Source organism: Pantoea allii, assembly GCF_002307475.1.
Taxonomy (GTDB): Bacteria; Pseudomonadota; Gammaproteobacteria; order Enterobacterales; family Enterobacteriaceae; genus Pantoea; species Pantoea allii.
Window position 1 is genome coordinate 1 of the sequence record NZ_NTMH01000003.1, and the last position, 57,193, is coordinate 57,193.

At 52.8% G+C, this 57,193-nt stretch carries 55 protein-coding genes, 2 tRNA genes, 2 other RNA genes and 1 pseudogene (1 of these 60 cut by a window edge); 27 read left to right on the top strand and 33 right to left on the bottom strand.

What is annotated here, in order from left to right:
* Positions 1-144: 144 nt before the first annotated feature.
* A complete protein-coding gene (locus CMR03_RS00780) occupies positions 145-1,509 on the bottom strand; it encodes an MFS transporter (RefSeq protein WP_063879855.1) in 1,365 nt (454 codons plus the stop codon).
* A gap of 185 nt (positions 1,510-1,694) precedes the next feature.
* Between CMR03_RS00780 and kdgR the strand changes: the two genes are divergently transcribed.
* On the top strand, positions 1,695-2,489 hold the full coding sequence (gene kdgR / locus CMR03_RS00785; RefSeq protein ID WP_096010486.1) for a DNA-binding transcriptional regulator KdgR: 795 nt from the start codon (positions 1,695-1,697) through the stop codon (positions 2,487-2,489).
* Between the two features lie 34 nt (positions 2,490-2,523).
* Here the strand turns inward: kdgR and CMR03_RS00790 are convergent, their stop codons facing one another.
* Positions 2,524-2,760 (bottom strand): YobH family protein, encoded by a 237-nt coding sequence (locus tag CMR03_RS00790; RefSeq protein WP_063879853.1) that lies wholly within the window; start codon positions 2,758-2,760, stop codon positions 2,524-2,526.
* A 221-nt stretch (positions 2,761-2,981) separates the two neighbouring features.
* Between CMR03_RS00790 and CMR03_RS00795 the strand changes: the two genes are divergently transcribed.
* The 5 genes and pseudogenes from CMR03_RS00795 (at position 2,982) to rlmA (ending at position 6,117) form a co-directional block, all read left to right on the top strand.
* The gene (locus tag CMR03_RS00795; RefSeq protein WP_063879852.1) at positions 2,982-3,254 is read left to right on the top strand and encodes a YebO family protein; all 273 of its coding nucleotides are present in this window, start codon (positions 2,982-2,984) and stop codon (positions 3,252-3,254) included.
* Between the two features lie 18 nt (positions 3,255-3,272).
* Positions 3,273-4,286 carry an MBL fold metallo-hydrolase gene (locus CMR03_RS00800; protein ID WP_063879851.1) on the top strand — a complete coding sequence of 338 codons (1,014 nt, stop codon included), beginning with the start codon at positions 3,273-3,275 and terminating at the stop codon, positions 4,284-4,286.
* A 518-nt stretch (positions 4,287-4,804) separates the two neighbouring features.
* A pseudogene (locus CMR03_RS24910) lies at positions 4,805-4,923 on the top strand (DUF2627 domain-containing protein).
* A gap of 37 nt (positions 4,924-4,960) precedes the next feature.
* Positions 4,961-5,170 carry a transcription antiterminator/RNA stability regulator CspE gene (cspE, locus tag CMR03_RS00810; RefSeq protein WP_001062678.1) on the top strand — a complete coding sequence of 70 codons (210 nt, stop codon included), beginning with the start codon at positions 4,961-4,963 and terminating at the stop codon, positions 5,168-5,170.
* Between the two features lie 137 nt (positions 5,171-5,307).
* Positions 5,308-6,117 carry a 23S rRNA (guanine(745)-N(1))-methyltransferase gene (gene rlmA, locus CMR03_RS00815; RefSeq protein ID WP_096010487.1) on the top strand — a complete coding sequence of 270 codons (810 nt, stop codon included), beginning with the start codon at positions 5,308-5,310 and terminating at the stop codon, positions 6,115-6,117.
* On the opposite strand, the gene CMR03_RS00820 is transcribed toward rlmA, so the two are convergent.
* The 4 genes from CMR03_RS00820 to manX form a co-directional block, all read right to left on the bottom strand.
* The gene (locus CMR03_RS00820; RefSeq protein ID WP_096010488.1) at positions 6,114-6,572 is read right to left on the bottom strand and encodes a DUF986 family protein; all 459 of its coding nucleotides are present in this window, start codon (positions 6,570-6,572) and stop codon (positions 6,114-6,116) included. The genes rlmA and CMR03_RS00820 overlap by 4 nt on opposite strands.
* An 88-nt stretch (positions 6,573-6,660) precedes the next feature.
* A complete protein-coding gene (locus CMR03_RS00825; protein ID WP_013026024.1) occupies positions 6,661-7,506 on the bottom strand; it encodes a PTS mannose transporter subunit IID in 846 nt (281 codons plus the stop codon).
* Between the two features lie 15 nt (positions 7,507-7,521).
* A complete protein-coding gene (locus CMR03_RS00830) occupies positions 7,522-8,322 on the bottom strand; it encodes a PTS mannose/fructose/sorbose transporter subunit IIC (RefSeq protein ID WP_063881190.1) in 801 nt (266 codons plus the stop codon).
* A 44-nt stretch (positions 8,323-8,366) separates the two neighbouring features.
* Positions 8,367-9,341 carry a PTS mannose transporter subunit IIAB gene (gene manX / locus CMR03_RS00835; RefSeq protein WP_096010489.1) on the bottom strand — a complete coding sequence of 325 codons (975 nt, stop codon included), beginning with the start codon at positions 9,339-9,341 and terminating at the stop codon, positions 8,367-8,369.
* A 503-nt stretch (positions 9,342-9,844) separates the two neighbouring features.
* Here manX and CMR03_RS00840 point away from each other — a divergent pair.
* The gene (locus CMR03_RS00840) at positions 9,845-11,413 is read left to right on the top strand and encodes a TerC family protein (RefSeq protein WP_096010490.1); all 1,569 of its coding nucleotides are present in this window, start codon (positions 9,845-9,847) and stop codon (positions 11,411-11,413) included.
* Positions 11,414-11,506: 93 nt separating this feature from the next.
* On the opposite strand, the gene CMR03_RS00845 is transcribed toward CMR03_RS00840, so the two are convergent.
* The 4 genes from CMR03_RS00845 to pabB all read right to left on the bottom strand — a co-directional run bounded on the left by CMR03_RS00845 (position 11,507) and on the right by pabB (position 16,756).
* A complete protein-coding gene (locus CMR03_RS00845) occupies positions 11,507-13,069 on the bottom strand; it encodes an EAL domain-containing protein (RefSeq protein ID WP_096010491.1) in 1,563 nt (520 codons plus the stop codon).
* Positions 13,070-13,282: 213 nt separating this feature from the next.
* Entirely contained in the window at positions 13,283-14,647 is a 1,365-nt protein-coding gene (locus tag CMR03_RS00850) for an L-serine ammonia-lyase (RefSeq protein ID WP_063879846.1), read from the bottom strand.
* Between the two features lie 186 nt (positions 14,648-14,833).
* Positions 14,834-15,397 carry a CoA pyrophosphatase gene (locus CMR03_RS00855; protein WP_063879845.1) on the bottom strand — a complete coding sequence of 188 codons (564 nt, stop codon included), beginning with the start codon at positions 15,395-15,397 and terminating at the stop codon, positions 14,834-14,836.
* Complete coding sequence (gene pabB, locus CMR03_RS00860; protein WP_096010492.1) at positions 15,398-16,756, bottom strand: aminodeoxychorismate synthase component 1; 1,359 nt, start codon at positions 16,754-16,756, stop codon at positions 15,398-15,400.
* Positions 16,757-16,865: 109 nt separating this feature from the next.
* Between pabB and CMR03_RS00865 the strand changes: the two genes are divergently transcribed.
* The gene (locus CMR03_RS00865; RefSeq protein WP_063879843.1) at positions 16,866-17,051 is read left to right on the top strand and encodes a YoaH family protein; all 186 of its coding nucleotides are present in this window, start codon (positions 16,866-16,868) and stop codon (positions 17,049-17,051) included.
* A gap of 15 nt (positions 17,052-17,066) precedes the next feature.
* On the opposite strand, the gene CMR03_RS00870 is transcribed toward CMR03_RS00865, so the two are convergent.
* Positions 17,067-17,411 (bottom strand): RidA family protein, encoded by a 345-nt coding sequence (locus CMR03_RS00870; protein WP_096010493.1) that lies wholly within the window; start codon positions 17,409-17,411, stop codon positions 17,067-17,069.
* A gap of 152 nt (positions 17,412-17,563) precedes the next feature.
* Between CMR03_RS00870 and CMR03_RS25160 the strand changes: the two genes are divergently transcribed.
* The 6 genes from CMR03_RS25160 to rnd all read left to right on the top strand — a co-directional run bounded on the left by CMR03_RS25160 (position 17,564) and on the right by rnd (position 24,278).
* A complete protein-coding gene (locus CMR03_RS25160; RefSeq protein ID WP_164484312.1) occupies positions 17,564-17,731 on the top strand; it encodes a hypothetical protein in 168 nt (55 codons plus the stop codon).
* Positions 17,732-17,867: 136 nt separating this feature from the next.
* A complete protein-coding gene (gene yoaA, locus CMR03_RS00875; protein ID WP_096010494.1) occupies positions 17,868-19,778 on the top strand; it encodes a DNA repair helicase YoaA in 1,911 nt (636 codons plus the stop codon).
* A 45-nt stretch (positions 19,779-19,823) separates the two neighbouring features.
* Positions 19,824-20,522: a tRNA (adenosine(37)-N6)-threonylcarbamoyltransferase complex dimerization subunit type 1 TsaB gene (tsaB, locus tag CMR03_RS00880; RefSeq protein WP_096010705.1), complete on the top strand. Its 699-nt coding sequence runs from the start codon at positions 19,824-19,826 to the stop codon at positions 20,520-20,522.
* 60 nt (positions 20,523-20,582) lie between these two features.
* Entirely contained in the window at positions 20,583-21,176 is a 594-nt protein-coding gene (locus tag CMR03_RS00885; RefSeq protein WP_096010495.1) for a Slp family lipoprotein, read from the top strand.
* 204 nt (positions 21,177-21,380) lie between these two features.
* Positions 21,381-23,057 carry a long-chain-fatty-acid--CoA ligase FadD gene (gene fadD / locus CMR03_RS00890; protein WP_128604249.1) on the top strand — a complete coding sequence of 559 codons (1,677 nt, stop codon included), beginning with the start codon at positions 21,381-21,383 and terminating at the stop codon, positions 23,055-23,057.
* A 99-nt stretch (positions 23,058-23,156) separates the two neighbouring features.
* Positions 23,157-24,278 (top strand): ribonuclease D, encoded by a 1,122-nt coding sequence (gene rnd / locus CMR03_RS00895; RefSeq protein ID WP_096010496.1) that lies wholly within the window; start codon positions 23,157-23,159, stop codon positions 24,276-24,278.
* A 48-nt stretch (positions 24,279-24,326) separates the two neighbouring features.
* Here the strand turns inward: rnd and minE are convergent, their stop codons facing one another.
* The 3 genes from minE to minC are packed head-to-tail and all read right to left on the bottom strand — an operon-like array spanning position 24,327 to position 26,144.
* Entirely contained in the window at positions 24,327-24,596 is a 270-nt protein-coding gene (minE, locus tag CMR03_RS00900; protein ID WP_063879837.1) for a cell division topological specificity factor MinE, read from the bottom strand.
* Positions 24,597-24,599: 3 nt separating this feature from the next.
* Positions 24,600-25,412 carry a septum site-determining protein MinD gene (gene minD, locus CMR03_RS00905; protein ID WP_063879836.1) on the bottom strand — a complete coding sequence of 271 codons (813 nt, stop codon included), beginning with the start codon at positions 25,410-25,412 and terminating at the stop codon, positions 24,600-24,602.
* 33 nt (positions 25,413-25,445) lie between these two features.
* Positions 25,446-26,144 (bottom strand): septum site-determining protein MinC, encoded by a 699-nt coding sequence (minC, locus tag CMR03_RS00910; protein WP_096010497.1) that lies wholly within the window; start codon positions 26,142-26,144, stop codon positions 25,446-25,448.
* Positions 26,145-26,298: 154 nt separating this feature from the next.
* On the opposite strand from minC, the gene CMR03_RS00915 reads away from it, so the two are divergent.
* The 3 genes from CMR03_RS00915 (at position 26,299) to CMR03_RS00930 (ending at position 28,043) form a co-directional block, all read left to right on the top strand.
* On the top strand, positions 26,299-26,574 hold the full coding sequence (locus CMR03_RS00915; protein WP_096010498.1) for a YcgL domain-containing protein: 276 nt from the start codon (positions 26,299-26,301) through the stop codon (positions 26,572-26,574).
* 299 nt (positions 26,575-26,873) lie between these two features.
* Positions 26,874-27,533, top strand: a complete 660-nt coding sequence (locus CMR03_RS00925) for a fumarylacetoacetate hydrolase family protein (protein ID WP_063879833.1) — start codon at positions 26,874-26,876, stop codon at positions 27,531-27,533.
* A gap of 63 nt (positions 27,534-27,596) precedes the next feature.
* Positions 27,597-28,043: a YcgN family cysteine cluster protein gene (locus CMR03_RS00930; RefSeq protein ID WP_063879832.1), complete on the top strand. Its 447-nt coding sequence runs from the start codon at positions 27,597-27,599 to the stop codon at positions 28,041-28,043.
* A gap of 41 nt (positions 28,044-28,084) precedes the next feature.
* On the opposite strand, the gene dsbB is transcribed toward CMR03_RS00930, so the two are convergent.
* Positions 28,085-28,615 carry a disulfide bond formation protein DsbB gene (gene dsbB / locus CMR03_RS00935; protein WP_096010500.1) on the bottom strand — a complete coding sequence of 177 codons (531 nt, stop codon included), beginning with the start codon at positions 28,613-28,615 and terminating at the stop codon, positions 28,085-28,087.
* 378 nt (positions 28,616-28,993) lie between these two features.
* Between dsbB and fadR the strand changes: the two genes are divergently transcribed.
* A complete protein-coding gene (gene fadR / locus CMR03_RS00940; protein ID WP_063879830.1) occupies positions 28,994-29,713 on the top strand; it encodes a fatty acid metabolism transcriptional regulator FadR in 720 nt (239 codons plus the stop codon).
* Positions 29,714-29,752: 39 nt separating this feature from the next.
* Here fadR and CMR03_RS00945 read toward each other — a convergent pair whose 3' ends face one another.
* Positions 29,753-31,288, bottom strand: coding sequence for a SpoVR family protein (locus tag CMR03_RS00945; protein ID WP_063879829.1), 1,536 nt, complete (start codon positions 31,286-31,288; stop codon positions 29,753-29,755).
* A gap of 503 nt (positions 31,289-31,791) precedes the next feature.
* Between CMR03_RS00945 and CMR03_RS00950 the strand changes: the two genes are divergently transcribed.
* Complete coding sequence (locus CMR03_RS00950; protein WP_096010501.1) at positions 31,792-33,093, top strand: D-amino acid dehydrogenase; 1,302 nt, start codon at positions 31,792-31,794, stop codon at positions 33,091-33,093.
* Positions 33,094-33,112: 19 nt separating this feature from the next.
* Positions 33,113-34,183 (top strand): catabolic alanine racemase DadX, encoded by a 1,071-nt coding sequence (gene dadX / locus CMR03_RS00955; RefSeq protein WP_063879827.1) that lies wholly within the window; start codon positions 33,113-33,115, stop codon positions 34,181-34,183.
* On the opposite strand, the gene CMR03_RS00960 is transcribed toward dadX, so the two are convergent.
* The 6 genes from CMR03_RS00960 to yeaG form a co-directional block, all read right to left on the bottom strand.
* The gene (locus CMR03_RS00960) at positions 34,176-35,369 is read right to left on the bottom strand and encodes a multidrug effflux MFS transporter (RefSeq protein WP_096010502.1); all 1,194 of its coding nucleotides are present in this window, start codon (positions 35,367-35,369) and stop codon (positions 34,176-34,178) included. The genes dadX and CMR03_RS00960 overlap by 8 nt on opposite strands.
* A 122-nt stretch (positions 35,370-35,491) precedes the next feature.
* Positions 35,492-36,958, bottom strand: coding sequence for an undecaprenyl-phosphate galactose phosphotransferase WbaP (gene wbaP / locus CMR03_RS00965; RefSeq protein ID WP_063879825.1), 1,467 nt, complete (start codon positions 36,956-36,958; stop codon positions 35,492-35,494).
* A gap of 377 nt (positions 36,959-37,335) precedes the next feature.
* The gene (locus tag CMR03_RS00970) at positions 37,336-37,569 is read right to left on the bottom strand and encodes a DUF1480 family protein (protein WP_096010503.1); all 234 of its coding nucleotides are present in this window, start codon (positions 37,567-37,569) and stop codon (positions 37,336-37,338) included.
* A gap of 76 nt (positions 37,570-37,645) precedes the next feature.
* Positions 37,646-39,373: a potassium/proton antiporter gene (locus CMR03_RS00975; RefSeq protein WP_063879823.1), complete on the bottom strand. Its 1,728-nt coding sequence runs from the start codon at positions 39,371-39,373 to the stop codon at positions 37,646-37,648.
* 245 nt (positions 39,374-39,618) lie between these two features.
* Complete coding sequence (locus CMR03_RS00980) at positions 39,619-40,893, bottom strand: YeaH/YhbH family protein (protein ID WP_063879822.1); 1,275 nt, start codon at positions 40,891-40,893, stop codon at positions 39,619-39,621.
* A 92-nt stretch (positions 40,894-40,985) separates the two neighbouring features.
* Positions 40,986-42,920, bottom strand: a complete 1,935-nt coding sequence (gene yeaG / locus CMR03_RS00985) for a protein kinase YeaG (protein ID WP_063879821.1) — start codon at positions 42,918-42,920, stop codon at positions 40,986-40,988.
* A gap of 420 nt (positions 42,921-43,340) precedes the next feature.
* On the opposite strand from yeaG, the gene CMR03_RS00990 reads away from it, so the two are divergent.
* Together CMR03_RS00990 and CMR03_RS00995 are read left to right on the top strand one after the other, a co-directional pair.
* Positions 43,341-44,090 (top strand): MipA/OmpV family protein, encoded by a 750-nt coding sequence (locus CMR03_RS00990; protein WP_096010504.1) that lies wholly within the window; start codon positions 43,341-43,343, stop codon positions 44,088-44,090.
* Positions 44,091-44,160: 70 nt separating this feature from the next.
* A complete protein-coding gene (locus CMR03_RS00995; protein WP_096010505.1) occupies positions 44,161-45,012 on the top strand; it encodes an aldo/keto reductase in 852 nt (283 codons plus the stop codon).
* A gap of 16 nt (positions 45,013-45,028) precedes the next feature.
* Here the strand turns inward: CMR03_RS00995 and CMR03_RS01000 are convergent, their stop codons facing one another.
* Complete coding sequence (locus CMR03_RS01000) at positions 45,029-45,907, bottom strand: D-hexose-6-phosphate mutarotase (RefSeq protein ID WP_096010506.1); 879 nt, start codon at positions 45,905-45,907, stop codon at positions 45,029-45,031.
* Positions 45,908-45,979: 72 nt separating this feature from the next.
* On the bottom strand, positions 45,980-46,978 hold the full coding sequence (gene gapA, locus CMR03_RS01005) for a glyceraldehyde-3-phosphate dehydrogenase (RefSeq protein ID WP_063879817.1): 999 nt from the start codon (positions 46,976-46,978) through the stop codon (positions 45,980-45,982).
* 340 nt (positions 46,979-47,318) lie between these two features.
* Between gapA and msrB the strand changes: the two genes are divergently transcribed.
* Together msrB and CMR03_RS01020 are read left to right on the top strand one after the other, a co-directional pair.
* Positions 47,319-47,729, top strand: coding sequence for a peptide-methionine (R)-S-oxide reductase MsrB (gene msrB / locus CMR03_RS01015; RefSeq protein WP_063879816.1), 411 nt, complete (start codon positions 47,319-47,321; stop codon positions 47,727-47,729).
* A 2-nt stretch (positions 47,730-47,731) separates the two neighbouring features.
* Positions 47,732-48,013 (top strand): YeaC family protein, encoded by a 282-nt coding sequence (locus tag CMR03_RS01020; RefSeq protein WP_096010507.1) that lies wholly within the window; start codon positions 47,732-47,734, stop codon positions 48,011-48,013.
* Positions 48,014-48,090: 77 nt separating this feature from the next.
* On the opposite strand, the gene pncA is transcribed toward CMR03_RS01020, so the two are convergent.
* The 3 genes from pncA to sppA form a co-directional block, all read right to left on the bottom strand.
* Positions 48,091-48,699 carry a bifunctional nicotinamidase/pyrazinamidase gene (gene pncA / locus CMR03_RS01025; protein ID WP_096010508.1) on the bottom strand — a complete coding sequence of 203 codons (609 nt, stop codon included), beginning with the start codon at positions 48,697-48,699 and terminating at the stop codon, positions 48,091-48,093.
* Positions 48,700-48,715: 16 nt separating this feature from the next.
* Positions 48,716-49,729 carry an asparaginase gene (gene ansA / locus CMR03_RS01030; protein WP_063879813.1) on the bottom strand — a complete coding sequence of 338 codons (1,014 nt, stop codon included), beginning with the start codon at positions 49,727-49,729 and terminating at the stop codon, positions 48,716-48,718.
* An 85-nt stretch (positions 49,730-49,814) separates the two neighbouring features.
* Entirely contained in the window at positions 49,815-51,677 is a 1,863-nt protein-coding gene (sppA, locus tag CMR03_RS01035; RefSeq protein ID WP_096010509.1) for a signal peptide peptidase SppA, read from the bottom strand.
* A 172-nt stretch (positions 51,678-51,849) separates the two neighbouring features.
* Here sppA and CMR03_RS01040 point away from each other — a divergent pair, with 172 nt between their 5' ends.
* From CMR03_RS01040 to CMR03_RS01050, 3 genes are all read left to right on the top strand, one after another.
* Complete coding sequence (locus CMR03_RS01040) at positions 51,850-52,401, top strand: NAD(P)H nitroreductase (RefSeq protein ID WP_063879811.1); 552 nt, start codon at positions 51,850-51,852, stop codon at positions 52,399-52,401.
* 252 nt (positions 52,402-52,653) lie between these two features.
* Positions 52,654-54,570 (top strand): DNA topoisomerase III, encoded by a 1,917-nt coding sequence (locus CMR03_RS01045; RefSeq protein WP_096010510.1) that lies wholly within the window; start codon positions 52,654-52,656, stop codon positions 54,568-54,570.
* Positions 54,570-54,866: a YnjH family protein gene (locus tag CMR03_RS01050; protein WP_164484313.1), complete on the top strand. Its 297-nt coding sequence runs from the start codon at positions 54,570-54,572 to the stop codon at positions 54,864-54,866. The genes CMR03_RS01045 and CMR03_RS01050 overlap by 1 nt, the downstream gene beginning before the upstream one ends.
* 35 nt (positions 54,867-54,901) lie before the next feature.
* Here CMR03_RS01050 and xthA read toward each other — a convergent pair whose 3' ends face one another.
* The 6 genes from xthA to purU all read right to left on the bottom strand — a co-directional run.
* Positions 54,902-55,708: an exodeoxyribonuclease III gene (gene xthA / locus CMR03_RS01055; protein ID WP_063879808.1), complete on the bottom strand. Its 807-nt coding sequence runs from the start codon at positions 55,706-55,708 to the stop codon at positions 54,902-54,904.
* A 101-nt stretch (positions 55,709-55,809) separates the two neighbouring features.
* A non-coding RNA gene (locus CMR03_RS01060) (RtT sRNA) lies at positions 55,810-55,937 on the bottom strand.
* A gap of 44 nt (positions 55,938-55,981) precedes the next feature.
* A non-coding RNA gene (locus CMR03_RS01065) (RtT sRNA) lies at positions 55,982-56,109 on the bottom strand.
* Positions 56,110-56,150: 41 nt separating this feature from the next.
* A tRNA-Tyr gene (locus CMR03_RS01070) sits at positions 56,151-56,235 on the bottom strand.
* Between the two features lie 35 nt (positions 56,236-56,270).
* Positions 56,271-56,355: transfer RNA gene (locus tag CMR03_RS01075), tRNA-Tyr, on the bottom strand.
* Between the two features lie 143 nt (positions 56,356-56,498).
* Positions 56,499-57,193, bottom strand: partial view of a formyltetrahydrofolate deformylase gene (gene purU, locus CMR03_RS01080; RefSeq protein ID WP_096010512.1) — the 3' portion only. 154 nt of this gene lie beyond the right edge of the window; 695 of the gene's 849 nt are visible here — the last part of the coding sequence; the start codon falls outside the window, past its right edge; it ends in the stop codon at positions 56,499-56,501.

Genomic DNA, 57,193 nt, shown 5'->3' on the forward strand with positions numbered 1-57,193 from the left:
CAGAGAGTAATCCCGCTGAGTGCGTTTAACATACTGTTTCATCACATTCTCCTCAAAACCAGTGGAAAATGTGTCAACGCTATTCAGGACGGGACAAACCCCGATAAAAAGGCGACTGCTCAGTCGCCTTTTTTGTCGCCGGACTCAGGACGCTTTCATCCTTGACAGGCTGAGCAGGGCGGCGACGGTAGAGAATCCCCCGGCTAATAACAGCGAGGCGTGGGTTCCGCCATTTCCCATCAGATTGAACAGCAACGCAACCAGCGCTGCACCGCTGCTCTGCCCCAGTAAACGTGCCGTTCCTAGCATACCGCTGGCACCGCCGCTGCGGTTGCGCGGAGCTGCGGTGACGATGGTGTGGTTATTGGGTGACTGAAACAGGCCAAAACCTGCACCGCACAGCATCATGCGCCAGATAATATCACTATCCTCAGGCTGGGCCGGCATCCGGGCGAGCAGGAACAGCCCGACAGCAAACAGAGCCAGACCAATGCCGCCCAGTAAACCGGCATGCACCCGCTCAATCAGGCGGCCAGCCACCGGCGAAAGCAGCATGGTGGCCAGCGGCCAGGGCGTCAACAGCAAGCCCGTAGCAACTTCATCACGACCCAGTACGCTTTGCAGATAGAAAGGCAGTGAAACCATGGCCAGCATCTGGGCGCAGAAAGAGCACACTGATGTGCAGATCGACAGGGCGAAAATGGGAATACGCAATAAATCGACCGGCAGTAACGGCACCGCCATCGCTAACTGACGACGAATAAAGAAATAACCCACCAGGATGACCACCACCACTTCACTGGCTATCAGCCAGTGCGATTGTCCCTGTGCAAAGCCGCCCAGCGCAGAAATTAACAGGCCGAAAAAAAGCGCATTCATCACGGCACTGATGACATCAAACTTCTGTGTTTTTGCCCGTTGTGGGTTATCCGGCAGGTAGCGTAACGCCAGCCACAGTGTCACCGCACCGAGCGGCAGGTTAACCAGGAATAACCAGCGCCAGCTGGCGAACGAGAGAATGGCCGCCGCAACTGTAGGCCCGGCGGCGGTTGAGATCGCGACCAGCAGTGCGTTAATGGCGATCCCGCGTCCCAGATAGCGGGGCGGATAGATGATGCGTATCAGGGCCGTATTCACGCTCATTATCGCGGCACCGCCCAGTCCCTGCATGACGCGCGCCACGGTCAGCATCGTCAGGGAGGACGACAGGGCGCAGAATACGGAGGTCGCGACAAACACCACCAGGCCGAACTGATACACGCGACGGTAGCCGACGATATCACCCAGAAATGACAATGACAGCAGCGAAGAAACAATGGCGATCTGATAGGCGTTAATCACCCACACCGACTGGGCCGGACTGGCCTGCAGTTCACGTGAAATGGTGGGAAGCGCCACGTTGGCAATCGAACCGTCTAACACCGCCATGATGAGGCCAATGGCGATCGTCAGAATGGCCCAGTACCGTTGTGGCACAGCAAGTCCGCCGTCTGAAGAAGAGAGTGACATAGAGGCTAATATTAAAGGGGGTGAATATCATGATCCTAATCAATTACCGGACAAAATGCATCGCGCCGGGCCGAAAAATATATTTTGCAGATGTTACAGGCGTTGAAAGATTGCTGGGGCAATGTCGGCCCATCTATACTGCAACCTCGTTCCGTTTTTTTTGAAACACGTATTCAAGGTGGCACATGGTTCCTGATGAAAAGGACAAACAGCCTGATTCGGTCTCGTCGGTGCAAAAGGTGTTTGGCATTTTGCAGGCATTAAGTGACGCGCGCGATCATGGGATTACCGAACTGGCTCAACGGCTGATGATGTCGAAAAGCACCGTTTACCGTTTCCTGCAAACCATGAAGTCACTGGGCTATGTGGCCCAGGAAGGGGAAAGTGAGAAATACTCGCTGACGCTAAAACTGTTTGAGGTGGGATCGAAAGCGCTGCAGAACATCGATTTGATTCGCAGTGCCGATGTGCAGATGCGGGAATTGTCCCGCCTGACCAAAGAAACGATTCATTTGGGCGCGCTGGATGACGAGAGCATCGTCTATGTTCACAAGATCGATTCGTTGTATAACCTGCGCATGTCGTCGCGTATCGGTCGCCGTAATCCGCTGCACTCTACCGCGCTGGGTAAGGTGTTATTAGCATGGCGCAGCCGTGATGACGTCAACGAGATTCTGCAGCGCATGACGTTTAGCATTCATACCGCCAATACACTTTCTGACGCGGGTGCGCTGCTGGAGGCGCTGAGTCAGGTGAAGCAGCAGGGTTATGGTGAGGATAACGAAGAGCAGGAAGCGGGCGTGCGCTGTATCGCCGTGCCCATTTTTGATCGCTTTGGCGTGGCCGTCGCCGGGTTGAGTATCTCTTTTCCCACCATTCGCTTCTCAGAGTCGAATAAGCAGACTTATGTCACGATGCTGCAAGACGCGGGACGACGTCTTTCCGCCGAGCTGGGTTATCACGATTACACGTTTTCGTAAAAAAAAGCGGGCCAGTTGGCCCGCTTCAGTGCGATCAGTTATCAACCACTTCACTACTTTTCTTCAACAGCGGGCAGTCGGTCACGCCCACTACGCCGCTGTCCGTGTGCAGATACTGTGCCGTGATCATGCCCCGTGCGGTAAGGTAGTTACACTTAAGTCCCAGTCCCGCCGCATTCTTATTACTGCCAGCCAGAATGCCATAGCCGGTAAACAGCATCGCCAGCCAGATGATCCCCACAACAACAATCGCCCGAATAAACAGTTTCATTGTATCTCCTTATGATACCTAACGCAGCGTTCCAGTGACTGCTGCCTGACATGATGTACCGCAGCAGCATGCCTCGCTTTGACGCGGGAAGCGATCAGAGATAACTGAAATGAGCAGAATGATGCCCATCCCTTACTCCGCCATTATCTTTTACTGCGCCGCAGGGTAGAATAGACGGTCGCACCTTTTATGGTGGTTTCACCTGGTATCTTGAGGAAGTTATGAATGAGTTAGCCGCTAATGCGGGTCCAGTGGTCAGCTATGGCGTGATGGGGATAATGCTGATTGTGGCATTGATCCTGTGGTTCTACGTTAACCGCGCCAGCGTTCGGGCAAATGAACAGATTGCGTTGCTGGCGTCGCTGCTGGAAGAGCAAAAGAAACAAAACGCATTGCTGAAGCGTTTGATCGAGAAGCAAAGTGGTACGTCAGAGCAAAAAACTGACGCGCAGCCGGAAAATGGCGATTTTATTCGCCTCATTCCGGAACGTTAACGCCTGCATGGAGGCCGGATGGCCTGGAAGAATCCCTGGTTTGACAGCAGTAAAGCCCATCACACACCGGCGGGTTTTCGTAACCCTGAACCTGACACACGCCAGCAGGGTGACCTGAAGCGCTGGCGTAAGGAACGTAAAGCCCAGGGATTACCCCATCCGCCTCAGCGGGGTTATGACGACTTTATTGCGCAGTGGTGGCAACCTGCCGACCTGAGCGGTGAGGATGACCGGCTCTGGTGGCTGGGCCATGCTGCGCTGCTGTTGCGGCTGAATCAACGCTATATATTAATCGATCCCGCGCTTTCCCCGCGGGCCTCGCCTCTGCCGTTTATCGGGCCAGAACGGAAAACGCCGTCCCCGCTGACCATCAGTCAGTTGCCTCGTCTGGATTACGTGCTGATCTCCCATAATCATTACGATCATCTGGATAAGCCAACCATCAAGCAGATCGTACGCCATTTTCCTGAGGCTGTTTTTCTGGTGCCCTTGGGTCTGGCGGACTGGTGTAAACGTCGTGGGGTTAAACAGGTGCACGCGCTGGACTGGTGGCAACACAAGGCGATGGGTGGGATTCAGTTTGATGCGGTACCGGCCCGCCACTGGAGTATGCGCACCTTTACCGATCGCAACCGATCTCTCTGGTGCGGTTGGGTCATTAAAACCGACTCAGTGCGCTTTTGGTTCTCGGGTGACAGTGGCTACACGGAAAATCTTCATGCCATTGCAGAACGTCACGGCCCGTTCAATCTGGCCGCGCTGCCCGTCGGGGCCTATGAACCCCGCTGGTTTATGGGGGCACAACATATGGACCCTCAACAGGCGGTGGCGTTGTGGCGGGCAATCGGCCAGCCTCTTACTGTCCCAATCCATTGGGGGGTTTTTGAACTGGCCGATGAATCGCTGGATGCGCCTCCGGCGGAATTGCAGCGTGTTTTAACGCAAAGCGGTGAAGCGAGCAGGCACTTTACGCCATGGCAGATTGGCGAGAGCCGCAGCCTGACATATATCAACCCGATTAATCCGTCGTGATAACATTCTCGTCAGACGCCGCTACGTGTTGACTGGAATCCATTTTAATATCCTACATGGCGCAGGCCTAATTCAAAAAACGCCTGCGCGCAAGCTATAAATGATTGCGTTCACGCTCAACTTATGATTTTGCTGAAAATAATATTTATATGTGTACGGAATAAGTTTTGTTGTACAAGCTTGCCGCAATAGATTACTCGCGCTTCACTTATCTGCTCCTTTATTTGGTGCAATATTGCCATATTAGTGCAATGTTATTTTTTTAATGTTATCCATCGCGAGTGAGGTGGGTAAGGGAGTCAGATATCATCCTGTCCGGGCAGGAAAGCATTATTTTATAGTGATGTCAGGGCTATTACTGGCGTTCGCTATCCAGGGTTTTGTACCAGGAAGTACATTCTCTGGGAGCCACTTTGCAATTATGCAAAAAGCGCCGGTCAGGCATATAAAAATGGCTTGCCATTATTTAGCGGATATGTGATAACAATTCGTGGGTTAAACGAGGTACAGTTCTGTTTATGTATGGCATCTTCAGTAAAGAAGTTACGAGTAAAGACGTTGACGTTGAATACCGCTTCCTTGCCGAACTTTAATCAGTGCCTCATTCAGTAATGTCTCTGTTTTATCTGTAGGTTAGCCTCCGGGCAAAATAAACACTTTAAGGAATTAGTAAAATGGCAAAGATTAAAGGTCAGGTTAAGTGGTTCAACGAGTCTAAAGGCTTCGGTTTTATCACTCCAGCTGACGGTAGCAAAGATGTGTTCGTACACTTCTCTGCTATTCAGGGCAACGGTTTCAAAACACTGGCTGAAGGCCAGAACGTAGAGTTCGAAATTCAGGACGGCCAGAAAGGTCCAGCAGCAGTTAACGTTACTGCTATCTGATTTCGCCTCAGACGGGTGCCAGGCACCACAGTCTCAGATATTAAAGCCTTGGCCATCTGGCCGAGGCTTTTTTTACGCTTTCGATATTGTTTCCCGTCGAGTACACTTCTGCGCGTCGATTTCTGCCGGAGCGCCTGATGTCTTTGATTTGCCCACTTTGTCACTTTCCCCTGAGCCTTACCGAACGCAGCTGGCGCTGTGAGAATCGTCACCAGTTCGACCAGGCGAAAGAGGGCTATGTCAATTTGCTGCCCGTTCAACATAAAGGCTCGCGTGAGCCGGGCGACAGTGCTGACATGATGCAGGCGCGGCGTGAGTTTCTTCAGGCCGGTTATTACCAGCCGTTGCGGGATCGGGTGGTGAGCGTGCTTAATCAGCACCTGCAGCAACCGGCTGCGCAGATTCTGGACATCGGCTGCGGGGAAGGTTACTACACGGGCGCATTCGCCGACAATCTCGCCCCTGAAGGGCAGGTATACGGTCTGGATGTGGCGAAAATGGCGATTCGACTGGCGGCTAAGCGCTATCCGCAGGTGTTATTCTGTGTGGCCTCAAGCCAGCGCCTGCCGTTTAGTGACAACATGTTGGATGCGGTGGTACGTATCTATGCGCCCTGCAACGAGGCGGAACTGAGCCGCGTCATCAAACCGGGTGGCCTGCTGCTAACGGTTACGCCCGGGCCTCATCATCTGGAGCAGTTCAAGGCGCTGATTTATCGCGAGGTGCAGCTTCACGCGTCGGAAGAGAAAGTCTACCAGGGATTTACGCAACGGGCCCAGCACCGTTTGACCTATCCGATGGCGTTGACCGCACAGGCGGCAACCACCCTGTTGCAGATGACCCCGTTTGCCTGGCGCGCGCGGCCAGAAGTCTGGCAGTCCCTCGCTGAAAGCTCGCAATTTCACTGTGACGCGGACTTTATGATTACCCTTTGGCAACGCGACTAACGCGCCTCGACCAGCGTTTGGTAAATACGCTCAAGATCGTCAAGCTGCTGCACGGCGATCAGCAAACGTCGCTGCTCAAGCTGCATGACTAAAATGCCGTCCTCTGAAAGATTCATACCCTGTATGCGCCGATAGTCTGTCCACATGCCCGCATAAAACAATCCCTGACTTTTCATCAGCAGTTTGGGACGACGCAGCCAGAAAAGCCAAAATGATAAAAAACACAGCACCATCAACAGCGCGGTGGTAAGTTTCGGGCCTTGATGGGCGACGTTGTTCCACAACAGGATGAGCAGTAAACCTATGAAGATCAGGCTGTCGGCTTTATGACGGCGTTGTAACGGTACACGTAACAGCGTGGGGCCATGACGACGTGGCAGAACCGCTTCATCATAAACAGCAAAAAACAGAAGGGCGATGATGCAGAGGGCGATGATGCCGTCGGTCAATGACATTGTTCTTCCTTTACAGATAAAAGCCGGCTTTCTCACGCAGCGGGCCGCTTAAAAGCATCGGGAGCCGAGGCTCCCGATGCGGTTAACGTTACAGCCCGAGCAAACCGATCCAGTAACCAAATATACCGATAGCAAAGAAGCCAACGATAATCCACAGCGCATTAACCTTGCGGCGCAGCAGCCACATACAGGCGAAAGTCAGCAGGAGCGGGACAATGCCCGGCATCAGCTGATCCAGAATCGACTGTACGGTCGTCACCGTGGTTTTCCCGGTCTGATCGGTAATGCGTGAAACCACCAGCGGAATATTGACGTGCGTCCACTTGTTAACCAGCGCGCCCATAACAAACAGGCCGAGAATCGATGCTCCCTCGGTCAGTTTTTGCAGGAAGCCACCGCCCATGTCGCTGACAATATCGATCCCTTTACGATAACCATAAGCGACACCGTAGTAACGGGTTAACAGGCGCGCCAGGTTAAACAGGATAAAAAACAGCAGCGGACCGAGCAAACTGCCGCTCATCGCAATGCCTGCGCCTAAGGCCGCAAACACCGGACGAACGGTTCCCCAGAAAATCGGATCGCCTACGCCGGCCAGCGGGCCCATCAGGCCCACTTTGATACCGTTTATTGCACCGTCATCAATCGCTGCACCATTAGCGCGCTGCTCTTCCATCGCCATCGTCACACCTAACACAGGCGCGGCCACGTAAGGATGCGTATTAAAAAACTCAAGGTGGCGTTTGATCGCCTGCTTGCGGTCGTCATTGTTTTCAGGATAAAGACGGCGGATCACTGGCACCATTGAGAAACAGAACCCCAGCGCCTGCATACGTTCAAAGTTCCAGGAACCCTGAAACAGGTTTGAGCGTAAAAATACAGCGCGAACGTCACCCGGCGTCAGTTTCTTTTCGACTTTTGTTATATCAACCATGTTGTCACCTGTTCCTTAATCGAGTTCGTTGTCGAGGTCGTTAGCTGACGGCGATGCCGCGGGCCCACCGGCCACGCGGTTATATTTCGGGCTGAGCTGGATATAAAGCACCGCCATCACGACGCCAATCACGCCTAAAGCCACCAGGTTAAAGTTGGTAAACGCGGCAGTGACGAAACCCAGATAGAAGAACGGCATCAAATAGCCTGCACGCATCATATTGATGACCATGGCGTAACCGACGACCACGATCATGCCACCTGCGATGTTCAGACCGTTGGTGACGACCTCAGGGATGGAGCTGAGCAGAGAGTGAACCGCATCCGTTCCCACCGAGATGGCAACAATCAGCGCCGGTATCGCGATGCGCATTGCCTGAAGCAGCAAGGCGGAAACGTGAATCCATGAGATGGCCGTAAGGTTGCCTTTTTCCGCGGCTTTGTCCGCCGCATGCTGGAACGCCACGGTCAGCGTACGCACGATGATGGTCAGAACCTGACCGGCCGCCGCCAGTGGGATGGCCAACGCAATACCAGCACCCACGCTCTGTCCACCGGCAATCACCAGAATGGTGGAGATAATGGAGGCCAGCGCGGCATCAGGCGCAACAGCAGCACCGATATTCATCCAGCCAAGTGCAATCATCTCCAGCGTACCACCGATGATGATGCCGGTTTTCATATCACCAAGCACAATCCCGATCAGCGTACAGGCCACCAACGGGCGATGAAACTGGAACTCATCCAGAATCGAACCCATACCGGCAATACAGGCGACAATAAAGATTAAAATAATTTGAAGTGTGGTTATTTCCATCATACTTCTTGTCCTCTACAGGATAGAAAAATATAGCTGGCGTGTTATGCGCTCACCTTAGCCACCAGATCCATCATTTTTAGTTTTTGATCGCCCGAGACTTTGCGCACTTCAAGTTCTATATTGCGCGCGTGAAGCTGGCGGAAGGCGGCGATATCTTTTTCATCGACCGAGACGGCATTATTCACCTGGGTTTTCCCCTGGCGAAATGCCATACCGCCAATGTTGACGCTCTTGATATCCACGCCTTGTTCAACAATCCGCAGGACATCCGTTGGGTTGGTAAACAGCAGCATGACACGATCGCGGGCATATTTGGGGTTATTCCAGACGCGCACCATTTTATCGATGTCCACCACATGCGCGGTGACGCCCGGCGGTGCCACCTGGGTTAACAGCGTTTTACGCACTTTGTCGTTAGCCACCTCATCACTGACCACGATAATGCGGCTGACGTTAGTTTCTTTGGTCCAGCGCGTAGCGACCTGCCCATGAATAAGACGATCGTCGATGCGTGCCAGGCAAATATTCATGTGTTCGTCAGGCGTCAGCGGCCGGTTGACGGGGGCCGCTGCGCGAGGCGCAGACGGCGGGGCGGCAACAGCAGCCGGTTTTTCTTCAGGTTGTGCTTTTAACGCTCTGACGCCTTCACGGCCGGTTTCAACCGCAATCGCCACCAGTTCGTCAAAAGAGGGGTTATCGTCTCGGGCCATCAGGGTTTCGACTAACATAGGAATGTTTACCCCGGCGATCACCTCGTGATGCGTTTTATCAACGACCAGCCGACTGGCTGCATTGAATGGACTGCCGCCCCAGGTATCCACCAGGAAAAGCACCCCCTGTGATGTGTCCAGCTCTGCCAGTCGTGCCTGATATTTTTCTATCAGGGTGTCAGCATTCTCCCCCGGTACAAAATCTATCCATGCGACATTGTTCTGTTCGCCTAAAAGCATCTCTGCCGTTTTAAGCAGCTGCTCCGCTGCCCAGCCGTGTGTACCAATTACAAGAGCAATGGTCACGTGCTACCTCCGTTCGCTTGTTGGTTCATCATAATGTGAGGAACCGTTAAGAATTATCGCGTTAACAACATCTAAATCTTGTTAATGTGAATTAACCTAATTTCAACATTGTTGGGATAACCAACTCACTACGTGAATGCCGGATTTATTTTAGTGTCCGAAAAAATAAAGTTTGTGATATTGGTTGGCTATTTGCAGCATAAAAGAGGGAAATTGAGTTTTTATGACGCCTGAACCCGGCCGTGAGAGAGTGTAAAAATAAGAAAATTTTTTGACCTCGTGGTACGAACTGATACATTAGCGATCTGTTTATTATTCAGGAGTAGCGGGCAGCAGCCCACCCTTATGGATCGTCACCGACGTTGCTTAACCTTGTCTTTGCGCTCTTCAGCGCGTCAATTCACGCCAGACCGCGTTTTCTCTGCTTTTCCGCGCTTATTTCAGTCACGTCATCTGACGCTGGCACGCTTTAACGTAATCACATCCTTGTTCAGGAGTCACTAATGGAATTTCTGTTCGACCCCTCGATCTGGGCGGGATTGCTCACGCTCATCGTGCTGGAAATCGTTCTCGGCATTGATAACCTGGTCTTTATTGCCATTCTTGCGGATAAGCTGCCGCCTAAGCAGCGTGATAAAGCGCGTTTGATTGGTTTGTCGCTGGCGCTGGTCATGCGTCTGGGCCTGTTATCGCTTATCTCCTGGATGGTGACTCTGACGCGCCCACTGTTTAGCGTGGGAAGTTTCAGCTTCGCCGGACGCGATCTCATTTTGCTGGCGGGAGGGATATTCCTGTTATTCAAGGCCACCATGGAACTGCATGAGCGGCTGGAGAACCGTGAGTTGGAAAACAACGGCAACCGCAGCTACGCCAGTTTCTGGGCGGTTGTGACGCAGATTGTCATCCTGGATGCGGTCTTCTCACTGGATGCGGTGATTACTGCCGTCGGTATGGTCAATAACCTGCCGGTGATGATGACAGCGGTTGTTATTGCGATGATCGTGATGCTGGCGGCGTCTAAGCCCTTGACAAAATTCGTCAACGCGCATCCCACTGTGGTGGTGCTGTGTCTCAGCTTCCTGTTGATGATCGGCCTGTCGCTGGTGGCCGAAGGCTTTGGTTTTCACATTCCGAAAGGTTATCTGTACGCGGCGATTGGTTTCTCGATTCTTATCGAGTTGTTCAATCAGATTGCCCGCCACAACTTTATCCGTCATCAGTCGCATCGACCTATGCGTGAACGCACCGCCGAGGCGATTTTGCGGTTGATGGGCGGACGTAATCGGGTGCAGTCCGCTCCCGCGAGCACGGAAGAGCAGGCGATTGCCATTGCCATGCCACAGGAAGCCTTTAAAGACGAAGAACGCTATATGATTAATGGCGTGCTGACGCTGGCGTCCCGTTCGATTCGCAGCATTATGACGCCGCGTGGTGATATCTCCTGGGTGGATGCCAACCGTCCGGTTGACGAAATTCGTATTCAGCTGCTGGATACGCCGCACAGCCTGTTCCCGGTATGCCGGGGTGAGCTGGATGAAATCATTGGCGTGGTCAGAGCCAAAGAGCTGTTGGTGGCGCTGGATCACGGCGTTGACGTCGCGACCTTTGCTGCCAATACACCGATCATCATCGTGCCGGAAACGCTTGACCCGATTAACCTGCTGGGCGTCTTGCGCCGTGCCAAAGGCAGCTTTGTTATCGTGACTAACGAGTTTGGCGTGGTACAGGGCTTAATCACGCCGCTGGATGTGCTGGAAGCGATCGCCGGTGAGTTCCCGGATGAAGATGAAACGCCGGATATCATCATGGACGGTGATGGCTGGTTAGTGAAAGGCGGCACCGACCTGCATTCACTGCAGCAGCTCCTCGACTTCCACGAGCTGGTAAAGCCGGAAGAAGATCACGCTTCTCTGGCAGGGTTGCTGATTGCGCAGAAAGGGCAGTTGCCTAAGCCTGGCGACGTCATCGATATTGAGCCGCTTCATTTTCAGATCATCGAAGCCACAGAGTACCGTATCGATCTGGTGCGCGTGACCAAAGATCAACAACATGATGAGGAAGAAGAAGGTTAACCTACCTTCTTAGCGTAAAACGCATCACATAGTGATGCGTTTTTTTTTGCGCGAAGACATGACCTGCTGACGTAATGGATGGCGTTGAGGGCACTACAGGTCACAGGTCAGTTGATGATGGCGCAACCACGCCGGAAAGTCCTCCAGCGGCATCGGACGGGCAAAGTAATAACCCTGTAGATGATCTACGCCGCGATCGCGCAGATAGGCTGCCTGCTCCTGGGTTTCTACGCCCTCTGCGACCAGGCTGATATTCAGACGCTGCGCCAGCGAGATCACCATATCGGTGACGGTGGCGTTAATCGCATCCGTTCCGATAGAGGCGGTAAAGATTTTGTCCAGTTTAAGCACGTCCGGCTGCAAATCTTTCAGGTAGGACAGCGAACTGTGCCCGGTACCGAAATCATCTATCGCCAAACGCACGCCGATGTCGTGCAGTTGAGCAATGACCGTCTGATCGACCACGGGCAGGGCATCACGCTCGGTTAATTCGACCACCAGTTGGGGGACAGGATTAGCGGGCCACCAAATATTTTGCAGGTCTTCCAGAATGGCACGTTCGCGAAAATGGCTGGCCGCGACATTAACGGCAATATGAAAGTGTGGACTGTGGGGAAGATCCGGCAAGGCGTCGACGACGCGGTTCAGCACAAAGCGGGTTAACGGCTCAATCAGGTTCTGGCGTTCAACCAGGGGAATAAAAACGTCGGGTGGAATCCAGCCCTGACGCGGATTATGCCAGCGCAACAGAAGTTCAATGCCATCACATTTACCGTTTCGGGCATTGATCAGGGGCTGGCAGTAAACCATAAATTCATTGGCTGTGATGCCGTAGCTAATCTGCCAGCTCAGGCTCATGCGATTGGCGGTTGCCAGCCAGACCACATAGCCAATCAGCAAACTCAGCATGAGCGCCAGGGGCAACTGCGAAGGCAGAGAGGCCAGGGCCAGGCGCGAAGGTGAGGGGCCATAAAGGGTAACGGTATAGGGATAACGCAGCGAGGCTTCGGTATAGGTAACTTCATCCTCAGAAGGCAGCGTGGACTCAATGAGAGGATTGCCATATTCAAGGCTTTTGCCGTTCACGTTAAAAATTGCCCGTTCAACCCAGGGTGCCTGCGGCTCCAGCAGGTAGCTGCTCATTAATTCAATATTGATGGCCTGAAGTATTCCGGAACGGTTATCCAGCATCGTGGGCGTCCACAATAACAAGACGGGCGAACCTTTGAGCAAATAGTCATCCGTGGAGAGCAGCATGCGCTTCTCGTTAAGGGCAAGTTCAGGGTAGGTCTGGCTGAACGAGATATCTCGTGAGCCAAAAATACTGGAACAGTAAAGCCTGTCCTCCTCGACCAGCAAAATAGCGCGCACGGTTTGTAGTGAAGAAATTTTTTCGATTAAGGGAAAACGGGCATCCGGACAGGACATTCCGACCAATCCCTGCATGTTGTTGGCGGAGACATCAAGCGGTGAAAACATGCGATCAAAACGCGTAATTGCATTATCGGCAAAACTGATTGCTCGCTGTTGAACATATGATTTTTCTTCAAAGTAGCGAAAAGCCAGCGTTAACGAGAGAACAATAGAAGCAATCACCACAGCAATAAGCAATCGCTTACGTCTGTATTGTCCAACATATTGCTGGGCCATGAACATCAAGAATCACCTTCCCAAAACCAGAAAATAGATATAGCTGGGTTGTTATCGGCACGGCCCAACGCAAATTTAGGACCCGAGCGTAAAATGAAAGGCTACAAGAAAAGCAGAGCGACCCGCAGGTCGCTTTAATATCGTTAATATTTATAGCAGGCAGGACTGACTAATGCACTGGTTAAAAAGCAAAAAATTAGAATTAAATCTCAAAAATGATTAGTCACACTGAACTTTTATTGCCAGACCGCCCCGTGACGTCTCGCGATATTTCGCATTCATGTCTTTGCCGGTCTCGTACATGGTTTCTATCACCTTATCCAGTGAAACGCGCGGTTCACTGGTACGACGCAGGGCCATGCGTGCGGCATTGATGGCTTTCACTGATGCGATAGCATTACGTTCAATACAGGGCACCTGAACCTGACCGGCTACGGGATCGCAAGTCAGGCCAAGGTTGTGCTCCATGCCGATTTCTGCGGCGACGCAAACCTGCTCCGGGCTTGCGCCTAACAGTTCTGCCAGACCTGCCGCCGCCATCGAACAGGCCACGCCAACTTCACCCTGACAACCGACCTCAGCACCGGAGATAGAGGCATTCATTTTGTAAAGAATACCAATGGCACCGGAGGCAAGGAAATAGCGAATAAAGATATCGGGTGTAACCGTTTCAATGAAGTGGTCATAGTAAGCCAGCACCGCCGGCACAATGCCGCAGGCACCATTAGTGGGTGCGGTAACGACGCGCCCACCGGCGGCATTCTCTTCGTTTACCGCCAGCGCATACATGTTGATCCAGTCGATAACGACCATGGGATCGTTAGAGTGCTTGGCGGAGGAGATCAGTAAACGGCGCAGCGAGGCAGCGCGACGTGGAACGCGCAACGGGCCAGGCAGGACGCCTTCGGTGTTGAGACCGCGATCGATACAGGCCTGCATGGTTTGCCAAATTGTCGTGAAATACTGGTTAATCTCTTCACGCGAATGCAGCGCCAGTTCGTTTTTCATCACCAGTCCGGACAGGGAAAGCCCGGTCTCGCGGCAGTGGGATAATAATTCTTTGGCAGAATGGAACGGCCAGGGCACGGACACTTCATCCAGCGCAGACTGACCGAAATGCTCCTCATCGACAATAAACCCACCGCCAACGGAGTAATAGGTTTTTGACAGCACCAGCAGATCGCCGGAAAACGCCAGCAGACGCAGGCCGTTTTCATGCAGCGAGAGATTCTCGCTGCGGAACACCATGCCGCCTTCACGAGGGAAATCGACTTCATGGGCACCTTTCGCGATCAGCAAACGTTCCCGCTGTTGCACATCTTTAATGAAGGCGGGGATAGCATCGATATCGACGCTGTCAGGCGACTCACCCGCTAATCCCATAATAATGGCGATATCCGTATGGTGACCTTTGCCGGTCAGCGACAGGGAACCATAGACATCGACGGCGATGCGTGTCACCTCATGCAGTTTGCCCTGTTCAGACAACAGATCCACAAACTGTTTACCCGCTTTCATCGGACCGACCGTATGAGAACTGGATGGGCCAATGCCCACTTTAAACATGTCAAAAACCGAAATCATGGGTGACACTCCTCACAAAAAACGTTCAGACTGCCGCAGCAGTTTATGGCGCTAATAGTAAACGGCTAAGCAGGGTAAACGCGCTGCTTTTCGCATGAAATAAACTAATTAACACCACGAGAAAAAATTATAGTGTGATATTGCGCGGCAGCCTGTAAACAGGCGCAAAAATGGAGGCTGCGTCAATTAAAATGCAATCTGCTGACTCAGCGAACGAATAATCCCTGCTGTCATTCCCCAGACCAGGTAATCCTGATAGCGCGACAACCAGACAGGATGACGAATCCCGGCGCGATAGTAATCAAGCTCGGCATAACGGCTCAGACGTAAAGCTTCCGTGAGCGGCATTTCAAACACACTTAACACTTCATCCGGATTGATGCGCAGCGCAATCTGGTCTGGAATGATGCCTACCACCGGCGTGACCTGAAACCCCGTGCTGCTGGTGACAGCCGGCAGACAGCCCAGGACATCGACCTGCAGAGGCGAAATACCCACTTCTTCGTGCGCTTCGCGTAATGCGGTGGCAACCAGAGAGGCATCTTCAGGGTCCTGCATGCCGCCGGGAAAGGCCACCTGTCCGGCGTGCTTCCGTAATCCGTGCGAACGCTGGGTGAGCAGCAAACCCGGCTGCTGGCGTGCCACTATGGGAATTAACACCGCAGCATGACGACCTGAGAGTGCTTGTGCAGGCTCCAGGGGCTGTTGCAGTAAAAAACGGGTGCGGAAATCCGCGAGCGTCAATGCCATTCAGGCCCCTTTTTCCAGCGCAGGTAAAATACGACTGACTTTATCCAGGGTTTCCTGATATTCAGATTCGAGTTCGCTGTCTGCCACTAACCCGCCGCCGGCAGAGCAGTAAAGATGATGATTTTCGGCCACCAGCGTGCGGATAGTGATACTGGTATCCATACGGCCACATAAACTCAGGTAACCGATGCTGCCACACCAGGCGTTGCGGCGTTGCGGCTCCAGCTCATCAATAATCTCCATGGCACGAATTTTAGGCGCGCCGGTGATCGAGCCGCCGGGAAAGCAGGCGCGCAGCAGATCGCAGGCCTGTAGGTGATCAGGCAGCGTGGCGCGAATAGTGCTGACCAGATGATGAACCGCAGGGAAGGGCTCCACCACAAACAGTTCCGGGACGCTGACGGAACCCGCAACGGCGACCCGGCCAATATCATTACGCAGCAGATCGACAATCATCAGGTTCTCGGCGCGGTCTTTGGTCGAGGTACGCAGGCTTTCGGCCTGAGCCGCGTCAGCAACAGGATCGCGGTTACGCGGGCGGGTGCCTTTAATCGGCCGGGTCGTAATGACGTGTTGATCCAGCGCCATAAAGCGCTCGGGGGACAGGCTGAGGATGGCACTTTCCGGCAGACGTAAGAAGGCGCTGAACGGCGCGCGGTTGGTCTGGTTCAGGAGGCAAAAAGCACGCCATTCATCGCCCTGATAGCCTGCTTTAAAGCGCTGTGCCAGATTAACCTGATAGCAGTCGCCCGCCTGAATATAAGCCTGCACTTTGTGGAAGCGTTGCGCGTATTCATCCCGGCTAAGGTTGGACTGCCACTTGCTGGTCAGCGAGAAAGGCGCGGTTTCACGTTCGGGCCAGCCTTCAAGCCAGCGAAGACGTCGCGCAACATCATCAATGGCAACCAGCGTTAATGTATGACGGTGATGGTCGGCAATCAGCGCCCAGCTATAAATGCCGATGGCCATATCCGGTGTATGAAGATCGGCGAGGGCGGTCTGCGGCAACTGCTCAAAACGCCGGCCCAGATCATAGCCAAACAGACCCAGCGCGCCGCCTAAAAACGGCAAGTCCGGATGGCGTTGCGGGGCAATGCCCAACGCGTCGCACTGCTGTTGTACCAGGGACAGGGGATCGTCCTGGCTACGTTGGGAGCGATCGCCCTGCTGAATTTCTGTTATCCTGCCCCGGGTCGTCAGCGTCGTCAGCGGATCGGCGGTCAGGATATCAAAACGATTATCGCTGTGGTCAGCTTGTCCTGAAGACAACAGCATCGCCCACGGCAGATGCGCAATACGGGAAAAATAGTGGGTGATGGCGTCAGGCGAATAACTTAGGTTATGAGTTTGAACGATCATTGAGCACGAAATCTGACATCAGTAAGGCCGTTAGACTGACATATTTTTTCCTGACTGGCACCTGTTTGTTCCCCATGAAATAATGGCAGCCTCATAGCAGGAGTAAAACATGATTACAGGATTACCCGCACTTTCACACGACCAGCAGCAGCGCGCTGTTGAACGTATTCAGCAATTAATGGCTGGTGGCATGTCCAGCGGTGAAGCCATTACCCTGGTTGCGCAGGAGATTCGCGAAAGCCACACCGGTGAACTGATCCGGGCGCGCTTCGAAGATGAAGACGACGAAGGCTGACGCCCCGTAAGCGGTTTAGCGTGCAGCGATAATTTTTATTTCGACTTTATACTGTGGATTCATTAAACCTGCCTGAACCGTGCAGCGAACGGGCGCGTTATCGGGTGAAACCCAGGCGTCCCAGGCGCGGTTCATTGCGGCAAAATCAGCTTTATCCACCAGGAAAATAGTGGCATCAAGGATTTTGGTTTTGTCACTGCCCACCCGCGTAAGCAGGGCATCAATCACCGCCAACGCATTGGCGGTTTGCGCTTCGGCATCCGCCTCCAGGTTTTCAGGCACGCTGGTATAAAAAATCGTGTCGTTATGAATGACCGCTTCGGACATACGATGTTCTGGATCAATGCGCGTAATGCTCATCATCTTCTCCCTGTTTTTTTGAACGCCTAGCCTGCCATAATCCCGGTGCGATTGTCATCCGTTGCAGCGCGCACTGGGCGTCAGCCGCGCATCACGGGCGGAAAAATGGTATAAAACGTCGCTTACCGGTTCAGGACTATCAGGATGAAGGCATGGCGAATACGCAATATCTGTTTTGGGTGATGTTTGGAGCACTGGCACTGCTGTTTATCGTGATATCGACCTTTGTCGGCATGTCACGCACGGCCAAACAGGGGTTTATCACCCTGGCGGTGTTACTGCTGCTACTGATTGCCGGCGCGCTTTACATCAGTCATTAGCGCTGAAAACGGCGTCATCCCTGGGTCTGCAGGCAACAGGAGGGCAGGGTGATAAAGACGCCACCGTCAGCGATTTCCTTAAGTCAGGGAATGCTGGCATAATATACAGTGTTTTTTGCCGTTATTGAGAGGGTACGTGGCAGACGATTTTGCAACTGATGGCGCGCTGGCAAAAGGCATTGCGGGATTTAAACCGCGTGAAGCCCAGCGTGAAATGGCGCAGGCCGTCGCGGAAGCCGTGCAGAATAGCGGCGAGCTGGTGGTCGAAGCGGGGACGGGGACAGGCAAAACCTATGCCTACCTGGCTCCGGCTTTACGCGCCAATAAAAAAGTGATCGTGTCCACTGGCTCAAAAGCCCTGCAGGATCAGCTCTACGCCCGCGATTTGCCTACCATTGCCAACGCGCTGAAGTTCACCGGTAAAACGGCACTGCTGAAAGGTCGCTCTAACTACCTTTGCCTTGAGCGCATGGAACAACAGTCGGCGACCGGCGGCGATCTGAGCGTTCAGGCGCTCACGGATTTAGTGACGCTGCGCGCCTGGTCATCGCAAACCACAGATGGGGACATCAGTTCCTGTGCCGGCGTTACCGAAGACAGTCCGATTTGGCCGCTGGTGACCAGCACCAATGACAACTGTCTGGGCAGCGACTGCCCGCTGTACAAAGAGTGCTTTGTGGTGAAGGCGCGTAAGAAGGCCATGGACGCCGATGTTGTGGTGGTTAACCATCATCTGTTTCTTGCCGATCTGGTGGTGAAAGAGGGCGGATTCGGTGAGCTTATCCCCGAAGCGGACGTGATGATTTTTGATGAAGCCCATCAGCTGCCGGACATCGCCAGCCAGTATTTCGGTCAGCAGCTCTCCAGCCGCCAGTTAGGCGATCTGGCAAAAGACATCATTATTGCCTATCGCACGGAAGTCCGTGACGTACAGCAGCTGCAAAAATCAGCCGACCGTCTGGCACAATGCGCGCAGGACTTCCGCCTGGCGCTGGGCGAGCCGGGTTATCGCGGTAACCTGCGTGATCTACTCAGCGATAACAACATCATGCGCATGTTTACCCTGCTCGATGATGCGCTGGAGCTTTGTTACGACGTGATCAAGCTCTCGCTGGGGCGTTCGGCGCTGCTTGATGCGGCGTTTGAACGTGCAGCGCTCTATCGCACACGACTGAAACGGATACGCGCCATTAGTGAACCCGGCTTCAGTTACTGGTATGAATGCACATCGCGTCACTTTGTGCTGGCGCTGACGCCGTTATCGGTGGCCGAACGCTTCCGCGAAGTGATGGATAACCGTAAAGCCGCATGGATTTTCACGTCTGCGACCCTGGCTGTCGATGAAAAGATGGACCACTTTGCTGACCGGCTGGGCGTGAGCCAGGCTAAGAATCTGATCCTCAACAGTCCGTTTGACTATTCACAGCAGGCTTTGCTGTGCGTGCCGCGCAATCTGCCTGAACCCAATCGTCCGGGTGGTGCGCGTCAGTTGGCAAAAATGATGAAGCCGCTGATCGACGCGAACAAAGGCCGCTGTTTCTTTCTTTGTACCTCGCATCTGATGATGCGTGAGTTGGCCGCAGAGTTCCGTGCCTCTATGACGTTGCCGGTGTTAGTGCAGGGTGAAACCAGCAAAGGGCAACTGCTGAAGCAGTTCATTGATAAAGGCAATGCACTGCTGGTGGCCACCAGCAGCTTTTGGGAAGGTGTGGATGTCCGTGGCGATGCGCTGTCGCTGGTGATCATCGACAAACTGCCGTTTACCTCGCCGGAAGATCCTCTGCTTAAAGCCCGCATGGAAGACTGCCGGATTCGGGGTGGCGATCCCTTTAGCGACGTGCAACTGCCCGACGCGGTGATTACGCTTAAACAGGGCGTTGGCCGTTTGATTCGTGATACGGACGATCGTGGCGTGCTGGTGATTTGCGACCAGCGGCTGGTTTCCCGTCCCTATGGCGCGCTGTTTCTTAACAGTCTGCCGCCAACGCCACGAACACGTGATATTGCGCAAGCTATTGCCTTTATTCGTCAGCAACCTGGCGAGTAATTGTGTGCTAAGATGCGCGCCGTTTTTGAATCTTCAGAGGTCGTTATGTCGGTCCGAATTTTAGCGCTGGATACAGCGACAGAAGCCTGTTCTGCGGCATTGCTCAACGGGCAACAGATTGACGCGCGCTTTGAGATAGCGCCCCGCGATCACACGCAACGCATTTTACCCCTGATCGCAGAGCTGCTTGAGTCTCAGCAGCTTGAACTGACCGAACTCGACGCGCTGGCATTTGGCCGCGGGCCGGGCAGTTTTACTGGCGTCCGTATTGGTATCGGGATTGCACAGGGCCTGGCGTTAGGTGCCGCCTTGCCGATGGCGGGCATCTCCACCCTGGCCACGCTGGCACAGGGTGCCTGGCGGCAGCACGGCGCAAACCGGGTGTTAACCGCGATTGATGCCCGTATGGGTGAAGTCTACTGGGCCGAATATCAGCGCGATGAACAGGGCAACTGGCAGGGGGAAGCGACGGAGAGCGTGCTGTCGCCCGCCGCCGCGCTGGCCCGGATGCAGGCGCTGGAAGGGGAATGGTACACCGCTGGAACGGGCTGGCAGGCCTGGCCGGACCTGCAGCAGGGGCACGCGCTGCAACTGGTCAACAGCAATGTGACGCTGCCGGCCGCTGAAGATATGTTGCCACTGGCGGTCGCCGCATTACAGCAGGGCGCTACCGTGCAACCTGAACATGCCGAGCCCACTTATCTGAGAAACGAAGTGGCATGGAAAAAACTGCCCGGACGCTAAAATATGACGCAACTTATTGTTATCCAGGCACTCTAAACAGCAACGTTCAGGAGAATACCCATGTCAATGTGTCGTCGCGGTGTTGCAGGTTTGATGTTGGCCTGTGCCCTGGTTTTAAGTGGTTGTGTTTCCGTACCGGATAATATTAAGGGCAACTCGCCGATGCCCCAGCAGGACTTGCTGCGCGTAATGAAAGATCCGGCCATCTATGTTGGTCAGGAATCTCGCTTCGGCGGTAAAGTGGTTAACGTTATCAACCGCAACGGCAAAACCCGGCTGGAAATCGCAACGCAGCCGCTGGATGAGGGCGCAAGACCGGTGTTGGGTGCCAGCTCGCTTGGCCGAATCTATGCTGACATTCCGGGCTTTGTTGATCCTACCGATGTGAAAGATCAATACTTGACGGTGCTCGGCACGCTAAAAGGCACCGAGCAGGGCAAGATTGGCGAGGCAAATTACCAGTTTGTGGTCATCGACGTGCGGGGCTACCAGCGCTGGCATCTCACGCGCCAGATCGTTGCGCCGCCACAGCCGATCGACCCGTGGATTTGGTACGGGCCAACGCGTCATCGCGGCGGTTACTGGGGGCCCAATCCTTACTGGGGCATGTATAACACCGGGCCTGCCCAGGTGGAAACTTTCCTGACGCCATAAGCGTTAGCCGTTTTTAATAAGCCCGGTCGTGGTGCTCGCAGCCGGGCTTTTTATTTGTATTGTTAACTAACACGAAATTTAGTGATGTACTTCGCAACCTCAACATGACAAGCAGAGCAAACTGGTACAATCAGTTAAAATATTGTTAAAAATACGATTGTCGAGGCGGCGATGAGTACACAACAAGATTATCGGGGTGAATCCTTGAATAAGGTTTGGCTAAAACGCTACCCGGCAGACGTACCTGCCGAAATCAATGCTGATCGTTACCACTCTCTGGTTGATATGTTTGAGCAGGCCGTTGTCCGCTACGCGGAACAGCCTGCTTTTTATAACATGGGTCAAAAGATGACCTATCGCCAACTGGACGAGAAAAGCCGGGCCTTCGCCGCCTATCTGCAACATGCGCTGAAACTGCAGCCCGGCGACCGTGTTGCTTTGATGATGCCGAACCTCCTGCAATATCCGGTGGCGCTGTTTGGTGTTCTGCGGGCAGGGATGGTGGTGGTCAACGTTAATCCGCTCTACACGCCGCGCGAATTAAAACATCAACTCAATGACAGCGGTGCCAGTGCGATCGTCATTGTTTCTAACTTTGCGCATACGCTGGAAAAAGTCGTCAGTGAAACCGCCGTGAAACACGTTGTTCTGACCCGCATGGGCGACCAGCTTGCGCCGGTTAAAGCCACGCTGGTGAACTTTGTGGTGAAGTATGTGAAGCGGCTGGTGCCCAAATATCATCTGCCAGGCGCGATATCGTTTCGCCATGTGCTGGATGCCGGTGAAAAAATGGCGTACCAGCGTCCGGAAGTCAGCAACGATGACCTGGCATTTTTGCAATACACGGGCGGCACCACCGGCGTGGCCAAAGGCGCTATGCTTACCCACCGCAATATGCAGGCCAATCTGGAGCAAACCAAAGCGACCTACGGCAAGCTGTTACGTGACGGTAAAGAGTGCGTCGTCACTGCGTTACCGCTCTACCATATCTTTGCATTAACCGTTAACGGCTTGCTGTTTGTTGAGTTAGGCGGGCAGAATCTGTTAATCACCAATCCGCGCGACATTCCCGGCTTTGTTAAAGAGATCGCCAAATATCCGTTTACCGCCATTACCGGCGTGAATACGCTGTTCAATGCGCTGCTTAATGACGACAACTTTAACAAACTCGACTTCTCGACGTTACGCCTTTCAGCGGGCGGCGGCATGGCAGTACAAAAAGCGGTGGCCGAACGCTGGGAAAAGCTCACAGGACACTATTTGCTGGAAGGCTATGGTCTGACGGAGTGTTCCCCGCTGGTCTCAGTAAACCCTTATGACATCAGCTGTCACACGGGCAGTATCGGATTGCCTGTGCCCTCAACGGACGTGATTATTCTGGATGAGAGCGGGAATGAAGTGCCTACCGGAGAGCCTGGCGAACTGTGCATCCGTGGCCCTCAGGTGATGCTCGGCTACTGGCAGCACCCGGAGGCCACAGCAGAAGTCCTGAAAAATGGCTGGCTCCATAGCGGGGATATTGTTACCGTTGATCCCGAAGGATTTATCCGTATCGTGGACCGCAAAAAGGATATGATTCTGGTGTCGGGCTTTAACGTCTATCCTAATGAGATTGAAGACGTCCTGATGCAGCATCCCAAAGTGCGTGAAGCGGCAGCGATTGGCGTGCCCAGCGAGCTGTCCGGCGAGGCCGTTAAAGTCTGCGTAGTTAAAAAAGATCACTCGCTGACCAAAGAAGAACTGCTGGATCACTGTCGTCGCCAGCTCACAGGCTATAAAGTGCCTAAAATCGTCGAGTTTCGCGATGAACTGCCAAAAACCAATGTAGGAAAAATTCTGCGTCGTGAACTGCGCGACGAGGTGAAAACCAGCACAGGCTGATTCACCGTCAGGATTCAGGTTGAACGCCGGCGCTGTCCGGCGTTTTTATTGCTTTTAACATGGAGCACCGCACGTTGTCGGCTGCGGTGAAAACTGAACGTGAACTATTCCCTGATCGAGAACGATGATCACCTGGCCGAGGTGTGCCACAAAGCACGCCAACATGCGGCCGTCGCCCTGGATACCGAATTTGTCCGTACCCGTACTTACTATCCGCAGCTGGGACTGATTCAGCTGTTTGATGGCGAACAGTTAGTGTTGATCGATCCGTTACCCGTTCGTGACTGGTCACCGTTTATTGAACTGCTAACGGACACCCGCGTGACGAAATTTCTCCATGCGGGCGGGGAAGATCTGGAAGTGTTCCTGCACCGTTTCGGTGTCCTGCCACAGCCGATGATTGATACACAGATTCTGGCGGCTTTCAGTGGTCAGCCGCTTTCCTGGGGATTTGCCTCAATGGTGGCGCACTTTACGCAGGTTGAATTAGATAAGAGTGAAGCGCGGACCGACTGGTTAGCCCGTCCGCTCACGGAACGGCAGTGCCAGTATGCGGCGGCGGATGTGCATTACCTGCTGCCGATTGCTCATCAACTGATACAGCAGGTAGAGCAGGCCGGTAATATGGCCGCGGCACTGAGTGAATGCGAAAACCTGTGTCAGCGTCGGCTGGATACGTTAGCGCCGGAGGATGCGTGGCGTGACATCACTAACACCTGGCAGTTGCGTCCGCGCCAGTTGGCGGCGCTGCAACGCCTGGCGGCATGGCGCCTGAAAGTGGCGCGTGAAAAAGACATGGCGGTCAATTTTGTGGTGCGTGAAGAGAACCTGTGGAAAGTCGCACGTTTTATGCCGGGTTCTCAGGGTGAGTTAGATCATCTGGGCTTATCGGGCCATGAGATTCGTTTCCACGGCAGGGCGATGCTGGCGCAGGTGGCAGAAGCCGCTGAGCTGGATGACAGTGCGTTACCGCCGCCGTTAAGCAATCTGGTGGATCATGTGAATTACAAGCGGGCGTTTAAGGCAATCAAAGCGCTGGTACAGCAGGTGAGTGAGCAGAGTGGTTTTAGTCAGGAACTGCTGGCGTCTCGTCGACAGATCAATCAGGTGTTAAGTCAGCACTGGGGGCTTAAGCCACAGAACCGCGAACCCGAGCTGTTAACAGGCTGGCGTGGCGAGGTGCTGAAACCCGGTATTACCGACATCCTTGCCGGGCTGTAAAAAATTTCCCCTGCAACTGCGCAGGGGAAAGTCAGGAAACGGTTGACGTCATTTAGGCACGTCTTCCGTTTCGGGTAGCGTGACGTTCAGTTCAAGAATGGAGATATCATCCCCTTTCTGATCGAGTTGAACCGTCACCATGTCCGGATCAATCTTCACGTATCTGCAAATCACTTCAAGAATGTCGCGCTTAAGTTGCGGAAGATAATGGGGCTCACTGTCGCCCCTTCTCCGTTCTGCCACAATAATCTGTAGCCTTTCCTTGGCTATATTGGCAGTGTTCTTCTTCCGGGATAAAAAGAAATCAAGTAATGCCATGGTTTATCCCCCGAACAGGCGTTTCAGGAAACCCTTCTTCTCTTCTTCAATAAAGCGGAAGGGGCGAACTTCACCGAGTAACCGGTCAACGGTATCGGCATAGGCTTTACCAGCATCAGACTCACCGTCCAGAATCACCGGCTCGCCCTGGTTAGAGGCACGAAGCACGGACTGATCTTCCGGGATCACGCCGACCAGAGGAATGCGCAGAATTTCCAGCACATCTTCCATGCTCAGCATATCGCCACGATTAACGCGACCCGGGTTATAACGGGTCAGCAGCAGATGCTCCTTAACCGGTTCCTGGCTGGTTTCAGCGCGGCGGGATTTTGAAGAGATGATGCCGAGAATACGGTCTGAGTCGCGGACAGAGGAGACTTCCGGGTTAGTGGTAATAATGGCTTCATCTGCAAAATACAGTGCCATTAACGCCCCGGTTTCAATGCCGGCTGGCGAATCACAGACGATGAAGTCAAACGCCATCTCTGCAAGATCGTTCAGGACCTTTTCGACACCTTCACGAGTCAGGGCGTCTTTATCACGGGTTTGTGAGGCTGGCAGAATATAAAGTTGCTCAGTGCGCTTATCACGAATCAATGCCTGGTTCAGCGTGGCATCACCCTGAATGACATTAACAAAATCGTAAACAACCCGGCGTTCGCAACCCATGATTAAATCAAGGTTACGCAGGCCGATATCAAAGTCGATGACAACCGTTTTTTTGCCTTTCTGCGCTAAACCGGTGGCGATGGCCGCGCTTGACGTGGTCTTACCAACGCCCCCTTTACCGGATGTAACTACAATAATGCGTGCCATAAATGTTGATTTCCTTAACGAAAGAAAAGGGGCCTAATTAAGTGTCTGTATAGTCAGCGCGCCATCCTGAAGACAGAGGCGTGCTGCTTTAGCAAAAAACGCTTCGGGGATTTGATCCATGATCCAGTACTCCCCGGCGATAGAAACCAACTCTGCTGCAAGGTTGGTGCAAAAAATCTGGCAATCTCTGTCACCGCTGGCACCTGCCAGAGCACGGCCACGCATCATGCCATAGATATGAATATTGCCATCAGCGACCAGTTCCGCACCGGCGCTCACGCTGCTGGTGACGATCAAATCCGCATTGCGGGCATAAATTTGCTGGCCAGAGCGCACCGGCGTGTTAACGATGCGTGTTTTCGCCACCAGCGATTCGGCTGCAACGGGCTTGAGTTCCGGCTCCTGCGCGTCACGCTTGTGGCTCTCTTTGCCTTCAGCCAGCACCGGAAGTCCGACGCGGGCAATCATTTTTTTCAGCGCATCATCTTTGCATCCACTGACCCCGACGATACGCAGTCCCGTTTCGCTCACGGCCTGCTGCATCTGTTTCCAGTTCACCGCGGCATCGAGGGCCGCAACATTCAGCACCACGGGTGCGTTCTTCAGGAAATCTGGAGCCTGGTCAATTTTGTCCTGGAGCGCTTTGCGGATCACCTCTGGCTCATGGTGATGCAAATGAACGACGGACAAGGTAAAACTGCTTCCCTTAAATTCGATTGGCGATTGCGGCATCTGTCCCGACTCAGTCCTGTTTTACTACCCTGTGCTAAGCGATGATAAAAGCATCGTTAAAGCGCGATCGGCGAATATTCGAAGTACTGCAAGCATGTTATAGTTACCGCTATATTCAAACAAGCCTCAGCGCTGGTTAATTCGAGTAAAAAATATGTTTTGTGTGATCTACAGAAGTCCGGTCCGCGACCAAACTTATCTCTACGTTGAAAAAAAGGACGATTTTTCACGCGTTCCTGACGCCCTGCTCAAAGGCTTTGGTAAGCCACAACTCGCGATGGTGGTAAACCTTGCCCAACGCGACAAACTGGCCAATGCAGACATCAATAACGTTAAGCAGGGTTTAAGCGAGCAGGGATATTATTTGCAAATTCCCCCACCGATCGAAAGTTTGTTAAAAACGCATCTCGAACACGACAGAAAAGATTAACTCGGATTGTTCCTTTAATATAAATTTTGCGCGACTGTCGGCAGCCAATTTATATTCCCAGCCGGGGCGAATAATAATTGTGCAGCACCGCTGTTTTGTTGCTTTTTCCGCGCAATCCGATTGGTCATCGGTTCGCGGTGACGCACAAATAGCCTGGCTGACTTGTTGACAATTTTCACGCATCTGTCAGGTTTAACCACTCTTAACCGTTATGAACAGGCTGGCTTTGCGTGCTGTCTGTCCGTAACGTCAACTCGCCGATATGGCTGACATTTCGGTAACATAAGCAGGGGATTAGCATGTATCAGCATCGTAACTGGCAAGGCGCTTTGTTAGATTATCCCGTGGGTAAAGTGGTGTGTGTTGGCAGTAACTATGCGAAGCACATTAAAGAGATGGGCAGTGCGACACCAACCGAACCGGTAATTTTTATTAAACCGCAAACGGCCTTATGCGATATGCGTCAGCCTTTATCGATTCCTGATGCGTTTGGTGAAGTGCATCATGAGGTTGAGCTGGCGGTGCTGATTGGCACCACCCTGAAACAGGCTTCAGACGCGCATGTGGCCAAAGCCATTGCCGGTTATGGTGTGGCACTGGATTTAACCCTGCGCGATCTCCAGGCGGGCTTAAAAAAAGCCGGGCAGCCCTGGGAAAAAGCGAAAGCCTTTGATAACGCCTGTCCTCTGTCGGGTTTTATTCCAACTGCGGAATTTTCAGGTGATCCACAGAACACCGAACTGAAGCTGGTCGTGAACGGTGAGGTTCGTCAGCACGGCAATACCGCCGATATGATTCACAAAATCCTGCCGCTGATTGCACATATGAGCCAGTATTTTACCCTGCACGCGGGTGACGTCATCCTGACCGGTACGCCAGAAGGCGTTGGGCCAATGCACGCTGGCGATACGTTAGAGGTTTCCATCGCGGGCCATGGCATCAGCACGCGGGTACTGTAAAACTTGCATCATTGGGCCAATATCTTTATAAGGTGCGGTTTATGCTAAATCTGGACAACCATCATGACTGAAACCCCTTTCTGGCAACACAAGCGCCTGGCACAAATGAGCGATGAGGAATGGGAATCCTTGTGTGATGGTTGTGGCCAGTGCTGTCTGAACAAGTTACAGGACGCCGATACCGATGAAATTTATTTCACCAACGTCGCCTGTAACCAGCTCAACATCAAAACCTGCCAGTGTCGCAATTACGAGCGCCGGTTTGAATATGAAGAAGACTGCATCAAGCTGACGCGCGAAAACCTGACGACCTTTAACTGGTTGCCTCGCACCTGCGCCTATCGACTCCTGGGCGAGGGGAAACCGTTACCGGCCTGGCACCCGCTGCGCGCAGGGTCAAAAACCGAGATGCACGCTCAGCGCATTTCGGTGCGCTACATTGCCGTGCGGGAAAGTGAAGTCCGCGACTGGGAAGATCATATTATCGATCGGCCAGATCGGAACGGATGATGTTTATAAACGAAAGGCTGCCAGCGGCAGCCTTTTTTACGTTAGCGACCAAATAGGTCGCGGCGTTTAGGTTTCAACGGCTGAGCGATCAGTACCAGCACGCCGACCAACAGATAGGCGGCGAAAATACCGATCATCCACTGTGGCATGCTGAGAGACAGAAAATCCCATCCGCGATCTGAGCAATCCCCGCTGGCAACAAATACCGACGGCAGCCATTTATCCAGCGGCAACCATGTCGGGAAACGCGCAGCGAAATCACAGGTCACAAAGGGATTGGGATGCAGCAGGATCATCGTGTGTTCGTAAGACAACTGCAGCCCTTTCCAGGCGCTGTAAATCCACATCAGAATCGCCACCAGGCGTAACGGTGAGCGAGGCAGAAGAAAGCCGATAACGCCTGCCGCCACTACGCCGAACAGCGCGCAGCGGACATAAATACACATTACGCAGGGTTTGAAGCCCAAACCATGCTGAAACCATAACGCCGTAAGCTCCAAGGCCAGTGCTGTGAGTGCCAGTAATAACCAGGCACCGCGACCACGCGAACATTGGTTTAAATATCGCAACATATTGCATTCCCTGTAAACGTCAAGCCCGCAGTGTAAACCAAAAGTCGCTGCACGCCATCCTGCGTGGATAAAAAATCATGTACAAACATGACCTGACACTGCTCCAGATTAATGACCTCACGCAAACCGCCACACAGCATGTTATTGCTGTTCGTCGGTGGCGCTAAACCGGATGAGCAAGACCGCAGCCGTTGCGGTGGTGCAGGCGCAAAAATGAGGTGTGATGCGGGCTTAAATGGCGTCAAAGATTATCAGGGTAATCTGTCTTAATTTTGTGCTAAACCGCGCTTTTAATCGTTGTGCAGGCTATATCCGCTATAGGGCGTCTGGTATGATGAGTGCCCATTACGATCCAGAAAGCAATGAGAACACACAGTTATGGTTATTAAGGCGCAGAGTCCAGCCGGATTTGCTGAAGAGTATATAATTGAAAGCATCTGGAACAGCCGTTTTCCACCCGGATCGATTCTTCCTGCTGAACGTGAGCTTTCTGAACTGATTGGCGTGACGCGCACCACGTTACGTGAAGTGTTACAGCGTCTGGCACGTGACGGCTGGCTGACGATTCAGCACGGTAAACCCACGCGCGTTAACAATTTCTGGGAAACCTCGGGTCTTAATATTCTTGAAACCCTGGCGCGACTCGATCACGACAGCGTGCCCGCACTGATCGATAACCTGTTATCCGTTCGCACCAATATTTCCTCTATCTTTATTAGCCGCGCATTACGCCATTATCCTGAGAAGGCGCGCGAAGTGCTGGAGGCCGTCAATAGTGCTGAAGACCAGGTCGATAGCTATACCGAACTGGATTACAAGGTGTTCCGTGGCCTGGCGTTTGCCTCCGGCAACCCAATCTATGGCCTGATCCTGAACGGGCTGAAAGGGCTCTATACCCGGGTTGGACGACACTACTTTTCTAATCCGGAAGCCCGCAAAGTGGCCCGGGATTTCTATCAGACGCTGCTTGCCCTGTGTGATAAAGAGCCCACTCAGGACGAAATCGTCGAGTGCGTGCGCCGCTATGGCCGTCAGAGCGGTGATATCTGGCATTCAATGCAAAAAACGATGCCTGACGATTTAGGCAGCAAGCGTTAATAAAAAACCGGACGTGACGTCCGGTTTTTTTTTGTCCATTTACAGCGGGGAGTTACGCGGTGGATTTCGGTCCAGTAGCTCTACCGTTCCGTCTTCATTCTGTTGCTCCAGAATCACATCAAACCCCCACAGGCGATGGACGTGCTTAAGCACTTCCCGGCGGCTTTTATCCAGCGGTGCACGACTTTGCGGTACATAGCGCAGCGTCAGTGAACGATCGCCGCGTAAGTCGACGTTATAAACCTGTATGTTGGGTTCCAGATTACTCAGGTTGTACTGCGCCGAAAGCTGCTGGCGAACGGCGCGGTAGCCGGATTCATCGTGGATAGCTGCAATCTCCAGAAAGTTATTACGATCGTCATCCAGCACGGTAAACAGACGGAAGTCACGCATGACCTTAGGCGACAGGAACTGGCTGATAAAGCTCTCATCTTTAAATTCACGCATCGCAAAATGCATCGTTTTAAGCCAGTCAGAACCCGCAATATCCGGGAACCAGTAGCGATCTTCTTCGGTTGGCGACTGGCAAATGCGTTTGATGTCCTGAAACATGGCAAAACCTAACGCATACGGATTAATCCCGCTGTACCACTGGCTGTTATAAGGCGGCTGAAAAATGACGTTGGTATGGCTGTGCAAAAACTCCATCATAAAGCGTTCAGACACTTTGCCTTCATCATAGAGGTGATTCAGGATGGTGTAGTGCCAGAAGGTTGCCCAGCCTTCATTCATCACCTGGGTTTGTTTCTGCGGGTAAAAATACTGGCTCACCTTACGGACGATACGCAAAATTTCACGCTGCCAGGATTCAAGCAGCGGGGCATTCTTTTCCATAAAGTAGAGCAGGTTTTCCTGCGGCTCTGACGGGTAACGCGCCGCTTCAATCTGAGTGGCTTCTTTTTCCCGTCGTGGCAGCGTACGCCACAGCGTATTCACCTGACTCTGTAAATACTCTTCCCGGCTTTTCTGCCGTGCTTTCTCTTCCTGCAGCGAGATCTTCTGCGGACGTTTATAGCGATCAACCCCGTAGTTCATTAAGGCATGGCAGGAATCAAGCAGGCGCTCTACCTCCTCTACACCGTAACGCTCTTCGCAGTCAGAGATGTAATTTTTAGCAAACAGCAAATAGTCGACGATGGAGCTGGCGTCGGTCCAGCTCCGAAACAGGTAGTTGTTTTTAAAGAAGGAGTTATGTCCGTAGCAGGCATGGGCCATCACCAGCGCCTGCATGGTCATGGTGTTCTCTTCCATCAGGTAGGCGATACAGGGATTGGAGTTAATCACAATCTCGTAAGCCAGGCCTTGCTGTCCGTGTTTATAGCGCTGTTCGGTCTCGATAAATTTTTTGCCGAATGACCAGTGCGAGTAGTTAATCGGCATGCCGACACTGGAGTAGGCATCCATCATCTGTTCTGAGGTGATCACTTCAATTTGGTGCGGGTAGGTGTCCAGACCGTAGTGTTTGGCTACACGGTCAATTTCAGCCAGATAGACATCCAGTAATTCGAATGTCCAGTCAGGACCATCGCTAATTCGTTTGCTGTCCATGAGGGAATCGTCAAAGATTGTGGTCATAGCGCACCTCTGTTTTGGCGAACGAGCGAACGCTGACTGGCTGCCCGTTACGATTTATTTAAGGCTCTTCCTGAGAAAGGAAACCCAAAAAAACTGAGTGAACATATCAATGATAGTTCACTGTCGCTTATCCGATCGGGGAACTCAAACGAATTCTTTGGCAGAAAAATCATTTCAGGTTGAAAGGGTTGGGATTAAATAGCCCTACTTGCTGCGCTGTGGGTTTTTTTTAGCATAAAGCACTGCTTTTTAGGGTAAAGGCGCGCGTCAAATGATTCTCCTGCAAGAGGAGGAATTAACTATAAACAATGTCATTTATGCCTGATTTTTTGCATCAGGGCGCATAAATCTCTGAATTTCAGTCTGTGAAATGATTTTAGTTACCTGCTGACGGAAAAAGAGGTGAAATAGTTGAATTGTTTAGAGGATGTTTCCACTTTGTGATCACACTGAATGTAAACCAGTGAACAGTGGATTATGCTTTTTAATTTCGCGGGGGACTTATGCACGTAGTGATTCTTGGAAGTGGCGTAGTAGGCGTAACAAGCGCATGGTATCTGGCGCGCGCCGGGCACCAGGTCACCGTGATCGATCGTCAGCCTCAGCCCGCTATGGAGACCAGCGCCGCGAATGCCGGACAGATCTCTCCGGGCTATGCTGCGCCCTGGGCGGCACCGGGTGTACCGCTGAAGGCAATGAAATGGATGTTCCAGCGTCATGCTCCACTGGCAATCCGGCTGGACGGCAGTCGCTTTCAGCTTGAATGGATGTGGAACATGCTGCGTAACTGCGATATGCGTCATTACCAGCAAAACAAAAGCCGCATGGTCCGCCTGGCAGAATACAGCCGTGATTGCCTGAAAGCGCTCCGTGCAGAAACCGGCATTGCCTACGAAGGCCGCCAGGGCGGCACGCTGCAGCTGTTTCGTACCCAGCAGCAGTTTGACAGCGCCAGTAAAGATATTACTGTACTGCGCGAGGCCGGCGTGCCCTACGAGTTGCTGGAAGCGCATCAGCTGTCCAGCGTCGAGCCTGCACTGGCGGCGACCCACCATAAACTCACCGGCGGATTACGCCTGCCGAATGATGAAACCGGGGATTGCCAACTTTTTACTCAACGTCTGGCTAAAATGGCCGAAGAAGCCGGAGTTGTCTTCCGTTTTAATACGCCAATCGATCAGTTGCTACGCGACGGCAATCGTATTTATGGCGTGAAGTGCGGTGAGGAAGTGATTAAAGGCGACAGCTATGTCGTGGCGCTGGGTTCTTATTCGACCTCGCTGATGAAGAATATCGTCGATATTCCCGTCTATCCGCTTAAAGGCTATTCCCTGACGATTCCGGTGACCAATCCCGATGCGGCACCGGTTTCTACAATTCTTGATGAAACCTATAAAGTGGCAGTGACGCGCTTTGATAACCGTATTCGCGTCGGCGGCATGGCCGAGATTGTTGGTTTTAACACCAAACTGCTGGAGGCGCGTTGTGAAACCCTGGAGATGGTGGTCACAGACCTTTATCCTGAAGGCGGTGATGTCAGCCAGGCGAGTTTCTGGACCGGCCTGCGCCCTATGACGCCAGATGGAACGCCAGTGGTTGGCGCTACGCCGCTCTCGAACCTTTATCTGAATACCGGACACGGTACACTGGGATGGACAATGGCGTGCGGCTCCGGTCAGTTACTCGCTGACGTCATATCCGGGACATCATCCGCGATAGCCGCAGATGATCTCACCGTCTTTCGCTATTTACCCGGTTTTGCGGCCAGCCGATCGCCGCTTCGCAACGTTAACGCTACCCGTTAAGCCTTCAGGGAGAGGAAGTATGTCACGTCCAATTGTCGCTACCATCGATCAACACGCGTTGCGACATAACCTGGCGATTGCGCGCCGGGCGGCTCCTGCGTCACGCATCTGGTCAGTGGTCAAAGCGAATGCCTATGGTCACGGCATTGCCCGCGTATGGGAAAGCCTGTCAGCGACCGATGGTTTCGCTCTGCTTAACATGGAAGAGGCCATTATGTTGCGCGAGCAGGGCTGGAAAAAGCCGATATTACTGCTCGAAGGGTTCTTTCACCCTGATGACCTGGCATTAATCGATCGCTACCGACTGACCACCAGTGTGCACAGCAACTGGCAGATTCACGCCCTGGCCAATGCCACGCTTTCTGCGCCTGTTGATATTTATCTGAAGATCAACAGCGGTATGAACCGTCTGGGGTTCCGTCCTGAGCAGGTCAATGGGATCTGGCATAAACTGCGTGCGATTGAAAACGTCGGGGATATCACGTTGATGGCGCACTTTGCCGATGCGGAAAATCCTGACGGTATTGTCGAGCCGTTAAAGCGCATCGCGCAGGCCACGGAAGGGCTGGAAAGCCCGCTTTCATTGTCCAATTCGGCCTGTACGCTGTGGCATCCCGAAGCACATCACGACTGGGTGCGCCCGGGGATCATACTGTACGGCGCCTCACCAAGCGGTGACTGGCAGGATATCGCCAGCAGTGGTCTGAAGCCGGTGATGACGCTCACCAGTGAGATTATTGGCGTGCAGCAACTTCAGGCTGGAGATGGCGTAGGCTATGGTTACCGCTATCATGCAAAGCAGCCACAGCGCATCGGCGTGGTAGCCTGCGGCTATGCAGATGGTTATCCGCGCCATTCGCCGACAGGCACCCCGGTTGCCGTTGACGGCATTATGACGCAGGTTGTCGGCGCGGTGTCTATGGACATGATTACGGTTGATCTCACGCCTTGCCCGCAGGCTGGCATTGGCTCGTCTGTCGAGTTATGGGGCGAAAACGTCAAAATCGATCAGGTGGCGAAAGCAGCCGGAACCGTGGGCTATGAGCTCATGTGCGCACTGGCACCCCGCGTTCCGGTTAAGCTTATTTAACAGCGGTAATACGACTTTGCATGTTTTTGCTGCAGCGCCAGGCCAGGAAGGCCAGCGCTGCGCCCAGCAGCATCATCAACGTCAGCGACAGCTTTTCTGCCATCGGCAGGGCTACGACGATCAGACTGCCTGCTGCGCCTCCCGCCATCTGAATAAACCCCTGTAGCGCTGAAGCGACGCCCGCCTGTTGTTGATAGGGTTCCAGCGCATAGCTGGTGGCTGGCCCAACGGTGAAGGCCAGCCCAGCGACAGCGACCGCGACCGGAAACATATACAGCGCCCAGTGGGATTGCATACTCGCAGGTAATAACGTCATGCCTGCCACCAGCAGCACGGCACCCGTTAGCATCGTAATAAAGCCGATGGCCAGGCAAAACGGTCGGCCCGCTTTACGAATCGCTTTATTCACCACCACGCTAACCATCATGATCCAAAAACCATTAGCGCCGAAGGCGAAAGAGAAGGCCAGAGGGGACAGACCGCCTTCGGTCATTAATACCTGTGGGGCCAGTGACACATAGGTCAGCACCATGCCCAGGGCCCCCGCATTGGCAAAAGCAAAGGCCAGGAAGCGAGGTTGACGGAGAATGGTGGCGTACTGATTCACGGGAAGGCCTTTAACGCGCAGCGTATCCGCCGGGCGCGTTTCAGGGAGCCAGACGATAACCATCAGCATCACTACTGCCGCGTAAGCGCACAGGAACCAGAAGGGCGCTCGCCAGTCAAAGGCGCTGGCCAACAGCCCACCCAGTAACGGAGCCAGTGCGGGCACAATATTCAGTGCGCCATTCAGGAAGCCATAAGCCCGGGCGGCATCATCGCCGCTCAGTCGGTCGCGCACGCCGCTAAAGGCCACCACCGCGCTGCAACATACCGCGCAACCCTGTACCAGACGGGCCAGTAAAAACAGCGGAAAAGAGGTCGCTGTGGCGGCGATGGCGCTGCCAGCAATATAGAGCGCCAGGCCCAGCAAGGCGATGGGCTTACGTCCATAGTTGTCCACCAGCGGGCCACTGACCAGTTGCCCCAGGCCCATCACCAGCAAAAAGAGTGGGATAGTCGTTTGCACCAGGGCAACAGGTGTTGATAAGCCTTCGGCGATCTGGGGCAGCGTCGGTAAATAGAGATCGATGCCTAAAGGTGCCAGTAACACCAGGCTCAATAACAATAAGGTATATTTTTGCATAGCAACCAGAGGGTAAACGTTCGATAAAGCGAGGGAAGAGGGTAATGATTAACAGGACAAAAGGAAAGCGAATTACCGGACGAAATCGCGATGCCTGTCCGAAACAGGCATCGCTGGCTACATCAGTAAGCGCCGTCGCGGCGGAATACCACGCCCGCCGTTTTAAACAGAATGGCGATGTCCGTCCACAACGCCCAGTTTTTAACATACCAGGAGTCAAAATAGACGCGGGTATCGTAATCAATATCGTTACGACCGCTGACCTGCCATAACCCGGTCATGCCCGGTTTTGCCATCAGGTAGTAATCCACATCGCCGGCATAACGCTCAAGCTCAGCCTCAATCACCGGTCGTGGTCCCACCAGACTCATTTCGCCACGGATCACGTTCCAGAGCTGCGGTAACTCATCGAGACTGGTTTTACGCAGGAAGCCGCCAATGCCTGTAATGCGTGGGTCTTTCTTGAGCTTGAAGTCTTTGTCCCATTCCCGGCGTGCCTCTTCGCTGGTCGCCAGGAGTTTTTCCAGAACCTCTTTGGAATTCGTGACCATCGAGCGGAACTTGAGACATTTGAACTTTTTGCCATCCTGGCCGATACGTTCGTGACCGTAAATCGCATTGCCGCCGTCACGCTTGACCATGTAGCAAAGCAGGCCGAAGACCGGTGCAAGGAAGAGCAGTAGCAATGATGCCACCACAATATCGAAGCCACGCTTCAGGAAGCGTGAGGAATGCTTCGCCAGGTTATTACTTACGCGCAGAATCATCACTTCATGGCTAAAAATAAACGACATGTCCGTACCGTACAGCGGCACGCCGCGTAAGGTCGGGATCACTGACACGGAACGGCAGTTCATTTTGGATAAAAACTTCAACCAGCGATCGCGTTCCGGCTGCTGCTCATACTCCATCGCGACAATAAACTGCACATTGTCTCGGTCGATGGTGTTCCAGTTGATATCCTTCGCCGAGATGACGGGCACGCCATTAACACTCTGCTGCTGCGGCGCGTCTTCTACAGAGATAAACGCCTGAACGTTATAACCGAGAATTTCTTCACTTTGTAAGGCCGCGAAGGCTTCGGTGGCGTTGCGACCTGAACCAATGATGATGGTCTCTTTTTTCCATTGACCGGCTTTATTAATGGCTTTTTTTACGCCGGCGCGCATCAGTGGCAGCAGAAGCAGGGCATAGCTCCAACTGAACACCCACACCATGCGGGAAAAGTCCCATTTAGAAAACGCGATTAATGCCAGATCGAGCAGAGAGAAAACAACCAGTGTTTTGATAATCTCTTTCAGTTCGAACCAAAAGGGTTTGCGGTAAGTGTAGTGGCGCAGACGCATCCAAAACCAGCCAGTACATAATACCGACATAATAAACTGCGCAATAAAACGGTTTTCAATTTGATGCGGTGGAATAAACGCATCAAGATCTCCCCAAATACCCTGAATAGTGGCAGCAGAGAGAAACAGCGCTAAATTCAGCGCAATAAGGTCGGAAAAACTGAGTGCAAACTTTACAAGAATATTCTTACGAAGACCGCTCCATGAGCGACTCGCATTGTTTATTACCATTGTACTTGCCATAAAACCTGCTCTCTTAATTAAGTAAAAGATGGCCTGACCAGAATCAAGTACGCGTTCAGGGGTTAACGACTGAAAATCCAAAACCGGGATGTTTTCAGTTTGTTACAGTCATTAGAGCCATTAACGCTGCAAGAAAAAATTTCGCTAAGCGTGAGTTGAGTCACGTAAAAATGCAGCACTGGGGAAGAGTATGCAGGAGATATTTGACAGAGTTAATACGGAATAATTCTTAAAAAACCAGGCGATAATCGCGTGAGTTTTGTTTAAGTGGCTAATTTGAAAGATAATATTTTAAAAGTATAACTTATGAGCAGTGTGTACAGGGGCTTTTTTTAGGAATTACCGCCAAATCGACTGTCTGGCGGCAATTCACAGGATCATGCTGGTTTTTTTAATACCCAGCGGTCTTGTTGCTTATCGTAATGCCCGATGTGCAAGATGACTTCCTGGTCATCAATCCAGGCCGGAACGCTGGTGTCGTGATCCCAGCCGTCGAGCTGATAACTCAGGCCGGGGTTGGTGTGGCAGGGAATACTCACTGTCACAGGTTCTTCGCTGCTGAATTCTGCATCGACAATTTCGTAGCGACCAATTTTAACCACGTGACCCATGGATAACTCCCGTTTTAACTGAATGTCATAAAAGCTTAGTGCAATTCAGCCAATTAACCGCGCCAATTAATTAAGATTATTCCTTGTCTTCACTTGGGCGCACACCAATTTTCACGATTTGATTATCTTCTTTTTCCGCCACGGTCCAGGTCAGCTGATTCCATTCAATCTGATCGCCTACGACGGGCGTGCCGCCGAGCATGCCGAGCATCAGTTGTCCCAGTGATTGTTGCGCGTTGGTGTGTTCATCCAGTTCAAGACCATATATTTGCGCCACATCGTTCAGGCGAGCGTCGGCATCAAGAATAAAGTCACCGAAGAAACGCTGATCCAGCGAGACAGGCGGCGACTGGCTGAACATTTTTCCCAACGCAGGCAGGTCACGCTCACGACCAATGACGCAAATCACGTCGTTTTCTTTTAAACGCGTCGCGCTATCTGGATGCATCAACACGTTATCCCGAAACAGGGCGGCGATGCGGGTTTCACGCGGCATCTGTAGATCGCGCAGCGCGGCGCCTACGCACCATTTGTCGGCACTAAGCTGATAGACAAACTGCTCCCAGGGGTTTTCCGGATGGATATCCAGCCCGATGCGGCTGATGGGCGACGCCGTAGGCGGTACCACCACTTTGGCTTTCTTCGCGGCATATCCCAGCGAGGTGCCCTGTAGCATCAGTGAGACCAACACGACAAAGAAGGCAATATTAAAATAGAGCGACGCGTTTTCCAGGCCCGCCATCATCGGAAACACCGCCAGGATAATCGGCACCGCGCCACGCAGGCCCACCCAACTGATAAAAACCCGCTCGCGCCCGGTGAAGCCACGGAAGGGCAATAAGCCGATGAAGACGGACAGGGGGCGCGCAACCAAAATCAACCACAGCGAGAGAATCATGGCCGGGACCGCGATATGCCAAAGATCCGACGGCGTGACTAACAGGCCCAGCACGATAAACATGCCTATCTGACTGAGCCAGGCCATACCATCAAAGGTTTGCAGAATACCAAAGCGGTTGCGGATAGGGCTGTTTCCGAGCAAGAAACCACACAGATACACGGCCAGAATCCCACTGCCTTCCAGGACCGTGGTCAGGGCAAACACCAGAATACCGCCGCTGAGTGCCAGTAAAGGGTAAAGGCCAGGAGCCAGGTTTATGCGGTTAATCAGCTGCTGCAGGGCCCAGCCGCCGCCCAGGCCCAGCACGATGCCCAGACCAAACTGTTGAATCAGGTGTACCACAAACATCCAGTCAAGGCCGGTTTTGCCCTGCTCGATCATCTCTATCAGCGTAATGGTGAGAAACACCGCCATAGGATCGTTGCTGCCAGACTCAATTTCCAGCGTTGAGCTTACGCGTTCATTCAGGCCTTTATCGCCCAGTAGTGAGAACACCGCGGCCGCATCGGTGGAACCGATAATGGCGCCAATCAAAAAGCCCTGCATCATATCAAGCCGGAAAAGCCATGCGGCGACCAGACCGGTTAATCCAGCCGTGATAATGACGCCTACCGTTGCCAGCGACAGTGCCGGGCCCAGCGCCACCTTGAACGAGCTGGCTTTGGTGCGCATTCCGCCATCCAGCAGAATAATCGCCAGGGCAAGGTTAGAAATCAGGTAAGCGGCTGGGTAGTTATCGAAGGCGATACCGCCGATGCCATCAATCCCGGCTAACATTCCCAGCGCCAGGAAAATGACCAGGATAGGAATGCCCAGACGGGATGAAAAGGAACTGAGTAAGATACTCGACGCAACCAGCACGGACCCAATAATAAAAAGACTATAAACAATAGTGTGGTTCAAACCCGGTCTCCTGAGATACGGCAATCAATGTTAGCTAATGTGTAGAAACACCCATGCTATGTCTGCAAGATAATGTTTTATCAATGAGTTGTCATGGTCATTATGCAATTTATATCAATTGCTAATGCCTTGGTTACTCCAGTTTAACGATATTAATAGAGTAGTTGGAGGGTTTGTGACGGGGAAGGCCATGTTTTAACAGGTTATTAGACAAAAAAAAGCCGACAGGGCGTCGGCTTCGTGTCTCAGGCTTCCATTGCCTGCTTGTGAAACAGCTCACGGAACACCGGGTAGATATCCTCGGGTTCACGAATGTGCTGGATCGCAAAGTTATCGAATATCGACTGCAGGTGTTCATATTCGCGCCACAGGGTCTGGTGAGCACGACGGGTGATTTCAATATAGGTGTAGTAACGGACGACCGGTAAGATGTTCTTCGCCAGAATCTCATGACACAGCGGTGAATCATCCGCCCAGTTGTCGCCATCTGACGCCTGAGCAGCGTAGATATTCCACTGTGCCGGATCGTAACGCTCTTTGACCACTTCATCCATGAGCTTCAGGGCGCTCGACACGATGGTCCCGCCGGTTTCCTGTGAATAGAAAAACTCCTGCTCGTCGACTTCTTTGGCCTGTGTATGGTGCCGGATATAAACCACATCGACATTTTTGTAAGTGCGGCTCAGGAACAGGTAGAGCAAAATATAAAAGCGTTTTGCCATATCCTTGGTGGCCTGATCCATAGAGCCCGAGACGTCCATCAGACAGAACATAACCGCCTGGCTGGAAGGTTCAGGACGTTTTTCAAAGTTTTTGTAGCGTAAATCAAAGGTATCGATAAAGGGCACCCGAGCGATACGCGCACGCAAGTCGGCAATCTCTTTGCGTAAGCGCTCCTCTTCGAGCAACTGAGCCGGTTCTGACTTTTCAACCGTGGCGAGTTCATCTTCAAGCTGATGCAGCTGGCGACGTTTACCTGCGGTCATGGCAGTACGACGCGCCAGAGAGTTCTGCAGAGAGCGCACCACGCTGATGTTGGCCGGCACACCATTTGAGGTAAAACCCGCACGGTGGGTTTTATACTCGTTTAACTGGCGGTGCTGATTTTTACGCAAGTTGGGCAGCGCCAGATCTTCAAACAGCAGGTCCAGATATTCATCTTTGGAGATCTGAAAAACGAACTCATCCTGACCTTCACCGTCCTGACCGGCGTTGCCCTGACCGGAACCGCTGCCACCGCCGCCCTGCGGCCGCTCAACACGGTCATTTTGTATAAAGTGATCGTTGCCCGGATGGACACGATGGCGTTGCCCGCCGCGACCCTGATGGAAAATCGGTTCATTGATGTCATCAATCGGGATGGAAACGGATTCGCCACTACTGATGTCGGTCACCGAGCGTTTATTGATGGCCTCGGAGATCGACTGCTTAATCTGGGACTTATAACGACGCAAGAAGCGCTGGCGGTTGACCGCGCTCTTGTTTTTACCGTTTAGTCGGCGATCGATAAAATAGGCCATGATGTTCCCCCAAACTACATTGCAAGCAGGCCGGGCTGTCCCGTCCTTAAGTGACCGGTGCTATCCCGCACCGGTTTGCTTACAGACTCTGATCAGGACGATTTACGTACGCGTAGATACCATTCACACAGCAGGCGAACCTGTTTGCGGGTATAGCCTTTTTCCATCATACGATCGACAAAATCATCGTGCTTCTTCTGCTCATCCGTGGACGTTTTCGTATTGAACGAAATAACCGGCAACAGCTCTTCGGTATTTGAGAACATTTTTTTCTCAATCACCGTACGCAGTTTCTCATAACTGGTCCAGTTCGGATTGCGGCCGTTATTATGGGCCCGTGCACGCAGCACAAAATTGACAATTTCATTACGGAAATCTTTAGGATTACTAATCCCCGCAGGTTTCTCAATTTTTTCCAGTTCCGCATTAAGTGACTCACGGTCAAACAGCTGCCCTGTATCAGGATCGCGATACTCCTGATCCTGAATCCAGAAATCGGCATAAGTGACATAGCGGTCAAAGATATTTTGACCATATTCGGAATAGGATTCCAGATAAGCCGTCTGAATCTCTTTGCCAATAAACTCTGCATATTTCGGAATTAAATAACCTTTCAGGTGCTCAAGGTATTTTTCCGCCTGATCTTGCGGGAACTGCTCACGTTCTATTTGCTGTTCCAACACGTAAAACAGGTGAACAGGGTTGGCTGCCACTTCAGCATGATCGAAGTTAAAGACGCGGGACAGAATTTTAAAGGCGAAACGGGTCGACAATCCGTTCATCCCTTCGTCTACGCCGGCGTAGTCATGGTATTCCTGCCAGGACTTCGCCTTTGGATCCGTATCCTTGAGGCTTTCACCGTCATACACGCGCATCTTGGAGTAGATGCTGGAGTTATCCGGATCTTTCATGCGTGACAGAATGGAGAATCGCGCCAGAGTTTCCAGCGTGCCGGGCGCGCAAGGCGCCGTGGACAGCTCACTGTGATTCAGGAGTTTCTCGTAGATCTTAATCTCTTCGGATACGCGGAGGCAGTAAGGCACCTTAACGATGTAAACACGATCAAGGAACGCCTCATTGTTTTTGTTGTTACGGAACGTCACCCACTCAGATTCGTTCGAGTGCGCCAGAATGATACCGTTAAACGGCAGAGCAGAGATGCCCTCTGTACCGTTATAGTTACCTTCCTGGGTGGCGGTTAACAGGGGATGCAGCACTTTAATGGGTGCTTTAAACATCTCAACGAATTCCATGATGCCCTGGTTCGCCCGGCACAACGCACCTGAGTAGCCGTAGGCATCAGGATCGTTCTGAGCATGGTTTTCCAGTTTACGAATGTCGACCTTACCGACGAGTGCGGAGATATCCTGATTATTTTCATCACCGGGTTCGGTCTTGGCGATGGCTAACTGCTCCAGAATCGACGGCCATACTTTCACCACTTTGAAGCGGGTGATATCCCCACCAAATTCGTGCAGACGTTTAGCCGCCCATGGCGACATAATGGTGCCAAGGTAGCGGCGGGGTACGCCGTACTCTTTTTCCAGAATATTGGCGTCTTCCTGCGGATTAAACAGGCACAGGGGGTGATCGTTGACCGGGCTGCGTTCGCCATCGGCGCTCAACACAAAGATGGGCACACGCTGCATCAGCGATTTCAGTCGCTCTGCCAGAGAGGACTTACCGCCGCCGACCGGACCCAGCAGATAAAGAATTTGTTTCTTCTCTTCAAGGCCTTGTGCCGCATGTTTCAAGTAAGAAACGATTTGTTCAATCGCTTCTTCCATACCGTAAAACTCTTCAAATGCCGGGTAACGTCCCATCACCCGGTTAGAAAAGATTCTGGAAAGGCGTGGCTCCTGAGCGGTGTCAACCATCACGGGTTCACCGATAGCCATTAACAGTCGCTCTGCGGCGTTGGCGTATGCACTGCGATCCTGTTTACAGATGGTAAGAAATTCCTGCAGTGTGAACTCTTCGTCCTTGGCAGCTTCATAACGCTGACGATAATGATCGAATATATTCATAGCGATGCCCGTCCTTTCGTTTTTAGCACAGGTAAAGGAGCAATAATCAGTGCTCGTATAGCTCCCGGAAGATATTATCTTTTACTACAGCAACCCTTATGCCAACCTGATCATTGTTATCGGGATGCACAACTTTTATGGTTACTCTCTTTCAACAAAACCCTCGGTATTAAGTTTAACTGTAGAAGGCATTCAGGAAATTTCATCATAGATTTTTGATTAGTGAGCCACATATCAATAACAAAATCATTTTGTTGCGAAACCTTTTTGACGCATAAATGGCAAATTTGTGATGTCTCTAACCCGGTTATGCCACATCCTGCCTTAAATTGGGTAGATGATTTTCATATAAGGTTAATTCAGTCTGTAAAAAGAGTTAGACTGTATGAGTGATTGTTATATTTATGGAATGAATAAATTGTGAACCAATTCAAACTTAACACGCTTATCGCACTTCTCCCTTGTTATTTTCTGGGGCAGTCAGTTCAGGCCGCGCCTTTATCACTCGGTGCATCAGTGATTTATGCGCAATCCCCGTATCGGGGTGGGCAGGACCGCTATTTGCCCGTGCCCATCATCAATTATGAAGGAGAAAACTTCTGGTTTAACACGCTACAGGGCGGTTACTACCTGTGGAAAGACCCTCAGGATCAGCTGTCTCTGACGTTGTTAGGCTCACCACAAGAATATGACCCGGGTGACAACGATCTGGGCGATATGAAAGGGCTGGATAAGCGCCGCATGACGCTGATGGGTGGTGCGACCTACAGACATACCGCAGACTGGGGGATTGTTCGTACTTCACTGCTCGGTGACGTACTTAACAACAGTAATGGCATCATCTGGGATCTTACCTACCTCTACCGCTTTAACTTCGGCGATTTTACGTTAACGCCGGGGATTGGGGCCATGTGGAACAGCGCGAATCAGAACCGTTACTACTATGGCGTATCTGGCCATGAGAGCGATCGTACCGGTATCAGCCGCTATCATCCCGATGACAGCTGGTCACCTTATGCGGAGCTGAATGCCAGCTACAGCATTACGCCACAGTGGAATGCTAACCTGTCAGGACGCTACACCCGTTTTGCCAGTGAAATCAAAGACAGTCCCATGGTTGATAAAAGTGGACAGTTCACGATCTGGACAGGCGTAAGTTACACTTTCTGATTTGCACTTTAAGAGGGCAGGCGTTGCCCTCTGTTAGTTTGTCTGCCCTATAACAGTGCAGGAGCGTAAAATGGCAAAATACCTTAACGTGGCAGGTCAACAGGCAATACCGGCGATAGGGCTTGGGACCTGGTACATGGGTGAAGACAGTAACAGCCGACAGCAGGAAGTCAGCGCGCTTCAGGCTGGGCTGGATGCGGGCTTGAAAATTATTGATACGGCCGAAATGTACGCCGATGGCGGGGCGGAAGAGGTGGTCGGCGAGGCGCTAAAAGGGCGCCGTGACAGCGCGTTGCTGGTATCGAAAGTTTACCCATGGAATGCCGGAGAATATGACGCGATAGCCGCCTGTGAAGCCAGCCTGCGGCGTTTGCAAACCGACCGCCTTGACCTCTACCTGCTGCACTGGCGTGGCAGCGTGCCCCTGGACGAAACCATAAGCGCAATGCAAAGCCTGCAGCAGCAGGGAAAAATTGTGCATTGGGGCGTTTCAAACTTCGACAGCGATGATATGGATGAGCTGTGGGCCGAAGCCGGTGGTGAAGCCTGCGCAACCAATCAGGTGCTTTATCATCTGGCTTCACGCGGTATCGAATATGATCTTCTGCCCCTGTGCCAGCAACATGCGATGCCGGTAATGGCCTATTGTCCGCTGGCTCAGGCAGGACGCTTACGCAATCGGCTGTTTTCAGAGCCAACCCTGGTCGCCATTGCTCAGCAGAAGGGGATTACGGTTGCTCAGCTTCTGTTGGCGTGGGTTATCCGTGCGCCGGGTGTGATTGCTATCCCTAAAGCCAGCTCACTGCTGCATGTGCAGGAAAATGCCGCGGCGTTGGATATTAGCCTGAGTGATGAGGAGTGTTTCCTGATCGACAAAGCTTTCCCGCCGCCGCGGCACAAATTGCCACTGGACGTCGTATGAATAGCGCCCTTAAGCCTTAATTTGATTTCCCTTTCAGACGAATCGTGGTCGCCAGTCGGGCCGGTTTTTCGCCCGCACTGCGTAACGGTTTGCTGATGCGAGCCGTTTCCACACAAACCATGGTTTTGTAACCTTCGTTGGGCATGTCTGTCATGCTGCAGGACAGCTCAACGCCTGGGTTCCATGTGACAACGTCACTTTGGTGATGATGATAAACCTCGATTTGCCGCTGTCCCACCTGATCGTTAATCACGGAGCAGTCGTTTGCCGCAGTAAAGATACGGTCAACCCGGCTGGTAAAACGCTGCTTACCGTCACTGGTGCCTTCCTGATTGTCGTTAACCTTATCGATATAGGTATCACCCAGTCCCGAGACATCGACCCCATTGATATCTGCCACGTTAAAGTAGCTGTGCAGCGCAGCGGTGGACTCATAGTCACCATAGGCTTCCAGTTCGATCTCACAGTGCTGCCCAAGACGAAAACGTGCTATCAGCGTAAATTCGTGTGGCCATAACTTTAGCGTCTGTGGATTGCTTTCCAGCACCAGCGTTAAGATCACGCCTTCTTCGTTTTCATCATGAGCAGACAGCTTCCAGGATTGATTACGGGCAAATCCATGCGCCGGTTCACCCGCAGGTCCAAACCAGGGCCAGCAGATGGGGACGCCGCCGCGAATCGCTTTACCTGGCGAGAAAGGGCTTTTATCGCTCAGCCACAGCACGTGCTTTTCCCCGCTGGGTTGCCAGGCAATAAGGTGAGCGCCCTGTAACGTTATGGCCGCACGCACGCGAGGATGGCTGACAACGATTGCCGGAAGATCCCCGACCTGACGCTGTGACAGGTAAGGCGTAATCTGTTTAACCACGGGGAGAGAAAAAAGTTTGTCTTGCATGCCCGACTCCTTACGAAATGGATCAAAAAAAGGGTGACCGAAGTCACCCTTATTCTCTTCTGTCTGGCTGCCTTATTTAGCAGAAACCAGCGCAATCAGGTCGAGAACTTTGTTTGAATAACCGGTTTCGTTATCATACCAGGAAACCAGTTTAACGAAGTTGTCATTCAGCGCTATACCGGCTTTAGCATCGAATACTGACGTCAGGATTTCACCGTTGAAATCGGTAGAAACCACGTCATCTTCAACATAGCCCAGCACGTCTTTCATTTCGCCTTCTGAAGCGGCTTTAATAGCGGCACAGATTTCTTTGTAAGACGCTGCTTTTTCCAGACGAACGGTCAGGTCAACAACAGAAACGTTTGGAGTAGGAACGCGGAACGCCATACCTGTCAGCTTGCCATTCAGTTCTGGCAGCACTTTACCTACCGCTTTCGCTGCACCGGTAGAAGAAGGGATGATGTTCTGAGACGCGCCACGACCGCCACGCCAGTCTTTGTGAGACGGGCCATCAACGGTTTTCTGTGTCGCGGTGGTCGCGTGAACGGTGGTCATCAGGCCTTCAACGATGCCGAACTTGTCGTTGATCACTTTTGCCAGTGGTGCCAGGCAGTTAGTGGTACAAGAGGCGTTAGACACGATGTCCTGACCCTGATATTTGTCGAAGTTTGCACCACGAACGAACATTGGAGTGTCATCTTTAGATGGACCGGTCAGAACGACTTTCTTGGCACCCGCAGTGATGTGCTTACGTGCAGTCTCGTCGGTCAGGAAGATACCGGTTGCTTCAGCAACGACGTCAACGCCGACTTCGTCCCATTTCAGGTTAGCCGGATCTCTCTCAGCAGTAACGCGGATTTTCTTACCGTTAACAACCAGAGCGCCGTCCTGTACTTCAACGGTGCCGTCAAAACGGCCGTGAGTAGAGTCGTACTTCAGCATGTACGCCATGTAGTCAGCGTCCAGCAGGTCGTTGATAGCAACGATTTCGATGTCAGAGCGCTGTTGAGCAGCACGGAAAACGATGCGACCGATACGGCCAAAACCGTTGATACCTACTTTGATAGTCATATATTCCACCAGCTAGTTGTTAGTGAATAAAAGGTTGGCTGTAAAATTACAAAAACCTTACCAGGCGTCAAGCGGAATCGTGTCAATTGTTGCGACAGGTCAATCCACTCAACAGGAATTATTTGTGCCGCAACCGCTTGCGCGCACCTGAAAAAAACGTGCTCTGTTGAATCCTTCGCCGAATATATAGGGATATGCCAGAGAAAAGGTGATCGAAGTCACAAATCTACCTTGTAGGATACGGACTGAAGGGTTGAGCACAAAAAAAGACCCGACTAATGTTGATCGTTTGTTAGAATAGTAGTCGATTTTTACAGAATGACATCCCGGAATTGCTCAAATGCCTAAAGAAACCGCACCCGAAGCAAAAATCGCCCAACTGACTGAGATGCAACGTTATGTCACGCAGCAGCGTGGAACGGAGCCACCGTACAGCGGTGCGCTGCTGCACAATAAGCAGGAAGGGATCTACCACTGTTTGGTCTGCAACGCTCCCCTGTTTTTGTCTGACACCAAGTATGACTCAGGTTGTGGCTGGCCCAGCTTCTATCAGCCGGTAAGCGATGATGCGATTCGCTATCTGGAAGATAATTCACATGGTATGCAGCGTGTTGAAATCCGTTGTGGCAGTTGTGATGCCCATCTCGGTCATGTTTTCCCGGACGGTCCACAACCTACCGGTGAACGCTACTGTGTTAATTCCGCCTCGCTGAACTTTACCGATCAGCAAGGTGACGAGACGAAAGGATAACGATGAAACAGCAACTTGACGCGATGCTTGATGTCATGACGCCTGAAATCTATGACCGTCTGGTTATGGCTGTGGAAACCGGAAAATGGCCGGATGGCGTGGCGCTTACCCAGCAGCAGCGTGATAACAGCCTGCAACTGGTGATGATGTGGCAGGCGCGGAATAACGAGGCCCCACAGCATATGACGATCGGTAAAGACGGCGAGATGGTCACCAAGTCTAAAAAGCAGTTGAAAGATGAGTTTGGCATTGAGCCAGACGTGACTCGTATCAACCTGCATTAAGCCTGGACAGCCTGTGAAAGTGACAGGCCGTTCGAGACGTGAAGGGCTGGCAACGAGCCAACCCTTCACGTTCAGCTTCAGATAATAACCGCACCCTGTGCTGCCATCTGCGCCAGGGCAATTTCGCTGTCTTCAGGATTGAGATTCACGCCCCGGCAACCTTCTGCCACCACGTTCACCTGATAGCCCAGTTCCAGTGCATCCAGAACGCTATACTTCACACAGTAATCGGTCGCCAGGCCCAGCATCACCAGATGCGTGATGTCGCGCGCACGCAACCAGCTGTCCAGCTCGGTTTTACGCCGGTGGCCGTTATCAAAAAAGGCGCTGTAGCTGTCAACGTCCTGATCTTCACCCTTGTGGAAGACCGCGTCGAACAGGCTGCGATCAAGCCCAGGATGAAAGTCTGCGCCGGTTGAGTGCTGAATCCCATGATCCGGCCACCAGATTTGGGGCAGACCATTAAGCTCGCCCAGGGTATAAACCGGCTCACCAGACACGGAGGCAAAACTGCCATGATTGGCAGGGTGCCAGTCCTGTAATGCCACTACGCACTCACCTTTTTCGCGAAAGGCACGGGCATAGCGATTAGCAATCTCTACCGTATGATCGCCTTCTTTAACGGCCATAGGGCCGCCGGGGCAGAAGTCGTTCTGAATATCAATAATGATCAGTGCCCGTTTCATTCCCGTATGCTCCGTCTCAATCTTCGGTCAGTTCGCCACGCAGGTTTTGCTGCATTTTGGCACGGATTTGCTCGCTTGAGAGATCCTGACTTAACAGATAGTGAAGTTTTGTCAGGGCGGCTTCTACCGTCAGATCAAAGCCACTGATGACGCCTGCATGTTCCAACGCATTCCCGGTTGCGTAGCCGCCCATATTGACCTTACCGGAGATACATTGGGTGAGGTTAACCACCACAATGCCGCGCTCGCTGGCCTGCTGTAGCTCAGACAGGAACTCGGCGTTCTGCGGGGCATTACCTACGCCGTAAGAGCGCAAAATAAGGGCTTTAACCGGCTGGCGCAAAAAGTTACGCACGACATCCGCCGATATGCCGGGATAAATCGTCACCACGCCAATGGGCTGCGGCGTGATCGTATGTACGATGAGCTCGCCCTGACCTTGCGGCGCAGGCGGTGTGTTCAGGCGGCGAATATGGATGCCGGCTTCCAGCAGGGCTGACAGATTGGGTGAGGCAAACGCATTAAATCCGTCGGCATGAGCTTTCGTCGTACGGTTACCGCGATAGAGGGTGTTATTAAAAAACAGCGTCACCTCGTTAACCGGATAGTTAGCGGCAACATACAGCGAGTTCAGCAGGTTTTGCTGACCATCTGAGCGCAATTCGGCTAACGGGATTTGCGAGCCGGTCACAATGACCGGTTTTGCCAGGTTTTCCAGCATAAATGACAATGCTGACGCAGTAAAAGCCATGGTATCTGTACCATGCAGAATTACAAAGCCATCATAGCGGTCGTAATTCAGCCGGATATCTTCGGCAATGGACTGCCAGTCCTGAGGCGTCATATCGGACGAATCGATCAGGGGCTGATATTCATGGATCGTGAAGTCAGGCATTTCCGGGCGATGGAATTCGGGCATTTTTGCCAGTTCTTGCTGTAGGTGACCTGAAACCGGAATATAACCTTGAGCAGAGCGTTGCATACCGATGGTACCGCCGGTATAGGCAACGTAGATGTTTTTCTTTTGCATAGGTGAACTCAGACTTGCTGTAAAACGCGCAGTATAAGGGGAACAGCAGGGAAAAGCAGCCCGACCAGCAGTCGGGCTGAGAGGTTTATCGCACTTCACCGCAGGTCAGGCAGAAGGCATAACGGTTTTGTGGATCGTTAAGATGGTCGAACAGGCCAGGCTGATTTCGCATGGCGCTCATGACATCGTACATCGGCGCGGGCAGCCAGGCTTTCAGCTGGCCAGGCAGCACGGCCTGAACAGAGGCGTTCATCTGGTTCAGCATCAAATCGACAAAGCCGGGATCTTCCTGATACCAGTCAAGCTGCGGTTGTGAAACCTTCGCCAGCTCGGCCGCTTTCTTCACCGCATCGTCAAAATCACCCAGTGCATCCACCAGTCCATTGGCTTTCGCGTCGCTTCCGGTCCATACATGACCCTGGGCGATGGCGTCGATTTGCTCCGGCGTTTTGTGACGTGAGGTCGCAACCAGCCCAACAAAGTTGTGGTAGCCGTTTTCGATGGTCAACTGCATCAACTGCTGGACTTCAGGCGGCAGCGCTTTGGTGCTGGCGACATCCGCCAGCGGTGAGGTCGCGACGCCGTCCGTATGGACACCGATGCTGTCCAGGGTGTTTTCCAGCGTATTAATCACGCCGAAGATACCGATAGAACCGGTCAGGGTGACAGGACTGGCGATAATGTAGCTGGATGGGGTAGAAATCCAGTAACCACCAGAAGCCGCCATCCCGCCCATGGAAACCACAATCGGTTTACCGGCGGCTTTCGCCGCGGCCAGTTCGGAACGGATAGCTTCCGAGGCCGTTACGCTACCGCCAGGACTGTTGACCCGCAAAATGATCGCTTTGATCTTAGGGTCCAGTCGCGCATCACGAATCTGTGCCGCCGTGGTATCACCGCCTACATTGCCCGGCGTTTCATCACCGTCCATGATGGCGCCGCTGGCCATAACAACGGCAATATTGCCTTTCTGTTGGCTGGCGTCCGGTTTAACGTTGTAGTCATAAATACTGACGCTGCGATAATCGCTGCTCTGTTTATCAAAACCAAAGGTCTTGATAAGCATCTGATCGGCATCAGCCCGTGAGCCCAGAACATCGACCAGTTTGTTATCCAGCGCATACTGACCGGTATCGCCTTTAACGGCCTGTAAGCCGGCAATGATGGCTGCCGCGCCAGGGAACAGCTGCTCAGGGGTGATCTGACGGTTAGCCGACACGGTATTAAGGTAATTCTGCCAGAGTTGTCCCACCCAACGGGTGTCCGCATCGCGCGCGGCAGGCGACATATCATCACGCAGGAAAGGCTCAACAGCAGACTTATAGGTGCCGACGCGGAAGACATGTGAATTGACCTTCAGCTTGTCGAGCAGCGTTTTGTAGTACAACCCATTGGTGGCGAAACCATGCAGGTCAACGGTCCCCTGAGGTGACAGGTAGATTTTTGTCGCATAACTGGCAAGGTAGTACTGGGCCTGACTGTAACTATCGCCGAAGGCGTAAATGGGTTTGCCGCTCTCACGAAATTCGCGCAGCGCTTTACCAACATACTGCAGCGACGGCTGATCGCCGCCGGCAAAGTCACGCAGATCTAACACCATGCCTTTAATATTGCTGTCGCCCTTTGCCTGACGAATCGCATCAACCACATCAAACAGGGAGTTTTCCTGTAGGCGGTCGCTGCTGGTGCCTAATAACTGGCGACCAATTTTACTCAGGCGATTGCTGACGGAAGGTTTATCGACCAGCACACCGGTCAGATCAACTTTTAAAGCGCCTTGTTGCACCGGGGCAGAATGACTGCCTGAGCCGCTGACCTGAAGCCAGATCCCGACACAGACGACAATCAAGAAAATCAGGAACAGGTTAAGGATACATTCCCTGATAAAGTTCAACACTCGCCAGATCCCGCGGAACAGACCAGCAATTATTCGCCACAATGTGCGCATCACACTCTCCATATTGATATACCGGAAATAGCCGCTTTGTAGGCCAGGTCTCCGTTGACGACCTCATCCTAAAGAGCGGCGCAACAAAAGTCAGCAGGAAATCACCCTGGACTGTTACAAAAAATCCACCTGTGCCAGGATTATGCGTGCTTTAACCCCTCAGGAGAAAAACATGGATGCACTTGAATTATTGGTTAATCGTCGCTCGGCCTCCCGCTTAGCGGAGCCGGCACCCGGCGGCGAGGTGCTGGATAATATCCTGCGCGCCGCCATGCGCGCGCCCGATCACGGTACCTTGCAACCGTGGCGCTTTATCATAGTGGAAAACGAGGGCCGCGATCGCCTCAGCCAGCTGCTTGAGAAGGCGGCGCGGGACAATCAACTGGATGAAAAGGCCATTAACAAAGCCAGCCAGGCCCCGTTTCGTGCGCCGATGATTATTACCGTTGTGGCCCACTGTGAGCTAAACCACAAGGTTCCTCGCTGGGAGCAAATCGCCTCGGCAAGCTGCGCGGTGATGGCCATGCAGATGGCGGCGGTCGCCCAGGGCTTTAATGGTATCTGGCGAAGCGGTCCCTGGACCGACGATCCGCAGGTACGCGACGCGTTCGGTTGCCGGGAACAGGACGCTATTGTGGGCTTCCTTTACCTGGGCACACCGCAGCTGAAATCCAGCACTACCGTGGTACATCCCGACACGGCGCCGTTCGTTCGCTATTTCTGAACGCTCCCAAACGAGAGATTGTGCGGTTATTGTGCGAATAGTTCAGCATTGAACCCGGCGAGCTTATCAGCCGCGCGCCGCCAGGCTACCATAGCGCTGCTTCATCTGGCAGCGCATACTCTTCTCCAGGCCTGTGCGTGTGATGCAACCGTTCAGCGGGCTAAGGGGCAGGCATCGTGCCGCTCAACCCTCCGCTGACCGGTTTGCGCTGTCACCCTTGTTGTTTGCTGACGTTAAGGATTACCCGATTTAATGCGTTTGTTTATTGCAGAGAAACCCAGCCTTGGACGGGCCATTGCCGACGTGCTGCCTAAACCGCACCGGCGTGGTGATGGCTTCATCGCCTGCGGCAATGATCAGATTGTCACCTGGTGCGTGGGGCATTTACTTGAGCAGGCGCAGCCTGATGTTTACGACAGCCGTTATGCGCGCTGGTCGCTGGCGGATCTGCCGATTATCCCTGAAAAATGGCGTCTGCAGCCGCGGCCTTCCGTTGCGAAACAACTTAAAGTGGTGGAGGGATTACTGGCGCAGGCCGATGAAGTGGTCCACGCAGGTGACCCCGATCGGGAAGGGCAGCTGTTAGTGGATGAAGTGCTGGATTATCTGCAACTCCCCGTAGAGAAACGCAGTAAAGTGCAGCGCTGCCTGATTAACGACCTGAACCCACAAGCGGTGGAACGGGCCATCAACCGGCTGCGTGAGAATCGCGAATTTATTCCACTCTGCGTGTCCGCCCTGGCACGTGCACGTGCCGACTGGCTTTACGGTATCAATATGACGCGCGCCTGGACGTTGCTGGGCCGCAATGCGGGCTATGATGGTGTGCTGTCAGTGGGAAGGGTGCAAACGCCGGTGTTGGGGCTGGTGGTACGCCGGGACGAAGAGATCGCGAATTTTGTCCCCAAAGATTACTTTGAAGTCAAAGCGCACATTGTGACGCCGGATGAGAGTCGCTTTACCGCCAACTGGGTCCCCAGCGAAGCCTGTGAGCCCTGGCAGGATGAAGAAGGTCGGCTGCTGAAACGCTCGCTGGCGGAGCATGTGGTGGCACGCATCAGCGGTCAGCCAGCTATCGTTACCGCCTACAATGACAAGCGCGAGAACGAGATCGCGCCGCTCCCTTTTTCTCTCTCTACTCTGCAAATCGAGGCGGCTAAACGCTTTGGGCTGAGTGCGCAGGCGGTACTGGATGTGTGCCAGCGTTTGTATGAAACCCATAAGTTGATCACCTATCCGCGTTCTGACAGCCGTTATTTGCCCGACGAACATTTTGCCGGTCGCCACGCCGTACTCAATGCGATTCAGGCGCATCAACCTGACCTGACGCCACCAGCGGAGTTTGATGCAGACCGCAAAAACCGCTGTTGGGATGACAAAAAAGTGGATGCGCACCACGCCATCATTCCCACCGCTCGCGCCAGCGCCGTCAGGCTTAATGAAAACGAACAGCAGGTTTATGGACTGGTCGCCCGGCAATATTTAATGCAGTTTTGCCCGGATGCGGTGTTCCGTAAATGCACCATCGATCTGGATATCGCGGGCGGTAAATTTGTTGCCAAAGCCCGTTTTCTGGCTGAGGCAGGATGGCGAGCGCTGCTCGGCGGTAAAGAGCGTGATGAAGAAAATGATGGCACGCCGTTGCCTGTCGTCGCGAAAGACGATGAGCTGCTGTGCGAGCGCGGTGAGGTACTGGCGAAGCAGACTCAGCCGCCGCGCCATTTTACGGATGCAACCTTGCTGTCGGCCATGACCGGCATTGCGCGCTTTGTTCAGGATAAAGAATTAAAGAAAGTGCTGCGTGCGACCGATGGTTTAGGAACGGAAGCCACGCGCGCAGGCATTATTGAGTTATTGTTCCGCCGTTCATTTTTACACAAGAAAGGACGCTATATTCATTCGACTGATGCAGGCAAAGCATTGATCCATTCATTACCGGATCTCGCTGCCCGGCCGGATATGACGGCTCAATGGGAATCGACCCTGACGCGTATCAGTGAAAAAGCCTGTCGTTACGATGAGTTTATGCAGCCGCTGGTACAATCGCTGAGCGGGTTAATTCAGCAGGCGCGGCAGCAGCCGTCGGGACAGGCGTTTCGTGGTTTACCATCCACCGGACAAAAACGTCCGCAGCGTAAAGCAAGGCGTAAAACTAAGGAAACCGAATAATGAAATCAGCATGGCTCCTCCTGGCTGTGATGGCTGTTTGCAACCCGGCACAGGCTAACTACCGTCACCAACAGGATGATGCAGGCGGTAGCGATACCGATGTGATCGTTAATATGCCAGCGGAAGCCTGGACGCAGGGACAAAACCGCCAGCAGAATTGTCTGCAGTGCTGTATTTTTGAAAACCGTAACTATACGGAAGGCGCGGTAGTGAAGTCAGAAGGGGTGCTGCTGCAGTGCGCGCGCGATGAGAAATCGCTGGGTACCAACAATTTGATTTGGAAAATTGTGAAATAAAAACGCGTGGCTTTTTACCACGCGTCAGGGCCGTATCAGAAACGGAAGGTTGACCAGACCGGGGCATGGTCGGACGGTTTTTCCATGCCGCGGATGTCATAATCAATCCCGGTTTCAATGCAGTGCGACGCCAGCCCGGTGCTCGCCAGCAGCAGATCGATGCGCAGGCCGCGATTATCATCAAAGCCTTTTGAGCGATAGTCGAACCAGGAAAAACGGTCGTTAACGTCCGGGTTCTGTGCGCGCCATGTATCGACCAGGCCCCAACTGAGCAGGCGATCCATCCATTCACGTTCCTCAGGCAGGAAAGAGCACTTACCGGTGCGTAACCAACGCTTGCGGCTGTCTTCACCGATACCGATATCAAGGTCGGTACTGCTGATATTCATATCACCCATGATCAGTACCGGCTTATCGGCGGCCAGGCTGTCACTCAGATAGCTTTGCAAATCGCGATAAAACTTCTCTTTCGCCGGAAATTTCGTCGGATGGTCACGGCTCTCGCCCTGGGGGAAATAGCCGTTTATTACGGTGATATCACCGATCGGGCTGGGGATCTCGGCCATGATCAATCGACGCTGCGCATCATCGTCATCGCCCGGAAACCCACGGCGCACGGACACCGGCTGAACTTTGGTCAGCAGCGCCACGCCGTAATGGCCTTTCTGACCATGGTAAAACACGTTATAGCCCAGCTTTGCCACGTCTTCTAACGGGAACATATCGTCATGAACTTTGGTTTCCTGCAGTCCGATGACGTCCGGCTGATGTTTTTCGACCAGTGCTTCAAGTTGATGGGGGCGAGCCCGCAAGCCGTTAATGTTAAATGAAATAAATTTCATGGGATGACCTTCAGCGAATGATAAGCAGGATGGTAGCGATTTTTGCAGTAAAAGTCATGGCAGAGCAGGGCAATTTCAACGAGTGGTAGACAGGCTGTATCAGGGGGCTTGATGTCAGGATTATTCGGCGCGTCGCGCCTCACCCTGCGGGCCGCGCTTGCGCGCGTTGTCTCGCGATGCTCGACTCGAACCTTGATCGAAGGTTCTCATCCCTCTCCCCAGATAACTATGATGGTTTTGGTTTCTTAGGGCAGAAAGGCAGCATTTTCGTGATGGTGGTGGGAGAAGGATTATTCGGCGCGTTGCGCCTCACCCTGCGGGCCGCGCTTGCGCGCGTTGTCTCGCGATGCTCGACTCGAACCTTGATCGAAGGTTCTCATCCCTCTCCCCGAAGAAGATAATGATAAAGGTCTTGATTTGGGAGTGAGTGCAATATACGAGATGGTGGTGGGAGAAGGATTCGAACCTTCGAAGTCTGTGACGGCAGATTTACAGTCTGCTCCCTTTGGCCGCTCGGGAATCCCACCGGGGATGATATGTGTGTTCAGGCAGCAGATTCAGATGGTGGTGGGAGAAGGATTCGAACCTTCGAAGTCTGTGACGGCAGATTTACAGTCTGCTCCCTTTGGCCGCTCGGGAATCCCACCAGGGACTGAATTGTTATGCTCTGAAGCGGGGCGCATCATACCAAATGCGCCAGGACTGTAAAGCGCCGACTGGCAAATGGTGAACCGTTTGTCCACTTTTTGCCCGTAGCGCTGGAATGTCAGCCAATCCAGCGCCGTGGCGGTTAAAGAATAATCGTGCGGTTACCGTAAACAAACACGCGCTGACCTAATACTTTATCTAACGCGCGGCTCAGGACATTTTTTTCGACGTCGCGTCCGGCACGCATCATTTCTTCTGCCGTATAGGTGTGATCGACGTTGATGACGTCCTGCATGATGATCGGGCCTTCATCAAGATTGTCGTTCACATAGTGCGCTGTCGCCCCAATGATTTTAACGCCACGCTCGTAAGCCTGGTGATAAGGCCGCGCGCCGATAAAAGCCGGCAGGAATGAGTGGTGAATGTTAATGATCTGATTGGGATAGCGCTGCACAAAACCCGGCGTCAGCACGCGCATGTACTTGGCAAGCACCACATAATCTGGCTGATAACGGTCAATTTCTTCTGCCATACGGTTGTCATGGTCTTCACGTGACAAACCTTCATGGCTGACCAGGACAAACGGAATATCGAAACGCTCCACCAGCGAACGCAGCGTATCGTGATTACCGATGACGGCGGCAATTTCCATATCCAGACCGCCAAATGCACTCTTCATCAGCAGGTCGCCAAGGCAGTGCGCTTCTTTAGTGATCAAAATAACCACACGGCGACGACCTGCGCTGTGCAGTTCACGTACGGAACCTTGTGGAAGGGCACTGTCGAGATCGGCCAGCAGGGTCGTATCGTTAAAAATCCCTTCCAGCTCTGTGCGCA

Bases quoted from the DNA above. Each gene is read 5' to 3' on its own strand.
- CMR03_RS00790 (WP_063879853.1), bottom strand. From the start codon at position 2,760: ATGAAACTGTTTATTCGGGCGATTGTTGTTGTGGGGATCATCTGGCTG.
- dadX (WP_063879827.1), top strand. From the start codon at position 33,113: ATGTCACGTCCAATTGTCGCTACCATCGATCAACACGCGTTGCGACAT.
- CMR03_RS00885 (WP_096010495.1), top strand. From the start codon at position 20,583: ATGTCAATGTGTCGTCGCGGTGTTGCAGGTTTGATGTTGGCCTGTGCC.
- pabB (WP_096010492.1), bottom strand. From the start codon at position 16,756: ATGATCGTTCAAACTCATAACCTAAGTTATTCGCCTGACGCCATCACC.
- sppA (WP_096010509.1), bottom strand. From the start codon at position 51,677: ATGCGCACATTGTGGCGAATAATTGCTGGTCTGTTCCGCGGGATCTGG.
- CMR03_RS00845 (WP_096010491.1), bottom strand. From the start codon at position 13,069: ATGTTCATGGCCCAGCAATATGTTGGACAATACAGACGTAAGCGATTG.
- CMR03_RS00915 (WP_096010498.1), top strand. From the start codon at position 26,299: ATGTTTTGTGTGATCTACAGAAGTCCGGTCCGCGACCAAACTTATCTC.
- pncA (WP_096010508.1), bottom strand. From the start codon at position 48,699: ATGAAACGGGCACTGATCATTATTGATATTCAGAACGACTTCTGCCCC.
- minE (WP_063879837.1), bottom strand. From the start codon at position 24,596: ATGGCATTACTTGATTTCTTTTTATCCCGGAAGAAGAACACTGCCAAT.
- CMR03_RS00840 (WP_096010490.1), top strand. From the start codon at position 9,845: ATGGAATTTCTGTTCGACCCCTCGATCTGGGCGGGATTGCTCACGCTC.
- CMR03_RS01020 (WP_096010507.1), top strand. From the start codon at position 47,732: ATGAAACAGCAACTTGACGCGATGCTTGATGTCATGACGCCTGAAATC.
- tsaB (WP_096010705.1), top strand. From the start codon at position 19,824: ATGTCGGTCCGAATTTTAGCGCTGGATACAGCGACAGAAGCCTGTTCT.
- CMR03_RS00960 (WP_096010502.1), bottom strand. From the start codon at position 35,369: ATGCAAAAATATACCTTATTGTTATTGAGCCTGGTGTTACTGGCACCT.
- CMR03_RS00800 (WP_063879851.1), top strand. From the start codon at position 3,273: ATGGCCTGGAAGAATCCCTGGTTTGACAGCAGTAAAGCCCATCACACA.
- minC (WP_096010497.1), bottom strand. From the start codon at position 26,144: ATGCCGCAATCGCCAATCGAATTTAAGGGAAGCAGTTTTACCTTGTCC.
- CMR03_RS00925 (WP_063879833.1), top strand. From the start codon at position 26,874: ATGTATCAGCATCGTAACTGGCAAGGCGCTTTGTTAGATTATCCCGTG.
- gapA (WP_063879817.1), bottom strand. From the start codon at position 46,978: ATGACTATCAAAGTAGGTATCAACGGTTTTGGCCGTATCGGTCGCATC.
- CMR03_RS00980 (WP_063879822.1), bottom strand. From the start codon at position 40,893: ATGGCCTATTTTATCGATCGCCGACTAAACGGTAAAAACAAGAGCGCG.
- CMR03_RS00795 (WP_063879852.1), top strand. From the start codon at position 2,982: ATGAATGAGTTAGCCGCTAATGCGGGTCCAGTGGTCAGCTATGGCGTG.
- CMR03_RS00995 (WP_096010505.1), top strand. From the start codon at position 44,161: ATGGCAAAATACCTTAACGTGGCAGGTCAACAGGCAATACCGGCGATA.
- CMR03_RS00820 (WP_096010488.1), bottom strand. From the start codon at position 6,572: ATGTCATTGACCGACGGCATCATCGCCCTCTGCATCATCGCCCTTCTG.
- CMR03_RS01000 (WP_096010506.1), bottom strand. From the start codon at position 45,907: ATGCAAGACAAACTTTTTTCTCTCCCCGTGGTTAAACAGATTACGCCT.
- yeaG (WP_063879821.1), bottom strand. From the start codon at position 42,920: ATGAATATATTCGATCATTATCGTCAGCGTTATGAAGCTGCCAAGGAC.
- CMR03_RS25160 (WP_164484312.1), top strand. From the start codon at position 17,564: ATGGCGAATACGCAATATCTGTTTTGGGTGATGTTTGGAGCACTGGCA.
- CMR03_RS00850 (WP_063879846.1), bottom strand. From the start codon at position 14,647: ATGATTTCGGTTTTTGACATGTTTAAAGTGGGCATTGGCCCATCCAGT.
- ansA (WP_063879813.1), bottom strand. From the start codon at position 49,729: ATGCAAAAGAAAAACATCTACGTTGCCTATACCGGCGGTACCATCGGT.
- CMR03_RS00945 (WP_063879829.1), bottom strand. From the start codon at position 31,288: ATGACCACAATCTTTGACGATTCCCTCATGGACAGCAAACGAATTAGC.
- CMR03_RS00830 (WP_063881190.1), bottom strand. From the start codon at position 8,322: ATGGAAATAACCACACTTCAAATTATTTTAATCTTTATTGTCGCCTGT.
- dsbB (WP_096010500.1), bottom strand. From the start codon at position 28,615: ATGTTGCGATATTTAAACCAATGTTCGCGTGGTCGCGGTGCCTGGTTA.
- rlmA (WP_096010487.1), top strand. From the start codon at position 5,308: ATGTCTTTGATTTGCCCACTTTGTCACTTTCCCCTGAGCCTTACCGAA.
- CMR03_RS00950 (WP_096010501.1), top strand. From the start codon at position 31,792: ATGCACGTAGTGATTCTTGGAAGTGGCGTAGTAGGCGTAACAAGCGCA.
- wbaP (WP_063879825.1), bottom strand. From the start codon at position 36,958: ATGGCAAGTACAATGGTAATAAACAATGCGAGTCGCTCATGGAGCGGT.
- CMR03_RS00825 (WP_013026024.1), bottom strand. From the start codon at position 7,506: ATGGTTGATATAACAAAAGTCGAAAAGAAACTGACGCCGGGTGACGTT.
- CMR03_RS01040 (WP_063879811.1), top strand. From the start codon at position 51,850: ATGGATGCACTTGAATTATTGGTTAATCGTCGCTCGGCCTCCCGCTTA.
- CMR03_RS00780 (WP_063879855.1), bottom strand. From the start codon at position 1,509: ATGTCACTCTCTTCTTCAGACGGCGGACTTGCTGTGCCACAACGGTAC.
- CMR03_RS00970 (WP_096010503.1), bottom strand. From the start codon at position 37,569: ATGGGTCACGTGGTTAAAATTGGTCGCTACGAAATTGTCGATGCAGAA.
- CMR03_RS01050 (WP_164484313.1), top strand. From the start codon at position 54,570: ATGAAATCAGCATGGCTCCTCCTGGCTGTGATGGCTGTTTGCAACCCG.
- msrB (WP_063879816.1), top strand. From the start codon at position 47,319: ATGCCTAAAGAAACCGCACCCGAAGCAAAAATCGCCCAACTGACTGAG.
- kdgR (WP_096010486.1), top strand. From the start codon at position 1,695: ATGGTTCCTGATGAAAAGGACAAACAGCCTGATTCGGTCTCGTCGGTG.
- xthA (WP_063879808.1), bottom strand. From the start codon at position 55,708: ATGAAATTTATTTCATTTAACATTAACGGCTTGCGGGCTCGCCCCCAT.
- CMR03_RS01045 (WP_096010510.1), top strand. From the start codon at position 52,654: ATGCGTTTGTTTATTGCAGAGAAACCCAGCCTTGGACGGGCCATTGCC.
- CMR03_RS00870 (WP_096010493.1), bottom strand. From the start codon at position 17,411: ATGAGCATTACGCGCATTGATCCAGAACATCGTATGTCCGAAGCGGTC.
- minD (WP_063879836.1), bottom strand. From the start codon at position 25,412: ATGGCACGCATTATTGTAGTTACATCCGGTAAAGGGGGCGTTGGTAAG.
- CMR03_RS00855 (WP_063879845.1), bottom strand. From the start codon at position 15,397: ATGGCATTGACGCTCGCGGATTTCCGCACCCGTTTTTTACTGCAACAG.
- CMR03_RS00865 (WP_063879843.1), top strand. From the start codon at position 16,866: ATGATTACAGGATTACCCGCACTTTCACACGACCAGCAGCAGCGCGCT.
- cspE (WP_001062678.1), top strand. From the start codon at position 4,961: ATGGCAAAGATTAAAGGTCAGGTTAAGTGGTTCAACGAGTCTAAAGGC.
- fadR (WP_063879830.1), top strand. From the start codon at position 28,994: ATGGTTATTAAGGCGCAGAGTCCAGCCGGATTTGCTGAAGAGTATATA.
- CMR03_RS00930 (WP_063879832.1), top strand. From the start codon at position 27,597: ATGACTGAAACCCCTTTCTGGCAACACAAGCGCCTGGCACAAATGAGC.